Source organism: Wenyingzhuangia sp. 2_MG-2023 (genome assembly GCF_030548295.1).
Classification (GTDB): Bacteria; Bacteroidota; Bacteroidia; order Flavobacteriales; family Flavobacteriaceae; genus Wenyingzhuangia.
In genome coordinates this window covers 1-40,811 of sequence record NZ_JAUOSB010000023.1, presented here as the reverse complement: position 1 = coordinate 40,811, position 40,811 = coordinate 1, and the positions used below count along the sequence as shown (strand labels likewise).

Here is a 40,811-nt window from a genome sequence, read left to right as displayed (position 1 = left end):
ATTTCTTGTATTTCATATCTCAAATTTATCTATTTGAAATTTAAAATATCACTCCGAATTTATTGGGGGCTAAAATATCGTGAATGTTTAAACCTAAGTTTTTCAATTCTATGTTTGGTGTTCGAGCGAAGTCGAGAACTATTTACGTGTTGCGCGTCTGTGTTTTATTCTGTATAATTAAGTTTTTCTAATCTCGATACTGCTAGATGACCTTTCAACTGATTTAATGTTTTTTGTGAGGTTTTCTTCTCGACTTCGCTCGAAGACCATTGTTAAAAAAGCTCTAATTGTTGGGTTGTACTTGGTAAGTCTGTTTGTTTTTTACCATGAAACAATTCCATATTTCCAAATTGCTTGTCTGTAACGCATAAGATTCCTATTTTACCATGCTTGGGTAAGGCATTTTTAACACGTTTGATGTGTACATTGGCATTTTCCCTACTAGGACAATTACGTAAATAGATGGAGAATTGAAACATATCAAATCCATCTCTAATTAAATCTTTACGAAATAAATTAGCTGCTCTTCGTTCTACTTTTGTTTCGGTAGGCAAATCAAAAAACACCAATACCCACATAATTCTATAAGCGTTAAATCTGTCTTGTGACATGGTTAATCTAATTCAGGATATTTAATGGTTCGTAATTCTCCTGTATAACATTTGTACAAAGAGGCTGTTGTAGTAGTTACTGCTACTAGTAAAGGCCTTTGTTGTCCATCTATCCAAACATCTTGTGTCGCAATACCTAATAAATAGGCTTTTACTTCTTTGGTTAATTCGTCAGTATCTCCATAATTATTAACATGGTTTACCACCATTTTATCTACAAAAGGTCTGTAAGGCTCCATGATATCATCTGCTAAGCAATAAGGGTTGTATTTGTTTTTATGAAACAAGCCTAATACAGGTAGCAGTCCTGAACTTACCAAAGCTCTAGCAACAATGCTTCGCAAAATAGCATAGCCAAAATTTAGGAGTGTATTGGGAGCATCGCCAAAACGATTACGTTGAAATTCTGGAAACAAATGTTTCCAATAATACTGTGCCGCTTTTCCTTCAGTATTAGTAGTATCTCCACTTTTGGTAGCGGTTCTATATTCCTCCATAGGCTCATGGACTCGGTTGTTGAGTTTTAGTAAAGCTTCTTGGTTTTTAATTTTTTGTTGAATGGTTTGCTTCCATAATTGTTTTTTTAAAGGTTCACTAACATCCAGTTGATATTTAACACGTTCGGAATGTTCACTATGTCCGTAAAGCGGTAAAGTAATTCCAAAAGGCAAGTGGTGTGCATCGCAGGTTACAATACACACTCCATTTCCTTGTAAGCTATTGATGACTTGGGTACTGATGGTAATTTGATAATGATCTAAGATCAACAACGCTATGTCTTCTATAGGGACAGACCCTTTGACTTCTCCTAAAGGTTCTTGCACCAACAATTGTTGATGTTTTAGTTTGAGGTGGGCTGGGTTTCCTATGTAGATGGTTCTTTTGATCATAACATATAATTTTAATACTCTCCTACTTGAACTATATTACCTAAGTGATTGGTTCTAACTTTAATTAACTCTTTTAATGCATTACAATTTCTAATTCTTTTATAAGTGAATTCTATATTGTTAGTAACAGTAGTTTCTAAGTGATTTCTAAAAAAGTAGTCTTTAGTAGAGATACTTTGCACTCTAAAAAGATGTGGGCTAATCAAATGATAGTTGTTTGTGTCTAATAAATCTATTTCTTTGGGGTTGAAATCATCTGTTGGAAAAATAAATAGTTCATTTTGCTTTAGTGTGAATAAAAATTCCCAACCTTTGTCTTTGTTGTAATTTTTATTCACTATAGGCAGATTTTGATTGACTTTAGCAATCGCATCAAACAGAGAAACTATTTGTTCTTGTAGCTTTCCTTTTTCATCTTTGTAAATAGCCACATGATGATTATTTCCTGTACTTACAAAATCTACTGCTTGTGTATTACCCTTAGCATCTAAAATAAGATTACCCAAATGGTCTTTTTTATCATGTAAAGATTCTACGTTGGCAACTCCAGAAATGGTAACTCTTTTGATAGCGATTCCCTTTTCTTTATTTAACCAAATAGGGTTAGTATCTAAGTTAGAGAAAGCAGCTTTTTTATCACCATTAAAAGTTTCTACTCTTTTGTATAAAAGTTCTTTTACTTTAGCATCTAGTACCTTTTCTATTTTTAAATCAGGGCTTATTTCTTTACGAATGGTATATACATTTTCATATTTTTTAGTGGTAATCAATAAAGGCATTTCTTTACCATTTGCTAAAAATAAGGGAGTTTTACTAAGCGCATTTTTACCACTAAAAGCCTTTTTAGGATCATTGTTAAATTCAGTTATTCTTTTTAGTAATAAAGCTCTGTATTCTGGTTGTGTAACTGTGTTGATTTTATCAACAGTAAAGGCTGTACCAATTTTCTCTTGTTTTACTATTTCTTTTTTAGAACGTCCGTAAACTGTTTCTTTATGCAATTGCCCTCTAGGAGTTTTAGCTTTTTGAATATTATAACCTCCTTCTTTTTTAGTTTTATTTATATTTTTTGTTGCTACTTTGTTTTTAGTTTTAAAAGAGATTAAAATACTTTCTATGTGTTTTTTAGCTTCTGTTCTAAAGTTAGGCATAGGTTGTGAAAATATTCTTTTCCCTTTATCATTCTTGCTTGTGACAAGTTGTTGTATTGAATATATAGGGCTCGTTTCGTTATTTTTAGCCTTTAGGTTATTAATATATTGAATATGATTGTGTGTTGTGAAAGCTACTGCTAAAGCATCCATAGCATGGTGTCTATGGTCGTTTCGTTTGGTCCAATCTATAATTTGTTCAACTTTATTTCCATTTTTTCGTTCTTCTAAAACAGTTAAACCAAGTTCTCTGTATTTAGGAAGATTTAATTCTTTCATTACATTAATTAAATCCCAGTCTTCTCTTAGTTTGTCTGTAATACTACCTGTGGTAGGAACTACATTTCTAACGACCTCATGCAACATATTTTTCGCTTTCTTAGCAATGTATTGCGTATTTTTTAAATCTCTTTCAATAAATCCATCGGGTAAATTACTTTCTTTCATTAAAAGTTTGGTATATTTTCCCTTGGAAATCACACCACTATCGTACAAAGTTTTTACTCTTAAAACATAATTTTCTAAATCATTATTGTATTTGTCTTCCATGAAATCGTAAGAAGTCATGTCTGATTTTATAAGATTCACCGTTCTAAATGCTAATGTTTTGTTAGAAAAAGAATCATCAAACAATTTGGCTTTTGGTATAATGTGTTCTATATCTATTTCTTTAGAAAACAATTTTTGTGGTGCTATATATTGATTGGTGTATAATGTTTTGTAACCATTTGTTTCTAACTCTTGATACAAACGATATTTAACCACATCATTTTTAGTAGGATTTTTAATATTAAAAGGTGCTTTTTGTAAAATCTTTTTGTATTCTTGATTTCTTTTTGTTGCTAATGCAATTCCAGAAGTCATTTCTTTTCGTTGCTTTGCCGATTTTTTTAACTCTCTAGCTAGTTCAATTCTAATTTCATCAGGTTTTCCATAGGTATCAATAATTTGATTGACAACATTTACCAATTGATTTAAAATCTTTTCTACAACAGGATTTCTTAAACTGTTTTTAGGTAACAGTTCTAGTTTTACTTTTAACTCTCTCTTTAAATTTTCTTCTTGGGTAATACTGTTAGAGTGATTATAACCAGCCAACGTACAAGCTTGTGAATATTCATTTCCATCTTGTAAGTGAGGAATAATTTTTCGGATAGCCTTAGTACTTAGGTTTCCATAATCTGACTGTAAACTAATATTAGCAAATAGAGAAGTATACTTTACAGGAATCCCAAATTTTAAATGAAGTTTCTTTTTAAGGTTTACAGCTGTTTTACCATAGATAGCCTCATCTACTTTGCTAATCTTTGAATCATCTTCGGCTGAGTATAACAAATGCCATAATTGATAGGAAAGTTGTTGTTCAAAGTTATCATCATTAATGTCAAAATCTAAAATATTAGGATTGATTCCTATGATTGGTAATGTAGCCTTTAATTCTTCTTTTATTTCAAAGGCATTTTTTTTGTTCCAATCAAAACCATGCCCTTCGTTTTCAGAAATTTGTTGTAGTACATTATAAATAGCTTGATTGGTGTTGTTCCCTTCAATATCAGTAAAATTACATTTCCAATCTTTAGTATTTAATTTTAAGAGTTTAAATACACTATTGGCTTTTAGAGTACCTCTAAGATTTAACTCCTCAAATAACAGTTTTTTAGATTCTAAGGGTAGTATTTCTTCAGGAAACTCTTGATTAAAAAGGTCTGTTGTGGTTTCTTTTTTAGGTGTAAAACTAAGATTATTTAGTACTTGCCATATTTTGTATTCTTGGAACACAGGAGATGATTTAGGAACAACTCGTGGACCTATGGTTTTCTTTTTGCTACTGTCCCCAATAGCAACTTCAATTGTTTTTTGTTCAAACTCACAAATGCTAATCAATCCTTTTTGTGATTTTAATTTTCGTTGATAAAAAATAATAACATCTCTTATTTCTTCTTTTAGCTCAATTGTTAATTCAGAGTGGAATTTGGCTTGTGTTTCCCAAACTTGTTCAAATTCATCTAAATAATCTTGTCTATAAAACACTTGGTTTTTTAAACTTGTATGTGGGTCTTTTTCTATTTGTTTATATAAATATTGGCCTACAGTTATTTTATTAAAATATAGTTTTTTACTTCTATCTCCAATAGCTCCTAAATAACCACTGGATTTATTTAAATCATTGTTTATTTCCTGCAATACAATGGCTAACGTTTCTAAATCAACTTTATTTTTTAAGGATTCGCTTCTCCATTTATATTTTTCTAATCTTTTCTCAGTAGCATTACCTTTTTGAGTAATTCCTTTGATGTCAAAAGGTTCTTTACAAATAGCCCATGTTTGGTTTTTATTTTTTCCTTCTAAACTCTGAAAAAGTTCATCAGTCAAAATCTCAGGATAAAATTCTTTTTGAAAATTCCATATTTCTAGAAACTCATTTTTTAAATCTGATTGATAAAAGTCTGGGATATAATTTTTATCTTCTAATAGAAGTTGATAAACATATTGTCCAGGAGTATAATTGTTCTCATACAATTCTTTAGCAACAGACATTCCATCAATCAAAGTTCCTTCTTCCTCATTTTTTGCCTTTCTACTACTTTTATATCCTCTCTTTTTATTGATGGACAAAAGAATTCTAGCAAACTCTTCTTTTGCAACTTTTTCTTTAGCTGCTTTATTTCTAAGGTATAAAGTTTCGTAGGTAGAATTACTTCCTATTTCTGTTAAAATAGTGTCAGAATTTATGATATTGTACTTAATTAAAATTTCAATTAAATTCTTTCTTCTCAATTTAAAGCGTTGTAAACTTCTACGAGCACCTCTTTTAAGAGTTCTGTCTGCATTTACAGATAAAGGGTTTCCTTTTTCAAAATCTGTAATTTCATCTGTACTTAGAGGATTTACCCTAACTCCAAGTTTTATTATTTTAGATGTTTCATTTTCTTTTTCAGCTTCATGTACCAAAGCCCAACCAATAGAGGTGGTTCCTAAGTCTAATCCTAGTATTTTTTTCATATTTAAATTGACGTATTATTCTGATATTTATAGTAAATAAGAGATAATTTTAATTTTTAAGTAAAGGTGTTCTTTTAGCAATTTTAAAAGATAGAATTAAATGTAGTGATTTATGTTAATATTTACCAAATCTTTTTATATTAGCAATACAATTTGAAATCAATTCACAATAAGGATTATTCCGTTGTGAAAACATTTAAAACGGCAACTTCGGTTGTCGTTTTTTTATACTAATTGTAAACATATAAATGACTTGTTTGTATGGAGTTCTAAGTTTTTTCATCTCGACTGCGCTAGATGGCCTTTTAGTTCTGAGTTTTTCATCTTGACTTTACTTCGACTGAGTTCTGCAACCACGCTCGATGACCTTTTGGTTAAGTAAACCGTGATTCGTTCTATAATTATGCAAAAAGGATTCAACTATCAGCAATTAGGATACATTTTCACAACTACATTTGTGATAGTTTTGTTGTAATATTGATAGTGTTTAAAAAATGAGAAGGTTTTTTTGATACATCAATTCAACATTGTAAAGAGATTCTTTTATAACATGATGAAAAATATATTAAAAAAAATAATGATTACAATTTTTGCTATTATAGGTGTATTGATCCTAGTTTACATACTGTTTATCAATTTTACTCCGAGTTTAGGAGGTGACGTTTCTGAAGAACAACAGAAAATATACCAAGCTTCTCATCAATATAAAGATGGGAAATTTAACAATACCAATCTGGTTCCTAAAAAATTGAGTTTTTCTGAAAATATAAAATTGATGTATACTTTTTTTACCACAAAAGTTCCTAAGGATAGACCTATGGAAGACTTAAAAGTAAAAAAGTTATCTGCTGATGAGGTAGCCCATTACAAAGGAGCTGCAAGATTGGTTTGGTTTGGACATTCTGCTTTTTTATTGCAAATGGATGGACAAAATATATTGATAGATCCTATGTTTGGAAAAGTTGCTGCTCCACATCCGTTGTTGGGAGGAAATAGATTTAACACCGAATTTCCGTTAACTATTGAAGAGTTGCCAGAAATAGATGCCATTATTTTTTCTCACGATCATTACGATCATTTGGATTACGAGTCTGTGATGAAATTAAAAGACAAAACCAATCAGTTTTTTGTGCCTCTTGGAGTGGGGACTCATTTAACGGCTTGGGGAATTGCTAAAGATAAAATTACGGAAATGGATTGGTGGCAAGAAACTACGTTTAAAGACATCACTTTGGTCTGTACTCCCGCACAGCATTTTTCGGGTAGAAAGTTGAACAATGGTCAAAGTACGTTGTGGAGTTCTTGGGTGATACAATCTAAAGATGAAAATTTGTTTTTTAGTGGAGATAGTGGTTATGCTACTCATTTTACAGAAATAGGTAATAAATACGGTCCTTTTGACTTGGCTTTGATGGAATGTGGGCAATACAACAAAATGTGGTCTGACATACACATGATGCCCGAGGAAACAGCACAAGCAGGAATAGATGTACAAACAAAAAGAATCATGCCTATTCACTGGGGAGGATTTAAGTTGGCATTGCATAGTTGGACAGATCCTGTAGAACGTTTACAATCTAAAGCAGAGGGATTGAATTTACAAGTAATTACTCCTAAAATAGGAGAGCAGTTTTTTGTGAAAGATTCCATTACAAATTACACGCATTGGTGGGAAAAATTATAAACAATTATGAAAGAAATCATCTACATTGATAGCATAACAAAACTCCACGAATTTTTTGGAATGGAAAAACCCAAACATCCGTTAATTACAGTGATGAGAGTAGCCAATAAGTTAGAAGAGATAGAGCTGGAGAAGTTTAGATATTCTTTAGGTTTGTATCATATCAGTTTAAAAGATACTTGTCCGTTTACCATTTCTAATTACGGAAGAAATTCCTATGATTTTGAAGAAGGTTCTATGATGTTTATGGCTCCCAATCAGATACTAGAATTTGAAAAACAACAAGTAAATAAACAAGATACAGGATGGAGCATTGTATTTCATCCAGATTTGATCAGGAAATCAGAGTTAGGAAAAAGAATAGATCAGTATTCGTTTTTTTCTTATGCCTCTAACGAAGCTTTGCATTTGTCTGATGATGAAAGAATTGTTGCTACAGAAATTCTTCATAAAATAGAAAGAGAATTTAACAGTAATATTGATGCTCATAGTCAAACCATCATTATTTCTAATTTAGAATTGTTGCTTAATTACTGTGTGCGTTTTTATGACAGACAGTTTTATACCCGTACCAATTTGAACAAAGACATAGCAAGTCAGTTTGAACAATTGTTAAAGGAATATTATCAGAACAATAAACAACTAAGTTTAGGAATTCCTATGGTACAATACTGTGGAGAAATGATGAAGATGTCTCCTAAATATTTAAGTGATTTGTTAAGAAAAGAAACAGGAAAAGGTACGCAAGAACACATCCATCAATACATTATAGAAAAAGCTAAGAATAAGCTGTTAAACTCTAAAGAAAGTGCGAGTGAAATAGCCTATTCCTTAGGATTTGAGTACCCACAATATTTTAGCAAAATGTTTAAAAAGAAAACAAGTTTAAGCCCCAAAGAGTTTAGGCAGAGCTTGAATTAAAAATTATTGTTTTAAGAAACGCTGAATGTCTTTGTTGGCTCCATAAACTACCAAAATGTCTCCTTCGTATAAAATGTCGTGAGGATTTGCCAACCCTTTTACGGTAGAAACATTTCTTTTTTTACCAATGGCAGTGTTTACTTCGCTATGAGAAATGGTGGTTAAGACCAGCAAGTTGTATTTTTCTTTGATCTGAATTTCTAAAATACTTTTTCCGTTGTATTTCTCGGGCATGTTTACTTGTACTATGCTATAGTTTCTATCCAATTCATAAGAATTTACAAGACCTTTTAGGCATAGTTTTTTTGCCCAACGTTCAGCAGATTCTTCCTCTGGCAAAACAATTTCATCCACTCCAATGGCTTGTAGTACTCTTTTGTGAATGTGGTTTGTAGCTTTGCTAATCAACCTTTTTACTTTCAAACTTTTAAACAAAGCGGTTGCCATTACGTTTGTTCCTTGGTTTTCACCAATAGCCACCACTACCACATCTGTATCTTTTAAAGGCAGTCCTGTAACAGTATATTCGTCCGTAGCATCCATACAAATGGTGTGTGTAATTCGTTCTTTGTAAGCATCTACTTTAGCCATGTCAGTATCTATACCGATGACTTCATTTCCTTGTTCGGTCAACTTTTCAGCCAACGATGATCCAAAGTTTCCAAGACCAATTATAATATATTTCATAAGATGTTAGTTAATGGTGATTTCTTCGGTAGGATATCTATAATTTTTGTGTTTTACTTTTTTGAACACTGCTATGATGATAGACAACATGCTTACCCTACCGATAAACATAATGACGATGATGACAAATTTACTAGAAACGCTCAAGCTTGAGGTGATTCCCAAACTTAAACCGACGGTACTGTACGCGGAAAAACATTCAAAAGCAATGTCTATGAGTTTTATTTGTGGATCGAATTCTGAAACGGCAAAAATTCCAATTCCTATAACAATCAACGACAAAGAGATTACAGCAAAAGCCCTGCGGATAGAAACATTGGCAATTTCTCTTCGGTAAATTTCAATTCTAGACTTTCCTTTTGCTAGGCTGAGAAAATTAAGGATTGCAATGGCAAAGGTGTTGGTTTTAATACCACCCCCTGTAGATGCCGGTGAAGCCCCAATCCACATTAATAATATAATCAATAAAACAGATGACATTTGCAAAGCCCCCATGTCTATAGTGTTAAAACCCGAGGTTCTAGGAGTGGTGGCAGCAAACAAAGAGGTGACAAATTTACCCACCATCCCTTTTTGATCGGATAAAATATAATGGTACTCGTTCATAAAAAACAAAAGTGTACCTGCAATGGTTAACGCTGTTGTGGTGATGAGTGCAATTCTACTGTTGATATTCAGTACCCAGGGTCTGTATGCTGTTTGTCTTTTTCTTCTGAAAACTCTGCTTAGAAAAAAGTATTTGGTGTATTTTACAAGGTTCACTACAATAGGAAACCCTAATCCACCCAACATAAAGATGCAGATAATTACAAATTGTAAAGTGTAATTGAATCTAAATTCAGTTTCATACAAACTATTGGATAACGTAGAGAAACCAGCATTACAAAAAGCGGAAACAGAGTGGAAGGCAGCAAAAAACAAGTGTTCAAAAAAGGAATCGAATAGTTTTCTGTCTAAGCTGGTGTAAATTAAAAGCGCTCCTAAAGATTCTATGATGAAGGTGATGAATAGAATTCCTTTTAAAGTATTAAAAACTTCACTCATTTTTTGAGAATTGGTCATGTCTCCCAAAACCAATTGATTCTCATAAGTAGATCCGTCTTTAAAAAAATAGCTAAAATAGCTGGCAAAGGTTAAAATTCCCAATCCACCAATTTGAATCATGATAATAATGACTGTTTGTCCAAATTGTGTAAAAAAAGTTCCAGTATCTACCACAACAAGTCCCGTTACACATACAGCACTAGTTGCAGTAAACAAAGCATCTAAAAAAGAAATGTGTGTGTAGGTTGCGTTAGGAAGCATGAGTAAAAAAGAACCTAAAAGAATAAGCATTAAGAAACTGACAATGAATAATTGTGCAGGGTTTAAAAATGTTCTTTTGTAGGTTACTTTTCGTTCTGCAAATTCCCTAATAAAAGTTAGAATAATGGCTAGTTTTACCCAAATATCATCGTAAAAAATAGATAATTTTTCGTGAGATTGCTCAGAAAAAAAGTGCAAGTACACAATGCTAAGAATGACAATGATACTAAGAGCATCAAAAACAATTACTTTACGTTTTAAAACTTTGTTTTGTTTTAAATATCGGATTGCTGTGGCAACCAACCCCATGGTAAGGACTATAAAATAGACCAAGTTTACAGTTGTCTGTAGGTTTTTAGATTTGTTAAAACCAAAATCTAAGACAAACACGAGTAACCCAAAAAGACTGAGTAAAAAAGTGATTCTGTAGATAAGGTTGTGATTGATACTATTTAGTAGTCTGCTTTTCAAACCATTTGTTTAAAGTAGATGATAAAAGTAACATGGTTTCCTTATATAACAAAGATTTATTTAATCTGTTTTATCAATTCTCTATTGTGGTTGTTTTCAGAACTATAAGACATGGTTAAAGTTCCTTGGGTTCCATCGTTGGCAGAAATAGCAAACAATTCTGTTTCGTCAGCAGGGTTGGTCATCCCATCAAATCTAAAAGTTTGGTCAATTTTTAAATCTTTAGGATTGTATTCTTTTTTGGCATAAAGGGCTTTGATGTAATTTTCTTCGGCAGAAAAACTATCGGTATAGCCTTCTTTTGTCAATTGATTCATTGCTTGAGACAAGGTGTCGTAATCTGTATTTTTCATGGTGATTTTTGATTTAAATGTTTGAACCCTTAAGTTACAGAAAATTGATTGCAATGACAAATCTTAAGATCGAGATAGTGTTTGTTGTTTGGTTTTTAACGTTTTGTATATCCTTGTGTACAGAGTTGTTGCTAAACTATTTGTTTGCCAATAATTACAATTGTATAGATTTTATTAATGCTTGGTATTTTTATAGTTTTCTTGAAACCTTTTTAACCTAGGAATAGAGACTGCTTTGATGTACGAATTGTCTGGATTTCTTTTTTCAAAATCTTGATGGTAATCTTCTGCAGGATAAAATTTGTCAATTTGTTGAATTTCAGTAACTGCTTTGCCTTGATAACGTGTATTGATGTCTGTAAATTTGGCTTTCGCTATTTCTCTTTCATCAGTATTGTTATAAAAAATTATGGATCTGTAGTTGTGACCAAAATCAGGGTTTTGCCCTACGGTGGTAGGATCTTGTGAGGCATAAAAAACATCAATCAATGCCGCATAGCTAATCAATTTAGGATTGTAATAAACAGCTACCGTTTCTGCGTGTCCTGTTTTTTTAATGGTTCTATAGGTTGGATTTTTAACCGTACTGCCTGCATAACCAGAAATGGCTTCTTCTACTCCCGAAACACTTTCGTAAATGGCCTCTACACACCAAAAACATCCGCTGGCAAAATAGGCAACTTTTAATTTAGGGTTGGTAGGAGCTTTTGTTGTTTGGGCAAACAAAGTAGTGGTAAAAAGTACAATGGTGATAAAAAGTCTCATTTTTTAAATTTAAGTCGAAATATAAAAGGTGAAATTACAAAATAGCTGAAAGAGAGGGTGTCTATAACTAATTATGATGAATATTTTTTTGCTATCAATAAAATTGATGTTGATATAAAAACAATAGATTGAAATCCGCTTGTTTAATCCAACATTGCCCTTAAATTTGTCATAGAATAATGAAATAAATTAATCAAATAAAAACAAATATTATGGCTACAGCAGTAGGGAAAAAATTTCCAAATTTATCAGTTGATGCAATGAATGAATTAGGAGATACTTTTAAAATCAATATTTTAGAAGAAGCTCAAAAAGACAAGAAGAAAGTATTGTTATTCTGGTATCCAAAAGATTTTACTTTTGTTTGTCCTACAGAATTGCACGCTTTTCAAGCAGCTTTAGGTGAGTTTGAAAAAAGAAACACTATTGTAATTGGTGCTTCATGTGATACACCAGAAGTACACTTTGCTTGGTTAAGTACTGCAAAAGACAACGGAGGAATTGAAGGAGTAACGTACCCATTGTTGGCAGATTCTAACCGTAACTTGTCTGATATTTTAGGAATTTTAGATGTTACAGATGAAACTTATAACGAAGAAACAGGAACTTACATTAAAGAAGGAGACAACGTAACTTACCGTGCTACTTATTTAATTGACGAAGAAGGAACTGTATTCCACGAAGGAATCAACCACATGCCAGTTGGACGTAACGTAAACGAATTTTTAAGATTGATTGATGCTTATGCACACGTACAATCTCATGGAGAAGTTTGTCCAGCAAACTGGGAAGAAGGAAAAGAAGCGATGTCTCCAAACGCAAAAGGAACAGCAGCTTATTTAGCTAAAAACTAAATTCTAGTACAAGAATTGTGAAGCGTTTTTAATAAAACTCTCAATTTTTAAGACTATAAAGTATGAATAAAAACCAGATGTTTAAAGTTGATGAAATCAATCATCTGGTTTTTTTTACACGTATCATTTAACAATTTTATATATAAAATTAAAATACAATGAGAGAATTAACAACAGATACACTTCAGGAAGAAGTGAACAATAACGAATTGGTATTTGTACAATATTCTGCAGGATGGTGTGGGAATTGTAGAATTATGAAACCAAAATTCAAAAAGTTTTCTACAGAAGTAGAAGGAGCAGCGTTTTTAGTAGTGGATGCAGAAAACAATCCAGAATCTAGAAAGTTAGCAGATGTAAGCAATCTACCCACTTTTGCAGTTTTTAAAAATGGAACATTGTTAAATCAAGTACAAACAAATAAAGCAGACGTTTTAAAATCTTTTATCGATGAAGCTACCCATAATTAAACACATGACTCAGTTTATTGCTGAGAACGATGTAGATTACGTACACGAAACCATAGAGACTTTGGAAGCGCTTACAGAAGTTAGCTCTTTAAAAGATGAGGAATTAGACGTAATAGGAGAAATTATTTCTAATTTGTACGGTGCTGTTGAGGTTGATAAAGAAGTTAAAAAAGGAGTGCCTCAAAAAGAAGCTTTGAATGGTTTTATGAAACGTGTTTTAGGTTCCATAGATAAATAACATATGATCAAAGCCTATTTTAATTGGAGCTCTGGAAAGGACTCGTCTTTAGCATTGTATAAAACACAGAATCAATCTGACTTTCAGGTTGATTTTTTGTTGACCAATATGAACAAAGATGTCAACCGAGTTTCTATGCACGGATTGCGTGAAGAGTTGTTAGAGGCTCAAGCCAAGTCCATAGGAATTCCTTTGCGTAAAATTGAGTTCTCTGGAAATGTAACTATGAAAGCGTACGATGCAATCATGAAAAAATCTATGAAAACGATAATAGATGAAGGTTATGAACATTGTTTTTTTGGCGATATCTTTTTAGAAGATTTGAAAGCTTATCGAGATGCGAAATTGTCCGAAGTAGGAATTTCTGGTTTGTATCCGTTGTGGAAACAAGACACCAAAACCTTGTTGCAAGAGTTTTTAGATTTGGGTTTTAAAGCCATCACGGTTTGTGTAAATGCTCAGTATTTGGACAAAAGTTTTGTAGGTAGAATTATAGACGAGCAGTTTGTAAAAGATTTGCCAGAAAATGTAGATGTTTGTGGTGAAAATGGAGAATTCCATACGTTTGTTTTTGATGGGCCAATTTTTAAAACTCCAGTTTTGTTTGAAACAGGTGAAAAAGTGCACAAAACGTACCAACCTTCTGAAAATGATGATGACAATTGTTTTCAAAAAGACACCAAAACAGATTGGGATACTGGTTTTTGGTATTGTGATTTAATTCCTAGTTAAAAGCAGAGCTTTTCTTACATTTACGAATCTGTAAAACGTTTAAACAAATTTGTAAATGCTTCGTATCTTATCCGTTGAGAAAAAAGATTTGAGTAGAATAATATCAATCTTTAATAGAGAAATAGGACGTTTTGTACTGTTTGTATTTGTCTTGTTTTTTGATAGTATTTATTTTTCAGAACACGTTACTCCGTCTCAAATTCCTATAAATATTTTAATGCTGTTGGGGTTTCTAAAAATGTATTTTAGATCTACACCTAGAGTTAAAGAATCTATGATTTATGCTGTATTCATTGGTTTTTTAGGAGAGCATTTTTTTTCTAGAGGTTTGGATATGTACACGTATCGTTTGGAAAATGTTCCTTTGTATGTGCCTTTGGGGCATGCAGCACTTTATGGTAGAATTTTTATGTTTAGCAAGGCATCGGTGGTGAAAAAAAATCATAAAAGTGTAGAGCAGGTTTTTGCTATTTTTATAGCGTTGTTGTCTACGGTCTACCTTGTTTTTTTTAAAGATGTTTTTGGTTTTGTCATGACTCTCTGTGTGTTTTTATTGCTATGGAAAAGACCCAAACATAGATTGTTCTTTTTTTCTATGTACTTATTAGTCGCGGCCTTAGAAATAGGAGGAACCGCTTTTGGATGTTGGAAATGGCCAGACACTGCCTTTGGTATGTTTTCTTTTTTACCGAGTAACAATCCGCCTAGTGGAATTAGTTTGTTTTATTTTTTATTAGATATTAGCTGTTTTTATTTGTACACGCTAAGAAATAAAAGGGCCTGGACTCGTTTAAAAAATATTCGGCAGTAAATTTGCTTGCATTTTAAGAAATCAGAATGATAATTGCTGAATGTATTTTGATCTCTTTGTAAATTTGTAATTCAGTAAAAATTTTACGACCTATATTTCTACTACATAAAATACTATGGAAAGCCTACAAATACCTTATAAAAACACTGGATATTTTTCTAAAATAATACTTGATTATTTGGCACAAAAAGAAACTATTCAACCCTTCTACAACCGTTTTCCTTCAATTGATAATTTTGAAGCTCAGATTCAAGAAAAAGGAGCTTCTTATTCATCAGAAAGCAGAAAAATACTAGCCAATGCTTTAGAACAACAATATGTTGGATTAAAGACAAGTGTGTTGACTCAAGAACACATAAACACGTTGGTTTTGCCCAATACATTTACCATAACTACAGGACATCAACTAAATTTGTTTTCAGGCCCTTTGTATTTTTTGTACAAAATTATTTCTGTAATCAATTTGTGTAAAAGTTTAAAGGAAAAATATCCAAAACAAAACTTTGTGCCAGTGTATTGGATGGCGTCAGAAGATCATGATTTTGAAGAAATACAGTATTTTAATTCAAAAGGGAAAAAAATATCTTGGAAACGAGAAGCTTCAGGAGCAGTAGGACGTTTGTCTACAGAAGGATTGGATGCTGTTTTTGAACAATTTTCTAGCCAATTGAACTTTGGGAAAAATGCAGAGGAATTAAGAGAGATCTTTAAAAAAGCCTACTTGAAAAATGAAAATTTGACGGATGCATCTCGTTATTTGGTCAATGCTTTGTTTGGAGAATATGGTTTGGTAGTGATTGATGGAGATGATAAAGAATTAAAAGCATTGTTTAAACCGTATGCTTTGCAAGAGTTGGAAGCACAGACGAGTTTTAAAAATGTATCTGAAACCAATTTAAAATTAGAAAAAGAAGGATATAAGATTCAAGTAAATCCTAGAGAGGTAAATTTGTTTTATATTGGAGATCAGTTTAGAGAACGTATTCTTAAAAAAGAGGGTGTTTTTCAAGTAAATGAGACATCATTACAATTCAATTCTCCTTTAGAGGTATTAAAATCTACAGAAAATTCTACAGATGTAATCTCAGGAAACGCTTTGTTGAGACCTTTGTATCAAGAAGTTATTTTGCCCAATTTATGTTATGTTGGAGGAGGAGGTGAGTTGGCTTATTGGATGCAACTAAAAACTACTTTCAAAGCTTTTAAAGTTCCTTTTCCGATGTTGTTACTTAGGAATTCAGCATTGTTGGTTACCGAAAAACAGCAGCAAAAAGCTAGAAAATTACAAGTTGATTTTACGGATTTCTTTTTGACTCAAAATGAACTGATTTCAAAAAAAGTAAAAGAACGTTCGCAAATCAATTTTGACTTTGAAAGCAAACGAAATCAATTGATAACTACTTTTAAAGAATTGGAATTGCTAGCAGCAAAAACAGACAAATCTTTTGTAGGGGCAGTAAAAGCACAAGAAGTAAAGCAGTTAAAAGGATTGAAACATTTGGAAAAAAGATTGTTGAAAGCAGAAAAGAAACAAATGTACGATTTGGTTACACGCATAGAGTTGCTTCAAAATGAGTTATTTCCGAATCAAACTTTAGAAGAGAGACAACGTAATTTTTCAGATTATTATGAAAGTTATGGAAAACCATTTATAGATAAGTTGTTTGCTGTTTTAGATCCTTTAGAAATGCAGTTTAGTGTGGTTTTCTTAAAAAATTAACGTCTATGGTTTTGATGTGAAAGTGAATTGATACACAAGTGTTAGAAGGTTGGTTCTATAAAGATTTATTTGAGTAACTTAGATAAAAAAGAAATGTATGATTTGTGATAAAGCAGCAAAAATCAAGTGTTTAGTTGACAAAAATAAAAAAGTGTTAGAGTTAACTAACACTTTTTTGATGGGTACGAATATTTTCTTTTTCATAGCAAATTCTCCCCAATTTATGTCGTGATATAAATAAAAAACGTAATTTTGCAATTCTTATTTATTTAGGTATTTACGTGCAAATCCCTACAATACAAAGATAGATTTCTAATTAATTATTTACAACTGTGTCTTTACGCAGTTTTATGAATTACTAAAAAATGGATATAGAAAATATTGGTTCTTATTCTAAAAGCTTGCTAACAAATGTTCCTGTAGATCAGAATCACGCTATTTACAAACACTACAATGCTACTCTACCTAGCTTTCCAAATCAGGCAGTTTACATTTATTCTTTTAAAGAGAATAGAATGGTGTATGCAGAAGGATGGGAAGAAATTTTAGGCTATAGAGATGATGAGATTACTATGTTGACTATTGTGACCATTACTACTCCTAAGTTTTTAAGGTTTTCGGCAGAGTTGAATGATAAAGCCATGATGTTTCTAAAGAGTATTACAGAAGATTTAGAGGAATATAGTTTTACGTTGGAATTGGAAAAAATTCATAAAGATGGAACTATAGTACCCTTGTTTTCTAGAGTAGGAATTCACAAAGCTAAAGACGGGCAGATAGAAGAAATTATTGGTTATTCTGAATTGATTAAAACGCTAAGATTAGGAAATGTAATGCAATATGCAGCTTATGGTCCTAAAGTTAACGAATTTGAAGAAGCTCTAAACAAAGAACTTTTTCAGCACTATGCAATTTCTAGAAAAGAGAGAGAAGCTTTGGTTTTAGCAGCCAAAGGTTTTGCATTTAAAGAAATTGCTGAAGAACTAGGTGTTTCTCAATCAGCAATTGAGAAGAGAATAATTCCTTTGTACAAAAGATTTAATGTAAAAAGTTTACCTCACTTGATAGGATTTGCTTATCAAAATAACATTCTTTAGTACAAAAAAACGAATGGTTTAATTGTGTTAATAAGAAAGATTAACAATACTAATTTTAGAGTTAGGCACGCCAATAGTTTCTAAAAGTTCTGACCATTCTTCTTTTTCATCTTCTTTGTTAACTCCTAAAATCCAAATTACATTTTTGTTTTTGAGAATTTCTTTACTTTTAGTTTCTTCACTTTCTAAAGTGTCGATAAGTTTTAGAAAATCGTTATGAGAAACAGTATTGTACTTGTCGGGAGTAATATCATCAATGACTAGAAACTTACAATTGTTCCATGTCCACAACAGTTCGTTGTTTATCTGATCAGGAGAGTGAAATAAACTATAAAGTTTTGTTGCAGTTGTGTAAGTACAAGTTTGTTTTTTTAAAGCTAGTTCGTTAGCTATGGCAACTCCAAGGTTGGATTTTCCTTCATTTACACTACCATATATCAAAATATGATTTCCAGTAGATTTAGGAGCTTGTTTTACATAGGTTTCAACAATTTGTTTTTCTTCATCGTCTAAAAATTCACCTTTCCATTGAGACAATCTATATTGAAAAGGAAAGTAGGCATATTGTTGGTAAATTCTGGTTGTATACCAATAAATAAATGGGTAAAACAAAAGAACGAGTAGTATAATAGACACCCATTTTATATTTAGATTGCTTGGGTTGATGACAACGCAAGAAACCATAGCTCCCAATGCAAAATAAAGAACATCTGTAATGGTGTCAAAAATTAAATGACTCCATTTAGGTTTGAAAACCATGTCTTTTTTAGCAAAAAATAAAGGAAGAACAAGGTTGAAAACTTCAAAATACGCCCAAACAGATGCTACAATAATGCTGTAATATATAGGAGGATGTTCATTTTTAAAGACAAGACTCAATACAATACTAGGGAAAAAACCTAATGTAAAATGTCCTAATTGATTGGCCAACCATGCGTAAGTCAAGCTAACACCTCTGTGAGAGTCTTTTCCGAATAAATCTTTGACAAATAATTGTTTTATGAATGTTTTAGAATTGATCTTTTCCACAAGTAGCGTTATTGGGGTTTATTACGAGCCGAAGATAATTATTTTTTTTTAGTAGAAACAAAAAAGACCGACTATTAAGCCGGTCATTTTCAGAAAAAAATAATCAACTAAGTCATGGAAATTCTTAGTTTTTGTATTTGGTAAGCTTTTATAATTTGCATTTTCATCAATATAGATATGATTAAAGCGACAATAAACAATAAGGAGAATACCCACAAAGTAATTTCTAACGAACCTGTTTTAGATAGAACCACATCGTAAATAGTTGGACCTATTACACCTGCAAATCCCCATGAAGCTAAAATAAGTCCATAATTAGCTCCTAATTGTTTGATGCCAAATAAATCTCCTACAAAAGCGGGTAATGTTGCATGACCTCCGCCGTACATAGTGATAATGGTAAACAGAATTATTAGAAACATAACCTCGGAACCAATGATGGGTAAAAAGTAAAAAGCGGCTATTTGAAAAACAAAAAATAGAATATAAACATTTACTCTTCCTATATAATCAGAGAGCGTGGACCACAACAGTCTTCCCAAGCCATTAAAAACACCTATAAAACCAACAATTGCAGCAGCTTCCATTGGTGTATAGTTTAGTTTTTCTTGTACCATTGGACTGGCAGCAGCAATCAGTGCTATACCGCAAGAAGTGTTGATGAACATCATGATCCATAAATAATAGAATCTTGAAGTTTTAACGGCTTCATTCACAGTTAAATTAGCCATGTCTGCTTTTACTTTGTTGTTGTTTCCATCTTTAAATCCAGCAGGTGCATATCCTACAGGAGGTCTTTCTATGTAACTTGCTGAAGCTAAAATAATAATGGTATAGACAACTCCTAAAATATAAAAGGTGTTGGCAACACCTACAGATTCAAATAATTTGGCCATAATAGGACCAAAGATTAGAGCAGCAAAACCAAAGCCCATAATTGCCATTCCAGTAGCCAAGCCTCTTTTGTCTGGAAACCATTTGACCAAGGTGCTTACCGGAGTAATGTATCCCAAGCCCAAACCAATTCCTCCAATAACACCATAACTAATAAAAAATAGAGGTAAAGACCCTAGTTGCACAGACAATCCTGCTCCTAAAATACCTACACCGTAAAAAATACCAGCAGTAGTACCACTTAATCTAGGACCAACTTTGTCTACCCATTTTCCAAGAAAAGCAGCAGACAATCCTAAAATTAAGATGGTGATTTTAAAAGCCCATTTGATGACACTTCCTTCTACTCCAAAAATATCTTTTACAGGATTGGTGATTACCGAATAAGCATAAACAGAACCGATTGATAGATGTATACCAATTGAGGAAACAGCTATTAACCAACGATTTTTTATTTTTTGTGAATTCATAAAGTTTGGTTTTTCTAATTAATTTTTACTTTTTTAAAGTATTTACTTAGAATATTGGCAGCGTTCTGTAGCTCTTCTTCGGTGTTTTCTCTAGCATGTTCCAATTCATACTTCCAACCCAAGGCTTCCCATTTGTGAATTCCCAACTTATGATAAGGTTGCAATTCTATTTGTTCAATAGTTTCAAAATCTTTAAAGTAGTCTCCTAGTGCATGTAACAATTCTGGAGTATTGGTGATTTCTGGAATCAAGACATATCGCAACCACATTTTTTTACCAGATGTTTCTCTATAGTTGGCAAAAGAAAAGGATGTTTCTTTATTTTTTTCTCCTGTAATGTATTGATATCCTTTTTCTGTCATGTGTTTGATGTCTAACATCACCAAATCTGTGTGTTTGTCTAACAATTCAATAACGGGATGATTCAATACTCTACCGTTGGTATCTATATTGGTGTGAATATCTTCTTCTTTAAGTCTTTTAAAAAAAGTGATAAGATTTTTTGCTTGTAACATGGGTTCTCCACCCGAAACGGTTACTCCTCCTTTGTCTCCAAAGTAAGCTTTCATTTTAACAGCTCGTTGTACTAGTTCTTCAATTTCATATTCCGTACCTCCATGCGTATCAATCGTGTCAGGATTGTGGCAATACAGACATTTTAGTTTGCATCCTTGCAAAAAAATAACCATTCTTATTCCAGGTCCGTCGTGCGTACCAAATGATTCTATGGAATGAACGCTTAATGTGTGGTCTGAAGTTTTGATAGGCTTAAGTTTTAAAGTAAAAAAGGGATTCAAAAAACACTAATGATACTTTTTGTTTTTTTAAAAAGTGGACTCTAATAAAGAGACAATTTTGTTTTTTGAACCCCTACAACAAATTATAATAATGGTTTAGTTTACATAGATTCGTGAAAAGAACGAGTGATTACTTCCAACTGCTGTTCTTTGGTCAATCGGATGAAATTCACAGCGTAACCCGATACACGAATTGTAAGCTGGGGGTAATTTTCTGGATGCTCCATTGCATCTAACAATGTTTCTTTGTCTAAAACATTTACATTTAAGTGTTGCGCACCGTTGGTAAAATAACCGGTTAATGTAGCAACCAAATTATCAATTCTTTCTTCTTGAGTAGCTCCTAATGATTTAGGAACAATAGAGAAGGTATTAGAGATTCCATCTTGAGAATCTTTGTAATCAATTTTAGCTACGGAATTTAACGAAGCAATTGCACCATTGGTATCACGTCCGTGCATTGGGTTGGCTCCAGGAGCAAACGGTACACCACTAGGTCTACCATCTGGAGTTGCTCCTGTTTTTTTACCATACACCACATTAGAGGTAATTGTTAACACAGACAATGTTGGTTCTGCATTTTTATATACAGGTAATTTTTTTAATTCATTGTTAAAATCTTCTACAGCATTGTGAGCAAAAATATCTACACGATCATCATCGTTTCCGTATTTAGGAAAATCTCCTTCAATTTCAAAGTCAACAGTCAAACCTTGCTCATTTCTAATCGGTTTTACTTTTGCGTATTTAATAGCAGATAATGAATCTGCAACAATAGACAAACCTGCAATACCGTAAGCAATGTTTACATGAGGGTTGGTGTCTATCAATGCCATTTGTGCTTTTTCGTAATAGTATTTGTCATGCATGTAGTGAATGATGTTCATGGCATCGTTATACACACCTGCTACTTGTTTCATTGCCGTTTTAAAATTAGACATTACCGTGTAAAAGTCTAAGTATTCATTATCACACTTGTCAATTCCTTTGACCATTTGAGTTCCTGTAATTTCACATTTCCCTCCGTTAATAGCTAACAATAAAGTTTTAGCTAAGTTGGTACGAGCTCCAAAAAACTGAATTTGTTTTCCTATTTCTTGGTAAGAAACACAACAAGCAATTCCGTAATCATCAGATCCTCTAGAAGTACGCATCAAATCATCGTTTTCAAACTGAATTGATGAAGTGTCTATTGCTACTTTTGCACAGAATTTTCTGAAATTTTCGGGTAATTTAGGAGACCATAAAACAGTAATGTTTGGTTCTGGTGATGGACCTAAATTGTACAGAGTGTGTAAGAAACGGAAAGCTGTTTTGGTTACTTTTGTTCTACCATCGTTCAACATTCCTCCAATAGCTTCTGTAACCCAAGTAGGATCTCCTGCAAAAATTTCATCATAAGCAGCCATACGTAAATGACGAACCATTCTTAATTTCATCACAAACTGGTCGATGTATTCTTGAGCTTCTATCTCATTAATCACTCCATTTTTTAAATCTTGTTCAATGTAAATATCTAAGAAAGTAGATACGTTTCCTAAAGACATTGCAGCACCATCTTGTTCTTTTACCGCAGCCAAATAAGCCATGTAAGTCCATTGAACGGCTTCTTGAGCATTGTTGGCAGGACGACTTAAATCTAAATTGTAATGATTTCCCATCACAATCATATCTTTTAAAGCTTTTATTTGTTCTGCTACTTCTTCTCTCAATCGGATGGTAGCATCACACATGGGGCCTGTAATATTTTCTAAATCACTTTTTTTGTCTTGAATCAATTTGTCAATTCCAAACAAAGCCACTCTACGGTAATCTCCAATAACTCTACCACGAGCATAATTGTCAGGCAATCCTGTTAAAAAACCAAGAGATCTAAATTTTTTAATTTCGCTAGTATACACATCAAATACACCATCGTTGTGTGTTTTTACATATTTGGTAAACAATCTGTTTACTTCTTCACTAGGTTCTAATCCGTGTTCTTGCAATGCTTTCTGTACCACTTTGTAACCTCCAAAAGGTTTCATCGCTCTTTTTAACAGTTCATCAGTTTGCAAACCAACAATCACTTCGTTCTCTTTATCTATATATCCTGCTTCAAAATTGGCAATTCCAGAAATGGTATTTACATCTACAGAGCGAACACCGTTGTTTTGTCTTTCTTCTAGAGTTGCATTTTTACATACTTCCCAAAGTGCTATTGTTTTTTTACTAGGACCTACTAAAAAAGCATCTGTTCCTACATAAGGAGTAATGTTTTTATAAACAAATTCCTTAACACTGACGACATTTTTGTCTAAACCGGTTTTGATATCTAAAGTTTCCATACGAATAATGATTAGTTGATTTCTATACATCAAATTTAAATAAAATTACATAATAAAACACCTTTTTATCTTTTAATATTTTCATTTTTGTAAAATCATAAAATCATAAGTAGTTTTAGTGTTATATTTTTAATAAATTCTGTAAACGATGAATTTAGTGACAACTATTTGATGGTTTTTTACACATTTCTATAGTAGTATTTTTATTTAGTTTATTAAGAATAAATAAAAATAAAGTAACTTTGATTCTCAGAACAATTAAAGAGGAAGAAATGGAACATACAGTTGGATTATTTTTTGGATCGGATACGGGAATTACAGAAGAATTGACGCATGATATTGTAGATGCTTTTAAAAACATAGAAGTCAAAGAAATATCAGAAGCAAAAGCAGAAGATTTTAAACCTTATGATTTTATTTTGTTGGGTTTGTCTACTTGGTATGATGGAGATTTACAGAGTGATTGGGAAACTTTTTTTGACGAGTTTAAAACGATTGATTTTACGGGAAAGAAAGTAGCTATTTATGGATTAGGAGATCAAATTGGATATGCAGAGTATTTTATTGATGGAGTTGGAATGTTAGCAGAGGTTGTTTTAGAAAATGGAGGAGAGGTAATTGGAAAATGGCCTGTAGATGGATATAGACATACAGATTCTAAGGCAATTATTCCAAATGATGAGGCTTATTTTTACGGTTTGGCTTTGGACAATGACAATGAATCGCATTTAAATGAGGAAAGAATAACTGGTTGGTTGGATTTGATAACAAAAAAATTGTAAATAGATCTTGAATCCAATTGATTTAATAAAAGAGAAGGTATATCAAGTCGATAAATAAAATAGGTACCATTATAAGAGCTATCGTTTTTAATTTGTCATAAATATTACAGATCGTGATGGGTATGCTGAAAATCGGAAAAATAAATCCAGAAAAAAGGCGAAGTGAATACATTCCTTGAGTCTGAGTAGCCAGGTTTTTATAAACGTGTGTTTTTTGGAAGATAGGAGAAATCTTTAAAGCAACTGATTGTCCTATGGTAGTTGTGCTCTTAAAATCATCGGATACATAAAAGTGATAGTTTGCCGTTTTTACTTTGTGTGTAAGATGAAAATTTCTGGCAGCATTGTGATAGTTCTGTTTTTTAGTAGAGATGGCTATAATTTTTTCTTCCTTAATTTTTTTAGGTAGAAAAAAATCCAAAAGAATTATAAAATTAACAAAGAGTAGTAGGTAGTTAAAACAATTTTTGAGTTTATTCATAATTCTGTTTGTGAATATACTAAGTTACTATCAATATTTAAAAGACAAAAAACAATCAATTATTTGATCGTTTTTGTCTTTTAGGTTTTATTTTTTCAATCCTAGTTTATGTCCATACATAGCGTAGTATAAGATAATTATATAACAAGGTAGTAGAATCCAATATCCTTTTGTAGCTGCATTCGCAGTTGCCATAGCATCATTCATCCCTTGTGCAAGATAGGTTGCTTTGTTGCTGTCAACTAATTCACCATACAATGGAGGAAGAATCGCTCCTCCAGAAATAGCCATTATCAATAGGGCAGAAGCCGTTTTTGTAAATTTACCCAACCCTTTTAGTGTCAAAGGCCATATAGCTGGCCAAACTAAGGCATTGGCAATACCAAGGGCAGCAACAAATAAAACAGAAGTAAATTCTGTAGTTAATACAATACAAAAAGAGAAAAGAATCCCTAACAATGCACTTATTTTTAAAGCAGTTGTTTGGCTTAAATATTTTGGAATTAATACAGCACCTAATGCATAGGTGGCTACCATGGCCATTAAAGTAAATGTGGTAAAGAATTTAGCATCCATAGCAGGAATTCCTAATGAAATACCATAGGCAATAATCGTATCTCCAGCAATTACTTCTACTCCCACGTACATAAATAACGTAAAAACTCCTAACCATAAATGAGGGAATTGAAAAATACTAGTTTTGTTTGTTGTTCCATCTTGTGACTCTTCAATAGGCTCTGCTTCTACATTTGGTAATGGAGCTTTTCTAATCAAAACTCCAAGTGCAAATAATACAATAGCCATTACAATGTATGGAATTACCACACTATCTGCCATGGTATTTAAGAGTTCTGATTTTTCAGAATTTGTTACAATAAGAAGTTTTTCTTGAATTTCATCAATACCAGATAGTAACAAGGCTCCAAAAATAATAGATCCTAAAGCTCCAGCTACTTTGTTGGCAATTCCCATAATAGCAATTCTTTTGGCAGCACTTTCAATAGGACCTAAAATAGTAATATACGGATTTGACGCTGTTTGTAATAAAGTCATTCCAGCTCCTTGAATAAAGATTCCTGTTAAAAACATCCAATACGTTCTAGCTTCTGCAGCAGGAATAAAAACCAAGGCTCCAATTCCCATTACAAACAGGCCTAAAGACATTCCTTTCTTGTATCCAATTTTGTTTAAAATGTAGGAAGCGGGTATTGCCATAACCACAAAAGAAATGTAGGAAGCAGAAGCTACTAAAAGAGACTGTGCAGAAGTTAATTCATTGATAGCTTTCATAAAAGGAATCAAAGCTCCGTTGATCCATGTAACAAATCCAAAAATGAAAAAAAGTCCAGCTATAATTAAAATAGGAACTAGAGATTTGTTTTTGTTTCCTGCAATTGATGCGTTTGTGCTAGACATATTTGGTGGCTTTTATAGATTTACTTGAAATATATGTAAAAGCGAAGATATTTTAAACAAGTCTCTCTTCTTTTTAATACATACGATGATTTTATTTTTTATTAAAAAAATCTTTAATGGGCTAACTTGTATCGTTTAGATTGCTAGATCTATCATTTGTCGAAAAAATTGATATTATATGTTATATATGAGTTAGTTTCATGATTCTTAAAAATTAAATTCAAAAAATGAATATGCAACAAAATATATCAGTAGTACCTAAGAAGATGATAATTCCTTTTGTGTTGGTGACTTCTTTATTTGCTTTGTGGGGATTTGCAAATGCAGTTACCGATCCTATGGTGCAAGCTTTTAAAAAGGTATTAGAGTTGTCTAACTCACAGGCTGCTTGGGTACAGATGGCTTTTTATGGAGGTTATTTTTGTATGGCTTTACCTGCAGCTATGTTTATGAGAAAATACTCTTATAAGGTAGGAATTTTAATAGGTTTAGGCTTGTATGCAACAGGTGCATTGTTATTTTATCCTGCAGCTATTACTGAGCAATTTTGGTTTTTTTGTGTAGGATTGTATGTGTTAACCTTTGGGTTGGCATTTTTAGAAACAGCAGCAAATCCTTATGCTTTGGCTATGGGACCTAAAGAAACAGCAACTCAACGTTTAAATTTGGCTCAAGCTTTCAATCCTATAGGGTTGATTGCTGGTTTGTTTGTAGCACAACAGTTTGTGTTAAAGAATTTAAAAAGTGATGATATTGATGATTTTAGTTCTTTGGATGAAGTTTCAAAAATACTGGTAAAAACATCTGACTTGTTAGTGATTAGAAACCCGTATGTTATTTTAGGATTGGTGCTTATTGGTGTTTTTACGTTGTTTGTAGTTAGTAAAATGCCTCAGTCTAAAGAAGAAGGAGCTTTACCTAAAATAGGCTATACATTTAAGATTCTTTCAAAGAATAAAAAATATGTTTTAGGGGTTTTAGCGCAAATTTTTCACATGGGATGTTTAATTATGTGTTGGACGTATATATATCAATATTCTGAAGCTATTGGTATTGATAGTGTAACGGCTGGTTATTATCAAATGGCAGCTTTTGTGCTTTTTACCGTAGGACGTGCCATTGGTACTTATCTGTTAAGATTTGTTAATGCTGGAAAACTACTAATGATGTTTGCCGTTTTTGGAGGTGTTTTTACACTTTTTACCATTTTTATAGAAGGTAGGGTAGGGTTGTATTGCTTGGTTGCTATTTCGTTTTTTATGTCTTTAATGTTTCCTACTATTTATGGTATTGCGTTGGGAGGATTGACAGAAGAACAGTCAAAAATTGGATCAGCAGGTTTGATTATGGCTATTGTTGGTGGTGCTTTGATGCCAAAACTACAAGGAATTATTATTGATGCTGGTGGTAATGGAGTAGCGGATGTTAAAGTATTAGGAGTTTCAGAAGTTAATATCTCTTTTATCTTACCCTTGTTTTGTTTTGTGTACATAGCTTGGTACGGGTTAAGAGTGAACAAGAACAATGAGATTGTAGATTAAGAGACTCAAATTATAATTTGTTAAAAACCGACTAAATACAATTTTTGTGTTTAGTCGGTTTTAATAGTTGCAATAATAAAATTTAAAATCAGATGTGTATAAACACAAAAAAACCCATCAAATGAATGATAGGTTTTTCGTTTAAACTTTATAGTAAAGGAATCAAATTAGATAACTTGTACGTTTACTGCGTTTAATCCTTTACGACCTTCTTCAACGTCAAAAGAAACTTTGTCTCCCTCAGCGATTTCATCAGTTAAACCATTAATGTGAACAAACACATCTTTACTTCCATCGTCTGGAGTAATAAATCCATAACCTTTTGAATCGTTGAAAAACTTTACTGTACCGTTACTCATAATAATAAATGTATATTTTTAAAGTCTGCAAGGTAGAATAAATAAACCATCATCTATCATAAAAACTATTTTATTTTTAACTGTACTTTTCTGATATACAGTATGCTATTAGGAAAGTCTACTTTTATAATCATTATAGCCGAATTTACGCAGCGTTTTCAGGGTCTTGTCAATAGTCCATATACAAATGTCAGGATGTTTGACTCCGTTAAACATGCTCGTTTTTACCATTGTATAATGAATCATATCTTTAAAAATAATCTGATCTCCTATGTTTAATCCTTTTTCAAAAGCATATTCTTCCATAAAATCACCAGCCAAACAGCTAGTTCCTCCTAATCGATACACAAATTTGCTATTTTCATCAGGATCTGATGCTCCAACAATTTTGGGTCTGTAAGGCATTTCTAAAGTATCTGGCATGTGAGCTGTAAAAGAAACATCTAACAAAGCAGTGGTAACTCCTCTACTAGGAACGATGTCTAATACTTGAGCCGTTAAAACTCCTGTTTCCCATGCAAAAGCACTCCCTGGTTCTAAGAGAATATGGATGTTGTATTTTTCTTTAAAAGCTTTTAATAGGTTGATTAAATGCTCGGTGTCATAACCTTTACGAGTCATTAAATGACCGCCACCCATATTGATCCACTTGATTTGATGTAAATATTCTCCAAATCTTTCTTCTAAAGCAACTAACGTTTTTTCTAAGCTATAAGAATCTGATTCGCACAACACATGAAAATGCAATCCTTCTACACCTTTTGGTAATGCTTCGGGCATAAAATCTTTTAACACTCCCAATCTTGATTTTGGAGAGCTAGGATTGTATAAATCTACTTCCACATCACTTTGTTCTGGGTTGATTCTAATTCCACAAGAAATTTTATGACCAGCAGTAAGTGTTTGCTCATAATATTTATGAAATTGTGACACAGAGTTGAATACAATATGAGAACTGTAACTCATTAATTCCTCAAATTCTTCAGGAACATAAGCAGCGGCATAAGTATGTGCTTTGGTTTTCATTTCTTCAAAACACAAACGAGCTTCGTATAAAGAGCTAGCGGTTGCTCCTTTTATATATTCACGAACAATAGGGAAGGCTCCCCACATAGCAAAACCTTTAAAAGCAAGAATAATTTCTATACCTGCTTGGTCTTGCACGTTTTTAATCAAACTTAAATTGTTACGTAACAATTCTTCATCTAGTACAAAAGAAGAAGAGGGAATTTGGTTGTAGTCTATCATTTTTATAAAAAGAAAAAGGTAGTAAGTAGTTCTTTAAAAGAAATACCTACTACCTATATTTTAGTAAACATTGTATTTGGCTGTAAACCAAATGTTGTTTGATATATTAATAGTTCATTTCTAAATTACCATTGATCTCTTCTTGCCAAGGCAATCCGTATTGACCAATCAATTCCATAAATGGATCTGGGTTGAATTCTTCTACGTTGTACACTCCAGGTTTTTTCCACTTTCCTGTTAAAAACATCATAGCTCCTAACATAGCAGGTACTCCTGTGGTGTAAGAAACTCCTTGAGATGATACATCATCAAAAGCATCTTGGTGTTTACAGTTGTTCCAAACGTAATACGTTTTTTCTTGTCCGTCTTTAATTCCTTTAATTCTACAACCAATAGAAGTCTCACCTGTATAACCATCCGCTAATTCTTCTGGTTTCGGTAAGGTTTCTTTTAAGAATTGTAAAGGAACAATTTCTACACCTTTATACATGATTGGCTCAATACTAGCCATACCAATATTTTGAATGACACGTAAATGCGTTAAATATTCATCACCAAAAGTCATCCAGAAACGAGCACGTTTTAAGGTTGGAAAGTTTTTAACCAAAGATTCTAATTCCTCATGATAAATAACATAAGAGTTTTTAGGACCAATGTTAGGGTAATTTAAAGCTTGTTTAATTTCATGCGGTTCTGTTTCTACCCATCGCCCATTTTCCCAATAACGTCCTTTTTGAATCACTTCACGGATGTTGATTTCAGGGTTAAAGTTAGTAGCAAATGCCTTTCCATGATCACCCGCGTTACAGTCCACAATATCTAAATAGTGAATTTCATCAAAGTGATGTTTGGCAGCATACGCAGTATAAATACTAGTTACACCAGGATCAAAACCACAACCTAAAATAGCGGTCAATCCTTTTTCTTTAAATTTTTCTTGATATGCCCATTGCCAGCTATACTCAAACTTCGCCTCATCTTTAGGTTCGTAGTTTGCAGTATCTAAATAGTTAACACCTGTTTCTAAACAAGCATCCATAATGGTTAAATCCTGATATGGCAACGCAACGTTGATGACCAATTCTGGTTGAAACTCATTTAATAACGCAACCAATTCTGGTACGTTATCGGCATCCACTTGTGCGGTTTCAATTTTTCTATCCTTAATTAAAGCAGCAATCGCATCACATTTAGATTTTGTTCTGCTTGCTAACATAATTTCAGAAAAAACTTCAGGAGAAGCAGCACACTTTTGTGCAACAACGCTACCAACTCCACCAGCACCAATGATTAAAACTTTAGACATTTTTAATGTTGTTAAATTGATTTATAATTTTCGGCAAATGTAATTTTTTTTTCAAATTACAATTAAAAATAGTTGTTTTTTTTTGATGAAAAAAATAGATCTACAATATTGATTGTCAGAGGTTAATTACTTTAGATGGATGGATAGTTTTTTGTATCCTTTTTCATAGCTATACACAGTATGTTTACATAAAAAAGAAGCCATTAATTTGGCTATAAAAACCCCAACTAATAAAGGTAAAAACAAAGCAAAACCATTGTCTACAATATTACAAGTTAAAAACAATGCTGTTAAAGGAGCGTGTATAGCTGCACTTAACATGGCTGCAGCTCCAATTAATGCAAAATTTAATACGATTAATTCTGTTTTAAAATAATGATTACAAAATAAAGCTACAAAAATTCCCAAGATAGCACCTGTTACAATACTAGGAGCAAATACACCACCATCTCCTCCAGCTCCTAATGTAAGAGAAGCTGCTAATGGTTTTAAAAATACAATCAGAACAAGCGATAATAAAAATCCAATAGAAATAGTTTGATAATCAGTGTGTAATAATTCTGGAATGGCATGGTAACTGTCTCCGTATAAAGCAGGAAACATAAAAATAGCAGTTCCTACCAACAAGGCCCCTGTATTTACTCTAATGAAATTGTTTTTTATTTTGCCAAAGGCAGATTTGATGAAAATGACACTTTTGGTAAAAAAGACAGCAATAATACCAGCTAAAATACTTAGTAAAACCATATATGGGATGGCTTGATACTTCCAATGAAAAACTTCAAAATCAAACAATTTATTGTTGTCAAAAAAATACATGAATGTTTGAGCGATGGTAATAGAAATAACACAACTTAAAAAGATGGTTTTGGTTACTTTACGAGAAATCACTTCTATAGCAAATAAAAGTCCTGCAATAGGACTTCCGAACAAAGTAGTAACTCCGGCTGCGACACCCGCACAAATTAATTCAGTTTTATAAGTATTGGCTACTTTTTCTTTTTTGTAAACAGCACTTCCTATAGCGGCAGTGGCTACTACGGTAGAAACTTCTACACCTGTAGAACCTCCAAAAACCACCGTTAAAAATCCGTTGATGTAATGTGATGGAATTTTATAAAAAGGCAGTTCATCTTTTCTGTTTTCAAGCGTATTATAAACCTCTTTAATTCCTTTGTTTTGTTTTCCCTTGAATAGATGTTTTCTTGTAAAGTAAATGATGGTAATTCCTATAGAGGGTAGGAAGAAATAAAAGATGGGAAAATGATGAACTTTTTCTAACAAAGATTCTTCAAAAAAAGCAGTACTGTTTTTTAAAGAATAACCTAAAAGTGTAGCTAAAAAAACAACCAAAATTGTGTTTAAAACTAGGTTGTAATATCCTTTTCTAATAACTTCTTTTCTCATGATAATAATGAAAATTTAAGAGGGTAAAGTTAGACGATTAAGATATTATAAAGGTGATTTTAAATAATAATTTATTACCTGACACTAAGTTTCATAAAAAAGCCCCTGTAATTTTTATGAAACTACAGGAACTAAAGAATTTAATCAATATATCTTTTGGTAATATCACCATAAGCATCAATACGTCTGTCTCTAAAGAAAGGCCATATTCTTCTTACATCCTCTGTTTTTTGTTTGTCAATCGTAATTACCTTATTGATTTCGTCTTTTTGAGTTCCTTCCCATAAAACTTCTCCTTGTGGGCCTGTTATAAAACTAGTACCCCAAAATTCTATTCCGTTGGTAACACTTGTCCAATCTTTTTCAAAACCTACACGGTTTACAGAAATTACAGGCAGTCCGTTTGCTACTGAATGTCCTCTTTGAGAAATCATCCAAGCATCTCTTTGACGAGCTTTTTCGGCATCGGTATCAGTACTTTCATAACCAATAGCTGTTGGGTAAATCAATACTTCTGCACCTGCCATAGCCATCAATCTAGCTGCTTCTGGATACCATTGATCCCAACAAATTAAAACACCCAATTTACCTACAGAGGTCTGAATAGGAGTAAAGCCTAAATCACCTGGTGTAAAGTAAAATTTCTCATAATAAGCAGGATCGTCAGGAATGTGCATTTTTCTATATCTTCCTGCTTCGGTTCCATCTTTTTCAAAAACTACGGCTGTATTATGATAAATTCCTGGAGCTCTTTTTTCAAACAAAGAAGTTACCAAAACAATATTTAATTCCTTGGCAATAGCAGAGAACTGATTGTAAGAAGAACCTGGAAAAGGTTCAGCCCATTCAAACATTTCTACCTCTTCTGCTTGACAAAAATAAATTCCTGTGTGCAATTCTTGCAGAACTACCAACTCAGCACCGTCCTTAGCACATTGTTTAATACCTGCTATAGATTTGTTGATGTTGTCTTGTTTGTCTGTTGTACAAGATTGTTGTACAATTCCAACGTTTAATTTGCTCATTATAATATGTTAAATACTAAAATAAAAATACTAAGAAATATTTAATTTCACTTGCTCAGGATATTGCATGCTAATACAGTGCAAAGATCCGTGTTGTTGAATTAAAGCATTGCAATCTAATCCTGCAACTTTCCTGTCTGGAAAAACTTCTTGAAGGATAGCTAAAGCTTCTTGATCCTGAGGAACATTGTATGTTGGAACCAACACTCCACCGTTTACGATTAAAAAATTAGCATAGGTGGCAGGAATGCGTTCTCCATCACTATCAAAACAAGCATTTGGCCAAGGCAATGGAATTAAATTATAGGATTCATTTTTATGATTGGTAAACGTTTTTAATTGCGTTTCCATTTGTTGTAAAGCTTGGTAATGTTCATCATTTTCATCCTCACATTTTACATAAGCAATTGTATTTTGATTGCAAAACCTTGCTAAGGTATCAATATGAGAATCTGTATCATCACCAGCTAAATAACCATAATCTAACCACAATATTTTTTCAAGTCCCAAAGTGTTTTTTAGATAGGTTTCTATTTCTTCTTTGGTCATGTTTGGGTTACGGAATTTAGATAACAAGCATTCTGAGGTTGTTAACAAAGTTCCTTGTCCGTCTGATTCTATGGCTCCACCCTCCAATACAAAATCTAGCGATTTTATATTTAAATTATTAAAAACGGTTTTTCCTAATTGTTCCGTAATGATATTGTCCAATTCCGCTTCAAATTTTTGTCCCCAACCATTAAAAATAAAGTCCAATAAAATAGGTTTCTCATCTTCTATAATAGTAATGGCTGCATGGTCTCTAGCCCAAGTATCATTAGATTTTATTGCTACAAAAAGCAAGGGGAACTCAGCCTCTTTTTTAAAGTAAGATTTTACTTCTTTTATATCATGACATCCTATTAAAACAGGTTGAAAACGTGCGGTAGCTTCTATAATATTTACAAAACAGGCAACCACTTCCGTATACATATAAGCCCAGTCACTTTCAGCGTGAGGAAAGGTAAATTGTATAAAACTTTGTGGTTCCCATTCGGCAGGGAACCTTTTAATTTTTAACATGATTCAAATTGATGATAACCGAGCAAATGTAATTGTTTTTATGAATTGTTATTTATTTTTCACAAAAATAAGTTTATGTCTACTTTTAGGGGTTTCTCTTTGTTCTATTTCAAACTCATCAATTGCATTCATCATTGGTGTTAACTTTTCAAATCCGTAGTTTCTTGAGTCAAAACTAGGACGTTTTTTTTGTAACAAACTACCTACATCTCCTAAAAATGCCCAACCATCATCATCGGAAACATCAGAAATAGTTGCCTTTATCATTTTGATGATTTTAGGACTAATGTTGTCAAAATTATCTTTTTCAGATGTTTTTGTATTTTCTTTCTTGTCTTGTATTTTTCGTAATACTTCTATATAAATAAATTTATCACAAGCGACAATAAATGGAGTAGGAGTCTTTTTTTCTCCAATTCCTATGACTTGCATACCCGCTTCTCTTAGTCTAGTTGCTAATTTGGTAAAATCACTATCGCTAGAAACCAAACAAAATCCTTGAACTTTTTCGGAATATAAAATGTCCATGGCATCAATAATCATGGCAGAATCCGTGGCATTTTTACCAGTGGTGTACGCGTATTGTTGAATAGGAGTGATGGCGTTTTCTAATAATATATCTTTCCATTTTCCTAAGTGAGGTTTGGTCCAGTCTCCATAAATTCTTTTAATGGTCGGGTTTCCGTATTTGGCTATTTCCTCCATCATTTCTTTAACGGGAGATGATGGTATATTGTCTCCATCTATTAAAACGGCTAAGTTTGTATTCATGTTTTTTTAATTATCTAATTCGTCTGGGTTTACCAAGTTTGGCAATATTACCGATTGAAAACCGCTTCTAAGTGTATACCACCAACTGTGAAACATAGATCTGTTTTTAGGTCTGAGGTAATACATTTTTCCTTTTTTATACTTTGTATCTCCAGGTGTATTGTGTGTGTTGATAAGGAGCTTGTTGATTAAAAAAGAAGGAAGGTCTTTGATGTTGTATTTTGTGCCATCTTCTAACAATCCCATTTTTATGTTTTGGTAATCTAGTGTTATTTTTCCTGAAGCCAAATTGTTATTACCATTGATGGTAAATTCCAACCGATCACATTGTCCAGAAGTTATTTTAATTCTTTGGTATAAATACAAAAAACCATTGAATATATCAAAGTTAAAGGCAGCCATTTTTCCTTTAATGGTATATGGAGATAGCTTGGGTTGCGTATGAAAATCGATATCTAGATCAAGGCGACTTTTACCTAAAACCTGTGCATGTAATTTAGTGTTTATAATATGATTTTCTTTGTTTTGAATATTTTTTATAATGGCATTTATTTTGTTAAAATAAACCAGTCCGTAATTTTTTGTTGATTTGCTTTTGATGTCAATATCAATTCGATTGTTTTTAAGAAGTATTTGTTTGATGTCTAGTGGAATTGGACATGTTAATAAAAGTTCTTGTAAAAAAGGTTTGTACGCTGCTGGGTCTGGCTTTTTATTTTCATTGGTTAAAACTTTTAAAAAAGCATCTTGTAGTACAATTTCATCAATATCAACCTGTTGCTTGTTTAAGAGTTTATCGTAGTCTATATGGTCAATTTTAATAACAGGGATTTTTACTATGGTTCTGGGTTTTTTGTATGTAAATTTTTGTTCCCATTGTTTTTTGGTGAATTTGGGCTGCATATTAAAACTGTAGAGATACGTGTTTTTTTGATCCAAAGAAATAGAGTCTAAACTTAGTTGATATGCACTTTTTTTAGCATTCATTTCCAGTTGATGAGATTCAAATTTCACATTGTCAAAAGAAATGTTGTTTTTGGATACTATCAAATTTTCTATCCCAAGACTATTATTAGATGCTCCTAAATTAAGATTTTCATGATTGATTGAAATGTTAAAATTATTCAATTTTAATTTGTTAACAGAAAATAGATAATCGGAAATATCAAAAGTACTTTTGTTTTTTTGGAGTTGATGATGCGATTTGTAACTACCATTGCTCCCAGTTATTTTTTTAAATTTAATTTTATGATTCAGCAGTAAATCTATCCATTCAATATCAATCAGGTTTAGATGTTCAACCTGAATGTCTAATGTGTCTTTTTTAGAATAATTTATATTTTCTAGAGACACGCTTTGGCAATGCCATGACGTTTTAATCTTTTGAGTAGTAAGATGATCTATCTTAGTAAGTTTGTTTTTTAAAACAATATCAAAAACCAAAGAGCTTAGAAATAAAAGCAAGCAGCAGCCCATCACTCCAAAAGCGATTATTTTTAGAAAAGAATTTATTTTTGATTTAGAAAAAGAAGAAAAACGCATGTTTATTTTTTTTATCTGTTACGAAAGCTATAAAAATAGAAACGTAAATAAGAACGTATTGTTGCTAAATTAATAAGAATCAACTTTTTTGTAGAATAAGGCATAAAAAAAGTTACACTTCTGTGTAACTTTTTTTAAGTGAAAATATGTTGGATAGTTTTTATTCTAAACTTCCTAAGTAACGTTCAGCATCTAAAGCAGCCATACAACCTGTACCAGCAGCGGTTACTGCTTGTCGGTATTCATGATCTTGTACATCTCCTGCAGCAAAAACTCCAGGTTTGTTGGTTTTGGTAGATTTACCTTTGGTTACCAAATAACCAGTTTCATCCATATCCAATTGACCTTTAAAAATTTCAGTATTTGGTGTGTGACCAATGGCAATAAATACTCCGGTTACAGCAATTTCATGTTTGTCTTGTGTTTGGTTGTTTACCACTCTAACACCTTCTACAACATTGTCTCCTAAAACTTCGTCCAATTCGGTATTGTACAATACTTCAATGTTTTCTGTTTTGTTTACTCTGTGCACCATAGCTTTAGAAGCTCTCATTACATCTTTACGAACCAACATGGTAACTTTGTTACATATATTAGCCAAGTACGTAGCTTCTTCTGCAGCGGTATCTCCAGCTCCTACAACAATTACGTCTTGTTTTCGGTAAAAGAAACCATCACAAGTAGCACAAGCAGAAACTCCACCACCTTTCAATCTTTCTTCGCTTTCTAGCCCTAAATATTTGGCTGTTGCTCCTGTTGTAATAATAACAGTCTCAGCTTCAATTTCTTTAGTTCCATCAATGGTTATTTTATGAATTCCACCTATTTCATCACTAAAATTAACGGTGGTAGCCAATCCAAAACGAACTTCTGTTCCAAAACGTTCCGCTTGTTTTTTCAAGTCTTCCATCATAGCAGTACCATCTGTACCGTCAGGATAACCAGGAAAGTTGTCAACTTCGGTAGTTGTGGTTAACTGTCCACCCATTTGCATTCCGGTATACATTACAGGCTTTAAGTCTGCTCTAGATGCATAGATAGCGGCAGTATATCCTGCAGGACCTGATCCAATAATCAAGCATTTAATTCTTTCAATAGTATCTGACATGTTTCTATAGTTTTAGAATTTATGAGTCGCTAAATTAATTTTTTTTTACAGCTTGTAGATGGAATGTTTATAATTTTTTACAATGGTGTGATAAGTAAAGACAATGCTTTATAAAAGTGTGTAAAAAAGAAAAGCTGTTACAGAATGTAACAGCTTTTTGTAGTGTAATTTTGTTAAGCTCCAAAGAGTTCTTCTTCAATACTTTCACATATATAATTGATTTCTCTGATGATTTTTTGAATAAAATCATTAAAACTAGTCTCTATTTCATCAATGGATTTGTAGGAATATTCTGCAGTTATTTTACCAATTAAAAAAGCAGAAGCAAGATTGTCGTGTTTGTTTAAGCTGTCAATATTGCATTTGGCATTTTTTAAACATTTGAGTACAGATTTAGGACATTGAGGATTTAGAATTAAAAAATCCAAAGTATCCTTGCTGATAGGTACTTTTTTGTAATGCCTTTTCATCATGTCAAAAGATTGGATACATTTTAACAAAGTAGTCCATTCGTAACTTGTTTTGTAGCTTATTTCTTCTCTAGTCAACATAGCATCTTGGTGCTTTGTATCTATCACACGTATTACAATATTTGCACGTTCTAGATGAACACCTAACATAATAATATTGTAAACTTCATTGTGCATCATGGTGGTTACTATTTTACCTTTGATGGTAGAAATAGCTTTTGAAATATTGCTAGTAAACTCATCCAAACCTCTTTCCAAGAAAATATTTGTGTCAAAGTTGTTGATGTAGTGATGTAGTTTGTTGATAGATTCAAACAATTCACTAGAAATTAAATCTCTGGCTCCAGAAGCATTTTCCCTTGCCATTCTAAAACAACTAGTGATAGAGTACAAGTTTTCGGTGTTCAATACAGTATCAAACAAGACCGTTTTTTCGTCTAAAAACTCATCATTGTCAGGCTCGTCATCTACCATTCGTAAAATAGAATTTAAGACAAATTGTCTAGACTGAGAAGTTTCATTAGGAGCGTCTAATGACGAAAAATAATTTACATTTATAAATCTTGCGATGTGTTCAGTTCTTTCTAGATATCTTCCCATCCAGAATAAATTGTTGGCTACTCTTGCTAACATAATTCTACTATTTTAAAACCCAAGTATCCTTAGATCCACCACCTTGTGATGAGTTTACGATTAAATTTCCTTTTTGTAATGCTACACGTGTCAACCCACCTTTTAAGACAAAACTTTGATCTTTTCCTAAAAGTGTAAAGGTTCTTAAATCTACATGCCTTGGTTCAAAACATTTTTCATCTTCTATAAATGTTGCGTGAGTAGACAAGGCCATAATAGGTTGGGCAATGTATTTACGAGGGTTTTCTTTGATAACTTTTTTAACTTTTTCAATTTCCTCTTTGGTCAATTTGTTACCAATAGAGATACCGTAACCACCAGATTCATCTACAGGTTTTACAACCAACTTATCTATATTGTTCAATACAAATTCAAGTTCTTTAGGTCTGCTACAGTGGTACGTGTAAACGTTGTTTAAAATAGGTTCTTCGTCTAAATAATATTTGATGATTTGAGGCATGTATGTATAGATTGCTTTGTCATCAGCAACTCCTGTACCAGGTGCATTTACTAAGGTTACATTTCCTTTTCTATAGGCTTCAAAAATACCAGGCACTCCTAATACAGAATCTGGAGAAAATACTTTTGGATCTAAAAAGGCATCGTCTATTCTTCTGTAAACTACATCTACTCTAACAGGACCGTAGATGGTTTTCATGTAAACAAAATCGTTTTCTACAAACAAATCTCTACCTTCAACAAGCTCTATCCCCATAGATTTTGCAAGAAAAGAATGTTCATAGTACGCAGAGTTGTATATACCTGGAGTTATCACTACACATGTTGGAATATCTACACCAATAGGTTTTACAGATTGCATAATATCTAGTAAGTTTTCGGAGTAGTTGGCTACAGAATGTGTAGGGTATTTGTTAAAAACACCAAACAAAGCTCTTTTAGAAGCAACCCTGTTACTAACTACATAACTGACACCTGAAGGACAACGAATATTGTCTTCTAAAACATAATACTCCCCATCAGAGTGTTTGATGACATCTGTACCAGAAATGTGGTTGTATATACCACCAGGTGGTTCTATGTCTATCATTTGTTTTAGATAGTTTTCAGAACTGGAAATCAATTCAAGAGGAACTATTCCATCTTTAATGATTTGTTGTTTGTGATAAACATCATGTAAAAACAAATTCAATGCCCTACTTCTTTGCAAGGCACCATTTTCTATATGACTCCATTCACTGGCAGTAATGATTTTCGGAAATAAGTCAAATGGGAATACTTTTTCAACAGTTGTCTTATTATAAACCTGAAAGGTAATCCCTTGGTTTAAAAAAGAAACTTTTGCTTTTTCATTTAACATTTGAAAATCTTCTACCTGATATTCATTAAAGAGTTTAAATAACTCAGTGTAAGTATTTCTCACTTCATTATTACCTTTAAAAACTTCGTCGTAAAAGGTTGATTCTAAATGATATGAGGAGAAGATTGGTAAGATGTTCTTCTTTTCCATAGATCTATACGTTTTAAGTTATTAAAGTACATTCTTTTTTATTTTCAAACATTACTTAGAACTTTAATTTTATGTGGTTTATAACAGTTTATTAATTGTCAAATTACACATAATTTTTTTTAAAAATATGGTTTTTAATGAGTTTAATAAAAATAAAACATGAAGGTCTAGTTGAAAGTAGGTGTTTTAAATGATGAAATTGTGTTTTAATTGTTTGATAATAGTACATATAGATGCTGTAAAAGCATTTTGTGTTTGTGTTGAAAATAGTTTTCTTCACTTTTTCGCCATTATCTAAACGTACGTAGGCATTCGTTATATGTGTATCTGCTTACGATTATAAATTAAAATATAAACTTTTATATGACTGCTTTATAGAATTTTAATTTTAGGTAATTTCATTATGAGGAGATAGTTGATGTATGTGTGGATTGAGGATAGTGCTACCAATTCTTTTTAAAATCGAGATGTATTTATTCGAGAAAAGCACTAGATCGATACTCTTTATTTTGATAACGAGCAATTCAAGTCACATACTATTGTTCAATACCTTTCTAGAAACGACAAGAGCTATGGTTGCATTTATAACAAGTTGATTTGAAAAGTAAAAACAGAAAAAAACATGAATAATTCATTATTGGTTTTTGTCCGTAGATTTCCATCCAACATTTGTGCGTTAAAAAGTTATATAGTTATAACTAGCGTAGGCAAAAAATGAAAGGATTGTATTTTTAAATAGCATTTGAGAGTTTTTATGTGAAAATAGTATTTTACTAAAAATAAAATTATGCTATCAAACAAAAAAACACAATTCATTAAAAAAATGAATCGTGTTTTTGTCGGGGTGGCAGGATTCGAACCTGCGACCTCCTCGTCCCAAACGAGGCGCGATGACCGGGCTACGCTACACCC

The 40,811-nt window shown here is 32.3% G+C and carries 34 protein-coding genes and 1 tRNA gene; 11 read left to right on the top strand and 24 right to left on the bottom strand.

The features are described 5' to 3' along the window. Nucleotides 1-272 precede the first annotated feature (272 nt). Genes cas2 through cas9 form a run of 3 tightly spaced genes read right to left on the bottom strand, consistent with a single transcriptional unit; the run spans nt 273 to nt 5,655 of the window. On the bottom strand, nt 273-611 hold the full coding sequence (gene cas2, locus Q4548_RS15230; protein ID WP_303456445.1) for a CRISPR-associated endonuclease Cas2: 339 nt from the start codon (nt 609-611) through the stop codon (nt 273-275). A 2-nt stretch (nt 612-613) separates the two neighbouring features. Next, nucleotides 614-1,501: a type II CRISPR-associated endonuclease Cas1 gene (gene cas1 / locus Q4548_RS15225; RefSeq protein WP_303456442.1), complete on the bottom strand. Its 888-nt coding sequence runs from the start codon at nt 1,499-1,501 to the stop codon at nt 614-616. Between the two features lie 11 nt (nt 1,502-1,512). Next, a complete protein-coding gene (gene cas9, locus Q4548_RS15220) occupies nt 1,513-5,655 on the bottom strand; it encodes a type II CRISPR RNA-guided endonuclease Cas9 (protein ID WP_303456440.1) in 4,143 nt (1,380 codons plus the stop codon). Nucleotides 5,656-6,232: 577 nt separating this feature from the next. Between cas9 and Q4548_RS15215 the strand changes: the two genes are divergently transcribed. Then, complete coding sequence (locus Q4548_RS15215; protein WP_303456438.1) at nt 6,233-7,339, top strand: MBL fold metallo-hydrolase; 1,107 nt, start codon at nt 6,233-6,235, stop codon at nt 7,337-7,339. Between the two features lie 6 nt (nt 7,340-7,345). Continuing rightward, on the top strand, nt 7,346-8,260 hold the full coding sequence (locus Q4548_RS15210; RefSeq protein ID WP_303456436.1) for an AraC family transcriptional regulator: 915 nt from the start codon (nt 7,346-7,348) through the stop codon (nt 8,258-8,260). A 3-nt stretch (nt 8,261-8,263) separates the two neighbouring features. On the opposite strand, the gene Q4548_RS15205 is transcribed toward Q4548_RS15210, so the two are convergent. From Q4548_RS15205 to msrA, 4 genes are all read right to left on the bottom strand, one after another. Further along, nucleotides 8,264-8,947 carry a TrkA family potassium uptake protein gene (locus tag Q4548_RS15205; RefSeq protein WP_303456435.1) on the bottom strand — a complete coding sequence of 228 codons (684 nt, stop codon included), beginning with the start codon at nt 8,945-8,947 and terminating at the stop codon, nt 8,264-8,266. A gap of 6 nt (nt 8,948-8,953) precedes the next feature. After that, a complete protein-coding gene (locus Q4548_RS15200; RefSeq protein ID WP_303456433.1) occupies nt 8,954-10,723 on the bottom strand; it encodes a TrkH family potassium uptake protein in 1,770 nt (589 codons plus the stop codon). A 56-nt stretch (nt 10,724-10,779) separates the two neighbouring features. Beyond that, a complete protein-coding gene (locus Q4548_RS15195) occupies nt 10,780-11,076 on the bottom strand; it encodes a phosphoribosylpyrophosphate synthetase (protein ID WP_303456430.1) in 297 nt (98 codons plus the stop codon). 174 nt (nt 11,077-11,250) lie between these two features. Then, complete coding sequence (msrA, locus tag Q4548_RS15190; RefSeq protein ID WP_303456428.1) at nt 11,251-11,841, bottom strand: peptide-methionine (S)-S-oxide reductase MsrA; 591 nt, start codon at nt 11,839-11,841, stop codon at nt 11,251-11,253. A gap of 212 nt (nt 11,842-12,053) precedes the next feature. Here msrA and Q4548_RS15185 point away from each other — a divergent pair, with 212 nt between their 5' ends. The 7 genes from Q4548_RS15185 (at nt 12,054) to Q4548_RS15155 (ending at nt 17,763) form a co-directional block, all read left to right on the top strand. Next, a complete protein-coding gene (locus tag Q4548_RS15185; protein WP_303456426.1) occupies nt 12,054-12,695 on the top strand; it encodes a peroxiredoxin in 642 nt (213 codons plus the stop codon). A gap of 158 nt (nt 12,696-12,853) precedes the next feature. After that, nucleotides 12,854-13,165, top strand: coding sequence for a co-chaperone YbbN (locus Q4548_RS15180; protein ID WP_303456424.1), 312 nt, complete (start codon nt 12,854-12,856; stop codon nt 13,163-13,165). Beyond that, a complete protein-coding gene (locus tag Q4548_RS15175) occupies nt 13,146-13,403 on the top strand; it encodes a DUF6952 family protein (RefSeq protein WP_303456422.1) in 258 nt (85 codons plus the stop codon). The genes Q4548_RS15180 and Q4548_RS15175 overlap by 20 nt, the downstream gene beginning before the upstream one ends. Before the next feature lie 3 nt (nt 13,404-13,406). Next, nucleotides 13,407-14,135, top strand: a complete 729-nt coding sequence (locus tag Q4548_RS15170) for a diphthine--ammonia ligase (RefSeq protein WP_303456420.1) — start codon at nt 13,407-13,409, stop codon at nt 14,133-14,135. A gap of 55 nt (nt 14,136-14,190) precedes the next feature. Next, the gene (locus Q4548_RS15165; protein ID WP_303456418.1) at nt 14,191-14,946 is read left to right on the top strand and encodes a hypothetical protein; all 756 of its coding nucleotides are present in this window, start codon (nt 14,191-14,193) and stop codon (nt 14,944-14,946) included. Nucleotides 14,947-15,061: 115 nt separating this feature from the next. After that, entirely contained in the window at nt 15,062-16,666 is a 1,605-nt protein-coding gene (gene bshC / locus Q4548_RS15160) for a bacillithiol biosynthesis cysteine-adding enzyme BshC (protein WP_303456416.1), read from the top strand. A 365-nt stretch (nt 16,667-17,031) separates the two neighbouring features. Continuing rightward, nucleotides 17,032-17,763 (top strand): LuxR C-terminal-related transcriptional regulator, encoded by a 732-nt coding sequence (locus Q4548_RS15155; protein WP_303456413.1) that lies wholly within the window; start codon nt 17,032-17,034, stop codon nt 17,761-17,763. Nucleotides 17,764-17,790: 27 nt separating this feature from the next. On the opposite strand, the gene Q4548_RS15150 is transcribed toward Q4548_RS15155, so the two are convergent. From Q4548_RS15150 to pflB, 4 genes are all read right to left on the bottom strand, one after another. Further along, nucleotides 17,791-18,792: a hypothetical protein gene (locus tag Q4548_RS15150; protein WP_303456410.1), complete on the bottom strand. Its 1,002-nt coding sequence runs from the start codon at nt 18,790-18,792 to the stop codon at nt 17,791-17,793. 107 nt (nt 18,793-18,899) lie between these two features. Beyond that, nucleotides 18,900-20,156, bottom strand: a complete 1,257-nt coding sequence (locus Q4548_RS15145; RefSeq protein WP_303456408.1) for an OFA family MFS transporter — start codon at nt 20,154-20,156, stop codon at nt 18,900-18,902. 14 nt (nt 20,157-20,170) lie between these two features. Continuing rightward, nucleotides 20,171-20,953 (bottom strand): pyruvate formate-lyase-activating protein, encoded by a 783-nt coding sequence (pflA, locus tag Q4548_RS15140; RefSeq protein WP_303456405.1) that lies wholly within the window; start codon nt 20,951-20,953, stop codon nt 20,171-20,173. 101 nt (nt 20,954-21,054) lie between these two features. Continuing rightward, nucleotides 21,055-23,280, bottom strand: a complete 2,226-nt coding sequence (gene pflB, locus Q4548_RS15135; protein ID WP_303456402.1) for a formate C-acetyltransferase — start codon at nt 23,278-23,280, stop codon at nt 21,055-21,057. Nucleotides 23,281-23,552: 272 nt separating this feature from the next. Between pflB and Q4548_RS15130 the strand changes: the two genes are divergently transcribed. Continuing rightward, on the top strand, nt 23,553-24,062 hold the full coding sequence (locus Q4548_RS15130; protein ID WP_303456398.1) for a flavodoxin: 510 nt from the start codon (nt 23,553-23,555) through the stop codon (nt 24,060-24,062). Nucleotides 24,063-24,630: 568 nt separating this feature from the next. Here Q4548_RS15130 and Q4548_RS15125 read toward each other — a convergent pair. After that, on the bottom strand, nt 24,631-25,959 hold the full coding sequence (locus Q4548_RS15125; RefSeq protein ID WP_303456395.1) for a sugar MFS transporter: 1,329 nt from the start codon (nt 25,957-25,959) through the stop codon (nt 24,631-24,633). 227 nt (nt 25,960-26,186) lie between these two features. Between Q4548_RS15125 and fucP the strand changes: the two genes are divergently transcribed. After that, nucleotides 26,187-27,500, top strand: a complete 1,314-nt coding sequence (fucP, locus tag Q4548_RS15120) for an L-fucose:H+ symporter permease (protein WP_303456393.1) — start codon at nt 26,187-26,189, stop codon at nt 27,498-27,500. Nucleotides 27,501-27,667: 167 nt separating this feature from the next. Here the strand turns inward: fucP and Q4548_RS15115 are convergent, their stop codons facing one another. The 12 genes from Q4548_RS15115 to Q4548_RS15060 all read right to left on the bottom strand — a co-directional run bounded on the left by Q4548_RS15115 (nt 27,668) and on the right by Q4548_RS15060 (nt 40,811). Next, entirely contained in the window at nt 27,668-27,859 is a 192-nt protein-coding gene (locus Q4548_RS15115; RefSeq protein ID WP_303456391.1) for a cold-shock protein, read from the bottom strand. 108 nt (nt 27,860-27,967) lie between these two features. After that, entirely contained in the window at nt 27,968-29,107 is a 1,140-nt protein-coding gene (gene nspC / locus Q4548_RS15110) for a carboxynorspermidine decarboxylase (protein WP_303456389.1), read from the bottom strand. Nucleotides 29,108-29,213: 106 nt separating this feature from the next. Continuing rightward, on the bottom strand, nt 29,214-30,413 hold the full coding sequence (locus Q4548_RS15105) for a saccharopine dehydrogenase family protein (RefSeq protein WP_303456386.1): 1,200 nt from the start codon (nt 30,411-30,413) through the stop codon (nt 29,214-29,216). A gap of 126 nt (nt 30,414-30,539) precedes the next feature. After that, entirely contained in the window at nt 30,540-31,820 is a 1,281-nt protein-coding gene (locus tag Q4548_RS15100; protein ID WP_303456383.1) for a chloride channel protein, read from the bottom strand. Between the two features lie 140 nt (nt 31,821-31,960). Beyond that, on the bottom strand, nt 31,961-32,845 hold the full coding sequence (locus tag Q4548_RS15095) for a carbon-nitrogen hydrolase (protein ID WP_303456380.1): 885 nt from the start codon (nt 32,843-32,845) through the stop codon (nt 31,961-31,963). A 30-nt stretch (nt 32,846-32,875) separates the two neighbouring features. Further along, nucleotides 32,876-33,907 carry an agmatine/peptidylarginine deiminase gene (locus Q4548_RS15090; protein WP_303456377.1) on the bottom strand — a complete coding sequence of 344 codons (1,032 nt, stop codon included), beginning with the start codon at nt 33,905-33,907 and terminating at the stop codon, nt 32,876-32,878. Between the two features lie 48 nt (nt 33,908-33,955). After that, complete coding sequence (locus tag Q4548_RS15085) at nt 33,956-34,678, bottom strand: NYN domain-containing protein (RefSeq protein WP_303456374.1); 723 nt, start codon at nt 34,676-34,678, stop codon at nt 33,956-33,958. A 6-nt stretch (nt 34,679-34,684) separates the two neighbouring features. Further along, a complete protein-coding gene (locus Q4548_RS15080) occupies nt 34,685-36,220 on the bottom strand; it encodes a hypothetical protein (protein ID WP_303456372.1) in 1,536 nt (511 codons plus the stop codon). 160 nt (nt 36,221-36,380) lie between these two features. Beyond that, a complete protein-coding gene (trxB, locus tag Q4548_RS15075; RefSeq protein ID WP_303456371.1) occupies nt 36,381-37,328 on the bottom strand; it encodes a thioredoxin-disulfide reductase in 948 nt (315 codons plus the stop codon). A 173-nt stretch (nt 37,329-37,501) separates the two neighbouring features. Beyond that, nucleotides 37,502-38,431, bottom strand: coding sequence for an alpha-E domain-containing protein (locus Q4548_RS15070; RefSeq protein WP_303456368.1), 930 nt, complete (start codon nt 38,429-38,431; stop codon nt 37,502-37,504). A 7-nt stretch (nt 38,432-38,438) separates the two neighbouring features. Continuing rightward, nucleotides 38,439-39,899, bottom strand: a complete 1,461-nt coding sequence (locus Q4548_RS15065) for a circularly permuted type 2 ATP-grasp protein (protein WP_303456365.1) — start codon at nt 39,897-39,899, stop codon at nt 38,439-38,441. A gap of 839 nt (nt 39,900-40,738) precedes the next feature. Next, nucleotides 40,739-40,811 (bottom strand) — tRNA-Pro (locus tag Q4548_RS15060).

Bases quoted from the DNA above. Each gene is read 5' to 3' on its own strand.
- cas2 (WP_303456445.1), bottom strand. From the start codon at position 611: ATGTCACAAGACAGATTTAACGCTTATAGAATTATGTGGGTATTGGTG.
- cas1 (WP_303456442.1), bottom strand. From the start codon at position 1,501: ATGATCAAAAGAACCATCTACATAGGAAACCCAGCCCACCTCAAACTA.
- cas9 (WP_303456440.1), bottom strand. From the start codon at position 5,655: ATGAAAAAAATACTAGGATTAGACTTAGGAACCACCTCTATTGGTTGG.
- Q4548_RS15215 (WP_303456438.1), top strand. From the start codon at position 6,233: ATGATTACAATTTTTGCTATTATAGGTGTATTGATCCTAGTTTACATA.
- Q4548_RS15210 (WP_303456436.1), top strand. From the start codon at position 7,346: ATGAAAGAAATCATCTACATTGATAGCATAACAAAACTCCACGAATTT.
- Q4548_RS15205 (WP_303456435.1), bottom strand. From the start codon at position 8,947: ATGAAATATATTATAATTGGTCTTGGAAACTTTGGATCATCGTTGGCT.
- Q4548_RS15195 (WP_303456430.1), bottom strand. From the start codon at position 11,076: ATGAAAAATACAGATTACGACACCTTGTCTCAAGCAATGAATCAATTG.
- msrA (WP_303456428.1), bottom strand. From the start codon at position 11,841: ATGAGACTTTTTATCACCATTGTACTTTTTACCACTACTTTGTTTGCC.
- Q4548_RS15185 (WP_303456426.1), top strand. From the start codon at position 12,054: ATGGCTACAGCAGTAGGGAAAAAATTTCCAAATTTATCAGTTGATGCA.
- Q4548_RS15180 (WP_303456424.1), top strand. From the start codon at position 12,854: ATGAGAGAATTAACAACAGATACACTTCAGGAAGAAGTGAACAATAAC.
- Q4548_RS15175 (WP_303456422.1), top strand. From the start codon at position 13,146: ATGAAGCTACCCATAATTAAACACATGACTCAGTTTATTGCTGAGAAC.
- Q4548_RS15170 (WP_303456420.1), top strand. From the start codon at position 13,407: ATGATCAAAGCCTATTTTAATTGGAGCTCTGGAAAGGACTCGTCTTTA.
- Q4548_RS15165 (WP_303456418.1), top strand. From the start codon at position 14,191: ATGCTTCGTATCTTATCCGTTGAGAAAAAAGATTTGAGTAGAATAATA.
- bshC (WP_303456416.1), top strand. From the start codon at position 15,062: ATGGAAAGCCTACAAATACCTTATAAAAACACTGGATATTTTTCTAAA.
- Q4548_RS15155 (WP_303456413.1), top strand. From the start codon at position 17,032: ATGGATATAGAAAATATTGGTTCTTATTCTAAAAGCTTGCTAACAAAT.
- Q4548_RS15145 (WP_303456408.1), bottom strand. From the start codon at position 20,156: ATGAATTCACAAAAAATAAAAAATCGTTGGTTAATAGCTGTTTCCTCA.
- pflB (WP_303456402.1), bottom strand. From the start codon at position 23,280: ATGGAAACTTTAGATATCAAAACCGGTTTAGACAAAAATGTCGTCAGT.
- Q4548_RS15130 (WP_303456398.1), top strand. From the start codon at position 23,553: ATGGAACATACAGTTGGATTATTTTTTGGATCGGATACGGGAATTACA.
- Q4548_RS15125 (WP_303456395.1), bottom strand. From the start codon at position 25,959: ATGTCTAGCACAAACGCATCAATTGCAGGAAACAAAAACAAATCTCTA.
- fucP (WP_303456393.1), top strand. From the start codon at position 26,187: ATGAATATGCAACAAAATATATCAGTAGTACCTAAGAAGATGATAATT.
- Q4548_RS15115 (WP_303456391.1), bottom strand. From the start codon at position 27,859: ATGAGTAACGGTACAGTAAAGTTTTTCAACGATTCAAAAGGTTATGGA.
- nspC (WP_303456389.1), bottom strand. From the start codon at position 29,107: ATGATAGACTACAACCAAATTCCCTCTTCTTCTTTTGTACTAGATGAA.
- Q4548_RS15105 (WP_303456386.1), bottom strand. From the start codon at position 30,413: ATGTCTAAAGTTTTAATCATTGGTGCTGGTGGAGTTGGTAGCGTTGTT.
- Q4548_RS15100 (WP_303456383.1), bottom strand. From the start codon at position 31,820: ATGAGAAAAGAAGTTATTAGAAAAGGATATTACAACCTAGTTTTAAAC.
- Q4548_RS15095 (WP_303456380.1), bottom strand. From the start codon at position 32,845: ATGAGCAAATTAAACGTTGGAATTGTACAACAATCTTGTACAACAGAC.
- Q4548_RS15090 (WP_303456377.1), bottom strand. From the start codon at position 33,907: ATGTTAAAAATTAAAAGGTTCCCTGCCGAATGGGAACCACAAAGTTTT.
- Q4548_RS15085 (WP_303456374.1), bottom strand. From the start codon at position 34,678: ATGAATACAAACTTAGCCGTTTTAATAGATGGAGACAATATACCATCA.
- Q4548_RS15080 (WP_303456372.1), bottom strand. From the start codon at position 36,220: ATGCGTTTTTCTTCTTTTTCTAAATCAAAAATAAATTCTTTTCTAAAA.
- trxB (WP_303456371.1), bottom strand. From the start codon at position 37,328: ATGTCAGATACTATTGAAAGAATTAAATGCTTGATTATTGGATCAGGT.
- Q4548_RS15070 (WP_303456368.1), bottom strand. From the start codon at position 38,431: ATGTTAGCAAGAGTAGCCAACAATTTATTCTGGATGGGAAGATATCTA.
- Q4548_RS15065 (WP_303456365.1), bottom strand. From the start codon at position 39,899: ATGGAAAAGAAGAACATCTTACCAATCTTCTCCTCATATCATTTAGAA.